Consider the following 57,671-nt stretch of genomic DNA (forward strand, 5'->3'; position numbering starts at 1 on the left):
ATTAGAGTTACCATTTCTAACTCCTTCTCTCCATCAGTTGTTTTTTCTATTTTACTTCCTTATCTAACAAAAGAGGGTTAAATTCAACACGACTTTGTAAAACTATTTCTTCAATCACTACTGTACCTCTACCCCGTTCTAGGACTGAATCAAAACGATTCATTAATTCTGGAATGTTAATCACTTCTTCTACAGCTTCAATGTATCTTCTAACGATCGCTTTAACTTTGTATCTCATGGTTGCTTGTTCCATAAGCTTATTTAAAATACTTTGAATTGGCTGTTCAGTTTTGACAACAAATGTAATTGGATATCTTTGAACTTTGTCTATATCTAAAAAATACTTTCCTACATCTATAGTCTCTGTTACTTGAAAAAAACGACCTAATGGCTTCATAACAAAATCTATCCCTCCATCGTTTGCATTAGTTCGACCAGTTTTATATAAAGTAAGATACTCAGCATTCAGTACATCTGATGACCAACCCCAATAAATATGTTGATCAGCATAATACTCTTTTAAAATTGCATAACTCACAATTTCAAAAACTCTTGCATCTATATTTGGTCTAAGTAAACCTCGAATAAATTCGATTGCTCGTGTCAGTTCTTGTTGTTGAATCACAAGCATTTCTTGACAATATACTATAAATTCATCAAATGCTTCTTGACGTGCGGTAATATACGCATCAATAATATCTTTAACAGCTTGAGCAATATTGATTTGTGTGTAATCAACAATAATTTTTATCAGATTTTCGTTGAGCCAATATCTATTTGTTTTGACATCCCTGATGATGGGTACATAAACTGATGTCGGAAAATATTTTTTAAATTCTTCATTTAGTCGATGATTTAAGGCATGATTTTGTAATTTACTGCCAAATGGAAGTTCTCTTTGTCGGCGTAAAAGAACAGAAAATTGTACTCCTTCATAGTCTTCATAGTTATTTTGTAGATGAAATTTTTTATTCAAATAGTCTTCAACAAGCACATAGATTGCATAGTGATTAGCCAAGCCTGCTCTAGATTTAGAACCTCGATTAGCCGCTTTTGTTTTAATGTTGAGATATTGCAACAACTCACTATAGTTTAAAATTGCATTTCCTTGGCTAGGAAAATAACAATTTAAAATTTCTATTATTTTCTTGGTGAATTCATGCTGTACTATCGCCATTAAAAAGATTACCCTGTATAATATCTAACTTTTGACTAATTTTATGACTTCTAGTATTATTTTTTGGCACAGATACAAGCTTTTCTCCTTGGTACTCCTGCCATCCTAAAACTCGCCTCAGACCAATTTTAAGATATTCTTTTTGTGATTCTATACTAATTGAACTTCTTCCTAATTTTTTGGCTATCGCTGCAACTGTAAAGGTTCCAGCAAATGGATCAAGCACAGAATAACCTTCATTGCTGCTTGCAAGAATAATTCTTTCTATTAATGATTCGGGTTTTTGCGAGGGATGATTTTCATATTCTTTCATGCGATATCTGACACGAGGAAAATACCAAACATTACCAGGGACTTTTTCTGTATTGTATTGAGTTGGAATTGATTTTCTATAGTCAATTAACTTTCTTTGTGCGCCTGTTTTTGCTTCTACTTTGATGTCATCTGAGTTAAATATATAATTATTTTTATCTTTAACACAATGAAGTATAGGTTCATACAATGAGCCATAGTATTTCGTAGCTTGTACGCCCGAACTATCATAATGCCAAATAATTCGACTAAGTATTACTATTTTTTCTCTTAAATAAATATCAAAATAGGGCATTGCTTGCGTACTGGTCATAACGTATAAAGTTCCATTTGGCTTTAAGACTCTAATGCACTCATTAAGCCATTGATATGCCCATTTTATATAGTCTTGTTCAGATTCCCACTTGTCATAAAAATTTGAAAATTGTTTTCCTATATTGTAGGGAGGATCGATAAAAATAAGATCTACAGATTCTGAGTTAATCTCTTTGGTCAATATTTCTAAAGCATCGCCGTGATATATAGTATGAGATCTATCTTTAAATTGTTCAACCATCACTATTGATTGACTGAATAAGTGGTGTTTACTTTAATCAACTTAATATTTTATTGCTGATTTATGAGATCTAGTTAACTGTGTTCATTATACATAAACCAAAATTACAACTTTTTATAATTATTCTTCAATTCTATCTTACCCCTAAAACATGAATTTTAAGCGTTCTTCCCTTCTATTACTCCTTCGGCTTGGTGAACGCTCGCTCTTAATTTCTCTAGAACAGAAGGATCAACTTTTTCCCATAATCCCCGTTGATGGGCTTCTAATAATCTTTCTGCCATGTCTCGTAATGCCCAAGGATTTTTAGTTTGTATGAATTGTTGTACGGTTTCATCAAAAATATAAGCTTGAGCAATTCCTTGATACATATAATCTTCGACGCATCGAGTAGTGGCATCATAGGCAAATAAATAATCGACGGTTGCGGACATTTCAAAGGCTCCTTTATATCCGTGTCTCATTACTCCTGCGATCCATTTTGGATTAATAACACGCGATCGATATACTTTAGTAATTTCTTCTTGTAGTGTTTTCACTTTAGGATTAGATGGAACAGAGTTATCGCCAAAATATACGATCGGATTTTTTCCAGTTAGTGATCTAACACTTGCAGTTAATCCCCCTTGGAATTGATAGTAATCATCTGAGTCTAATAAATCATGTTCTCGGTTGTCTTGATTTTGTAGAACAATCTGTAATTCTTGGAGTCTTGTTTTGAATGTTTCGGGTACATGATGACCGATACCTTTTTCATCATATGCGTAACAACTCCAGTTCATATAAGCCCTAGCTAAATCATCATCATTTTCCCAGTTTTGTGATTCAATTAAACCCTGTAATCCTGCACCATACGCCCCAGGTTTAGAACCAAATATTCGATAGCTTGCTCTTAGTTTCGCTTGCTCTTTTGTTAATCCTTGATTTTCCCAAAACTCGCTTTCTGTCTGTACTTTAGCTGCTAATGGATTAATTTCTTTTTCTTCCTCTTGACAAGCTAATTGATTTATGGCAGAATTAAGCATATGTAGTAAGTTGGGAAAGCTATCTCTAAAAAAGCCCGATACCCGTACTACCACATCAATACGCGGTCGTCCTAACGCCGACGGGGTAAGGATTTCATAATTTACGACTCTTCGAGAAATTCCATCCCAAACGGGTTGTATACCGAGTAAAGCCAGCACTTGAGAAAGATCTTCGCCACCTGTTCGCATCGTCGAGGTTCCCCATATTGATATTGCTAGGGTTTGGGGATATTCTCCCTGTTCTTGGGTATATTTTTCGATGAGGTTTTCTGCTGCTTTTCGTCCGACATCCCAAGCAGTTTCGGTGGGAATACAACGTATATCAACTGAATAGAAATTGCGTCCTGTGGGTAATACATCGGGTCGTCCTCTCGTCGGTGCGCCAGATGCTCCACTCGGAACATATTCGCCGTTTAATCCTGCCAGTAAATAGGTTAGTTCATGGGTGGTCTTTTGGAGGGCAGGTAATAACGAGGTTTTAATCCAATTCAATTCTATATATGTATTTTTTCCGATTGTAGGGGTTTGGTCTCCAAACCCATCTTCAAACCCATCTCCAGATCCATTTCTAAATCCATCTTCAAACCCATCTTCTAACCCATCTTCTAACCCATCTCCAAGCTCATCTAAGAATAAAAGATTTTCAATCAATTTACTAGCAGTGGTTTCAAGAAACGCGATCGCATCTCCTGTTGTTCTACAGTTAGGTAGTTTTTCGCTTTTGGATAAAAGTTCATCGGGTTTTACGGTTAGTGGGTCAAAACAGAGATCTAAATCTTGAGCAATGGCACGAGTTAAACCGAGACGATTGGTACTGGGAGAACGCGCAATCGAAAGAATTAAATCTCTAAGTTGTACATTTTCGGGACATTGACCAAATATATGTAAACCATCTCTAATTTGTGCTTCTTTTAACTCACACAGATAACCATCTACTTTAGTGAGTAGTTCAGAAGTAATCGCTTGAATGTTGAGGTCTTCTTTGAGATGAGATTCGGTGATGAGTTGGGAAATACGATCGCTTATTAATTTCAAACGTGACGGATCTAACTGTTGTGCTTCATAATACTCATCGATTAATGCTTCTAGTTTTTGTAAATCGCCATAGAGTTCTGCACGAGTCATCGGGGGAGTCAGATGATCAATAATCACTGCATGAGCGCGTCTTTTTGCTTGTGATCCTTCTCCTGGATCATTGACGATAAATGGATAAAAATGAGGGAGAGTTGATAGAGTAATTTCGGGATAACATTCATTAGATAAAGCGATACTTTTTCCCGGTAGCCATTCTAAATTACCGTGTTTCCCTAGATGAATAATCGCATCGAAGTTTTGACGTAACCAGTAGTAATAAGCTAAATACTCATGTGTCGGTTCTAAGTCTGGTGCATGATAATTTAAACTTGGATCTAGATCATATCCTCTAGATGGTTGTATCCCGATAAAGATCTGGTCTAACTGTAATCCAGAAATAGGAATTGTTTGATTTTGAATGATTCCCCAACGATTAATCATTTCTTGTTGGACAGTTGGGGGTAAGGTTTGAAAGTAAGTTAGATATTCGTCTACAGATAAAGATTGATAGACTGATCTTAATTCTTTTCCTTCAAGATCATTCGTTACACCCGTCGTTAACTTTTGGATTAATTCATCTCCGTTATTTGGAATATCAGTTAGAGAATATCCCGCATCTTGTAAAGCATGGAGAATATTAATACAACTCGCGGGAGTATCTAACCCAACACCATTAGCAATACGTCCATCTCGGTTTGGATAGTTGGCTAAAATAATCGCTATTTTTCGTTGTTCTGGGGAAGTGTTTTTGAGTTTGACCCAATTTGCAGTTAACTCAGCAATAAATTTAATTCTGTCTTCTCTGGGTTGATAGATCACGACATCGGTTTCTAATTTTTCATCTCCCTTTTGCACCGACTTAAAAGAAATAGCTTTTGTAATAATTCTTCCATCGACTTCGGGTAACGCAACATTCATCGCAACATCTCGCGGTGAAAGTCCTTTAAAACTATTTTCCCACTCAGTTTCGGTTCCCCCACTGAGGATAACTTGTAAGACACTCACATTAAAACGAGTCCAGTAATTTTGGTAATATGTATGATCTACATCTATTTCTGCTGAGAGTTGGGAGATAGAAAAACTCGTTGTATTTAAAATAATCTGAACGGGTTCTGATTTAGTACAAAAATATTGCCAAATTTCCTCTTGTACTTCTGTGTCGCGGAGTGATGAAACAAAAATTGCTACGGGTGCTAAGTAATTTTTTTCTAACGCAAGACAAAGATGATCGATGGGAAGGGTGTTACCTGAGAGATAATGCGATCGATAAAATAAAATTCCGACTCTTTTTCCGATTTTAGATTCCTTGTATATTCCGACTTTAGGGACAATTTGTGGAGATGGAGGATAATAGGAACTTCCCAAACAAGTATCAGAAGTATACTTTAAACCGTTACAGTAATTTTCAATTCCTCCTTCAGTTAAATAACGCCATAATTGAGTGACAATAGATAGCGCAACAGTGGAATGACTCATTAAAGTGGTATCAGGATGATCATCACCAGGTAGAACGAATAGAACAATATTGTTTTGTTCTGCAATTTCTTTGACGACTTCTAAACCATATGACCAATAGGAACGTCCACCGAGTAATCTAAGAATAATAATTTTTGCTTTGGATAAAACAGTATCCGCATAACTATCAATGCTAAAAGGTTGTTGTAACTGTAATAAATTAACGGCACGAATTGAGGGAAATTCTGGGGGTAAACTAGGTAAAGTAGCAGCTAAAGTTTGAATATCTGTATCAGCAGAGGATAAGAATATTATAGAAGCTGGAGTTTGTTCAATGATAATCACTCCATCGGTATCGGGGTTCCATCCACCTGGTGTAGCAGCGATGCGGTGCATTTAATATCCTTATTTTTATTAAATTCAGGTAATGTTGATTCAGATAGCCAGTGAATGAATTCACTGTCTTATAGCTAAAGTCCGTTAAAACGGACTCCGAAGTATAAGTTTTAATTCATTTTAATGGATTTTGGCTTTTTTGCCTTTGAAATTGATTTCACGGTGGATTATGGGACTAACACTATAACCGAATTAATTATTCAACTTCTATTATTGCCAGTGAATGAATTCACTGTCTCATAGCGAAAGTCGGTTTTAACCGACTCACTGTATAGGTTTTAATCCATTTTAATGAAGGGCTGTGTGCGGAAGAAAGCGTCCGCACCTTGTAAGCCCCGTTGGATTTTGGCTTTTTTGCCTTTGAAATTGATTTCACAGTGGTCTAGAGGACTAAATTTTTATCAAATTGATTTTTATCTTCATCATTTCACAGTAGATTAATTAATTCTTCAGCTTTTATTAACAGACTACGGCTATACAATAAAACATTACATTAAGATTTTGCAAATGATGAACATAGAACATTTAAAGTCTGGATTAGTTGTATCTTGTCAATCACCTGTAGACTCTCCACTCCATGATCCTACAATCATAGCAGCTTTTGCCGAAGCATCGGTTAATCAAGGTGCAGTAGGAATAAGAGTAGATACCCCGTCTCATGTTCAAGCAGTCAGAAAACAATTACCTAATATTCCAATAATAGGTTTATGGAAAAGACAATACCCAGATAGTGAAGTTTATATTACTCCATTGTTTGAACACGCGGTATCTATTGCTGAAGCAGGTGCGGATATTATAGCCATTGATGGAACATCTAGAACTCGTGTAGGTGGTGAAACATTATCGATTTTAATAGAACAAATTAAAACAAAATTGGGCAAATTAGTAATGGCAGATGTCGATACAATTGAAAATGCGATCGTATCACAAATTTCAGGTGCGGATATTATTGGAACGACACTTTATGGATATACCCAAGAAACGAAACATTTAACCCCACCGGGTTACGAATTATTAACAGAAATGGTCAAACAATTATCAGTTCCTATAATTTGTGAAGGTGGTATCGCTACACCCGATGAAGCAAGAAAAGCATTAGACTTAGGTGCATATTCAGTTGTTGTCGGAACCGCCATTACAGGAATTGATCTAAAAGTCAAGTCTTTTTACAATGCTTTACAGTAAAGGACTCAATCAATGAGAGAGAATTTAATATTAATTAGTCAATTTTCCTTATCATCATTGGTGGTGTCGCTTCTCTATTATTCCTTTTCCCTTTTTCCCCCACAAACCTCTCAAGCGTTTTCTAATACTCCCTCTGCTGAACCTATTTTCGTGTCTGATACAACTATCATCCCAACCCAACAACGGGGAAAAGAAATATCAATAAACGGGAAAAAGTTTATTGTAGCGTGGAGTCAGTGGAAAGAAGGAACAACGACACATACAGGGATATCGGATATCGGTGCAAGTACAACACTGGGAATAGAATTACTCAGTACCAATAACCCAAACCAACAACCTGTATATTGGTATCTCGCAAACCCCAATCAACCGATTTATCTAAATACAAAATTTCTTGCACCATATCGTTATTTAGATATTACTCAACTCATTCAACAAATGGGAGCAGAATTAAATATTGTTGGGGATACTCTACAGATTAATTATCCCACGGCACAAGTTAATGATTTATACACCCTACAAGAAAATGGAATACAACGTCTGGTACTGTCTTTAGATCGTCCGACAACATGGCAAATCAGTCAAGTTAAAAATGAAGCGACTCTAAATATAGAAGGAATAACCGACCCCACTTTAATCGCACAATACCAACCACAACCCATCATTACAGAAAATAACACCAATATCGATGAAGATGATTTAGGGAGTGCAACAACACCTAAAATTCCACCACAACTCTTTTCACTGACACAAAATGGAACAACAACCCAACTCAAATTAAACTTACCGACTGCTTATGGAATACAAGCGTATACTATTTCTAATCCTAACCGTTTAATCATCGATATTCGTCCTGATACTTTAAGAGAAAAAGAAATTACTTGGCAAAATGGACTAACATTTCATCAACGCTATGTTAAATTACAGCAAGACTATTTTCCCGTCACTTGGTTAGAAATAGATTTACGTTCCTCTAAACTTACCCTAAAACCTCTTACAGGAAACAAAACAAGTTTAACTGGAATACTACCCCTTGCAACAATGGGGAGAGACACCGAAGCAATAGCAGCTATCAACGCAGGATTTTTTAATCGTAACAACCAACTCCCATTAGGTGCGATTCGAGTCGATGGAAAATGGTATTCTAGTCCTATTCTAAATCGTGGTGCTATTGCATGGAACAATCAAGGACAAATAAAAATTGACCGTCTCACCCTACAAGAAAATCTAATTACACCTAACCAACAGTTTACGATAAATTTCCTCAATAGTGCCTACTTAGAAACAGGAATAGCGCGATATACCTCGGAATGGGGAAATAATTATACAACTCTTACTGACAAAGAAACCATTATCACTGTAGAAAATAATCAAATTACTGCTCAGTATAAAGCAAATCTAGCAGGACTTGATTCTATTCCCATTCCGAAAAATGGCTATTTACTCATTTTGCGTAAAGATGATACTCCAGCAACATTTCTAACTCAAGGTACAACCGTTAAAATTAATCGTTCGACACTACCAAGAGAATTCGATTCATATTCTAATATTATCGGTGCAGGGCCATTATTATTACAGAATAGACGTATTGTCTTAAACCCAGACGCAGAAAAATTCAGTAAACCTTTTCAACAACAAAGCGCGTCACGAAGTTCGATCGCTACTTTATCATCTGATAGAATTATTCTAGTCGCAGTCCATAACCGAGTTGCGGGAAAAGGTGCCACACTAAAAGAATTTGCTCAAATCTTACAACAATTAGGTGCAGTCAATGCCCTAAATTTAGATGGTGGTAGTTCTACTTCATTATATCTAGGTGGAAATTTAATCGATCGTTATCCACAAACCGCAGCAAGAGTTCATAATGGGATAGGACTTTTTCTGAAGACTTCTCCTTAAATAAATGTACGATTTTATTATTGTTGGTGGTGGGATAACGGGTTCTGCGTTAGCATACGAATTAGCGAAAAAGAATAGTAAAGTTTTACTCCTCGAAAAAGATGCTATTTCCGACAATGCAACACGTTATAGTTATGGTGGTTTAGCTTATTGGTCTGGAATTACACCCATTAACCGTCAACTGTGTCGAGAAGGAATAGAAATACACCGTAACTTATCGGATGAATTAGGTTCTGATACAGAATTTAGAGAACTTGATTTAATTTTATATATTCCTAGAGAAACTAACCCAGAAACTGTCCTAAAAAATTATAATAAATTTGAAATAGAACCCAAATTCCTCTCAGTACAAGAAGCGTGTGAGATTGAACCATTATTAAACCCTGATGCGATTTCTGGAGTTTTAAAATTACCGCATGGACATATTAACACCGAAAAAACTAACCAAGCATATCTAAACGCTTTTTGTCGTTTGGGTGGAAAAATTCAATATGAACAAGTGACACAGTTTATTGAAAAAGAGCAAACTATTATCGGTATAGAAACATTAGAAAATAAATACTATGCATATAAAGTCATCATTTGTGCAGGTGGTTTAACCCGTAGTTTATTAAAACAAATTGGAATTAATATAAAAATTTATTTCAGTAACGCTCAAGTTATTGTGACAAAACCAACCGATATTAAACTAAAAACCTTAGTAATGCCAGCCATTTTAAAAAGATTAGAAATAGAAAATAAAGTTACACAAGCTGAAAACGAAAACCGATGGATTAATCCTAATACAGATATTTTAGATGGAATTTGTGAAGCAGGAGCAATTCAATTTATCGATAATCATTTATGTTTAGGTCAAATTAGTCAATTTATTACAGATCCTTATCAAAAAGTAGATTTAATCAAGAGTGAAGAAGAAATACGTCAAGAAATAGGACAGATTTTACCAGCATTAAAAGATATTCCAGGAAGATTACATCAATGTCTTGTCGCATTTTCTAATAATACACAACCCTTAGTCGGTAAAATCGAAGAATGGACAGGTCTATATACATTTTCAGGATTTACCAGCACTTTAGTTTTTGCACCACCATTAGCTAGACATTTTGGTAACTGGTTAATCGAGGGAAATGATTCAATCATTACTCAATTAGAACCCATTCAATCTTATAAATAAACGTAGGGATAAAGAGTCCAAACCCAATTCGGCAAACCGATAGTAGATGCGTTTTTAGCAAAAACAAAAAAAATAGCCAAGAAAAATCTTGACAATAATCAATAAATATGCTATGAGCTACAAGACTTGATGAGTGTGGGAATGCTGTTTCACATTATCTTCGGTGCGAACGACATTCACCGCATTGAGTACGCGTTTTCTCTCTAAAGAAAAATTCAAATCATCTTTGATGGTTCCTTTGGGGATATGTTGCGTAGCTTCATGACGACGTTTATAGGTGCGTACTGCGGCAATTAATCTTTCGTTAAAATCTTCACAAAACTGAGCGTCTGAAGGAAAATGACTAGGAATGTGTAGGGTATTATTACTCAAAACATCACCGACAGATAAAGCGCACACTAACTGATAAGATGTGGGAATTCCTTTAATCACCGCTTCTAGTGCAGCAGATGGAATAGGTTCGATGACTTGTACTTGTAGAAATTCTCCATCATTTTTTAAAAAACAAGTGGCTAAACCGAATACACAATAATCATCAGCAGTAATATCGGTTGTATTTAAAATATTTGTTGCAGTCGTCATAAGTCACAAGTGTTAGTCAGTTAGTCCATAATCAGTTATATCGTTCTTTGAAAACCCGATCGCGCTGTTTGTTACAAATGTTCGCTAGAATTTTGATAACGTTGCGGTGCGCCTCTAGATATGTTAGAAACTCAAAATAAAATATCTATCGAATTCCCAATAACTCTCAGACTCTATGTCAATAATGAACAGTTTGCAGAATTAGCGAGAGTTAATAGAGACTTAAGATTAGAAAAAACTGCTTTAGGAGAATTAATCGTGAACCCACCCACAGGGGGAGAATCTGGGAGACGTAATTTTAGTTTAACAGGACAGTTGTCGCGTTGGCATGAGCAATACGAAAATTTAGGCGAAGCTTTTGACTCCTCTACTGGATTTATTTTACCTAATGGTGCGATTCGATCGCCTGATGCTGCATGGGTAAGTCGAGAACGATGGGAAACCCTAACATCAAAACAGAAAACGGGTTTTGTTCCTCTGTGTCCTGATTTTATCGTAGAATTACGATCGCCATCTGATAGCCTCACTGATTTACGAGCTAAGATGCAAGAATATTTAGAAAATGGCATGATCTTAGGTTGGTTAATCGATCCACAAAACAAACAAGTAGAAATCTATCGAACAGGAAAAGAAATAGAAATAATAAAATCGCCTACAGAATTGTCAGGTGAGGATGTTTTACCTGATTTTATGGTTAATTTAAACAGAATTTGGGGATAATTGAAAGCTTTTCTACCAAACCACTTGTGCTTTTTGATGTAACACGAGTCCATAAACCGCTTCTGTTTGTTGAGCAAGTTTTGGCCAACTAAACCTTTTATCTAAATCTTGATAAGCATTATTGACTAACCATTGAGCATAATTTGGATTTTTCAATACATCTAAAATACCATTAGCAAGAGATTCAGAATTATTAGCACGAGTTACAATACCAGTTTGTCCATGTCGTACCACTTCAGGAAAACCCCCAGTATCGGAAACCACGACAGGAACTTTAGCTGCAAAACTTTCTAGGGCTACAATGCCAAAAGGTTCGTATAAACTAGGAAATACAGCACAGTCAGCCACCGTCTGAAATTTATCTAAATCTTCATCGGACATAAAACCTGTAAAATAACATTTATGATAGATTCCTAAATGCAGGGCTTGAAGCTGAAGTCGCTCAATATTTCCCCCACCAATAATTACAAATTTAGCAGATCCGCCCGTTTCCCAGAGTATTTTAGGTGCAGCATTGAGTAAAACAGAAACGCCTTTTTCAAAAGTCATTCGACCGACATAATAGACGATTTTTTCATGGTCTGCGGCAAAAAGACGGCGAAAACTTTCATAATCAAAATTCGGATCACGTAGTTTTTTTTCGGCGCGAATTCCATTATAAACCACATCTATTTTATCCCAAGGCGAACTCAAAGCCCGATGGATTTCATGACGCATATAACCACTACACACAATAATACGCCAAGCATTGTAAGCGAGAATTCTTTCTTTACTAGCAATGTAGAGATGTGTATCAGTATGAAGACCATTGTAGCGTCCATATTCCGTCGCGTGAATCGTAGCCACAAGAGGAATTTTAAAATGATGCTTCAGCGCGATCGCTGCATCTCCCACTAACCAATCATGAGCATGAATTAAGTCAAAAGTCAAGTCTTCTTCGATAATTAATTTCCCGCCGTAGTGACCCATACTATTATTCATATTGATCACCCAGTGGAAAAAATCATTACCTTGGGCAACGGGAACACGGTGAACATGAACTCCTTCTACAACTTGATAGCCTGGAGCGTCACCAATTTCGATCGTCATTAAATGAATTTCATGGCCAAGTTTAACCAGTTCGGGATACAATTCTGCTACATGACGAGCGAGTCCACCGACTAATCTTGGCGGAAATTCCCACGCTAGTACTAGAATTTTCATCCCTGAAATACTCCTCTTAAATCATGGCACTGATTTAGTTTAATCGTTTTGAGCATCTTGCTTCTATTTACAGTCTATATCTTAGGCTTTCACCACAGCAATCAAAAGTGAGACCTCATCTCAACCGCTAGATAATCTTACGACTATAATAAGTAACAGCGCTCCTTGTGCGATAATTTGCTGTTACGGATCGGAATTTTCTGATTTTACAGTAAGCAAAAATACGTTTTATCAATGGACTATCAGTGATTACGCTGACTTTACTTCATCCCAGTAAGACCATTCCTTTACAACATTGGACGTTTGAGAACAACTCGATCATACGGGTTGGTCGATCGCTAGATAATAATGTTGTGTTATATAGTGCGGTAGTTTCCCGTCATCACGTAGAAATTCGTAAGAGTGGATCTAACTGGGAATTAGAAAATTTTGGCGCAAATGGAACCTATCTTAATGGAAAACCCGTAACTAAAGCGTCTGTCATTGATGGTATGGTTTTTCGTCTCGCTACTTCAGGCCCACAAATTCAAATAAGGATCTTACCCGATAGTCCTCAGTCTGATCATTTCGCTTCACAGATTAAACCCACTTCAACCACAAATGAGGAACGTCATAAAAAAGAAACGATCACGAGTTACGAGGTGAGTTGAAAATCCTCAATGGAAAAAAACTGAGTTTGACTTTAATCGGTTTAAGTCTGATTAGCCTTATTTTAACTCTTATTCTATCAATTCAGACAACCGATCCCCGTAGTCATTTGAATTTAGAACAACGCATCGATTTCGCTTTACAATTAGCCCAAAATAAGTTAATAAAAACAATCAATACTTTTGAGCAAAGTTCTCTAGTCGGCATCAAATATCCCTCTTATACTTCTAAAAATAGCTCGTTTTCGCTTAATTTTTGGAAAAAACGTCCACCATCAGGAATATGGCTCCCCGATAAAGCCAAATTTTGGTCATCTGGTGCTTTTCCCGCTTTATTATGGCAAATGTCCACCCTTGAAACCGAATTAGGACGTAAACAGTTTTGGTGGAGTTATGCTAAAAGTTGGGGAGAACCCCTCAGAAAAAGGTCTTATGAAGATGTTACGATTAATAATCTCTTGGTTTTCCGTCCCTGGTTGGAATTTACCAGAGATGAAGACGAAAAAAAAGAACAGCTAGAAACAATTTTACAAGGTGCTAGAACCTTAGCAATGCCTTATGATCCATTAAAAAATCAGGGGAGATTTCAGGTAGAATTAGGGGTGATGGGCAACAAAAGAAAAGCAGACCGCACCGATAATCAAGTTTATTGGCACGTCTTCACCGATCATATTATTAATGTAGAACAATTGTTATGGGCGGCGCAACATAATCCTAATTCTATTGAAGCAAAAGACTGGCAACAAAAGGCTATAAGACATATTAAAACAGTTGGTCAAACTTTTGGCAAAAACCGAAAACCGGGTCATACTGGAACATGGCAACGCGGTTATTTTGATGATCGTCCTTCTTCACCCACTTACAGACAATTTTTGTTTAATGAAGGAAAACAGGGATGGCGAGATGATACAACTTGGTCTAGAGGACAAGCATGGATCATTTATGCGACAAGTATCGCTTACAAGTATAGCCAAGATCCGTCGCTAAGAGCGATCGCTTTTGAAGCTATTGATTATTATATGAATAATTTACCTGATAGCTTTGAGGGCAATAAACGCACACCTCATGATTTTATTCCACCTTGGGACTTTGACTACGCACTTGAAAAAAATCCCAATACTGAAAGAGACTCATCAGCAGCAGCGATCGCTATTTCGGGTATCTTAAAACTAATTCCTACTTTACCTAAAAATGATCCCGCTCGACCCATTTATTTAGATCTAGTCAAAAAAACCCTTTACCAACTCACCTCTAAGGACTATCTCAACGATCTTCAATCATCCGAAATGAGTATCTTACAGAAAGGTTGCTATCATCATCCTGATGCAATTCAACCCAGTTTTGAGTGTGATAATGGTTTAATTTGGGGAGATTATTTCTTTGTCGATGCTTTATTAGATTATCGGCGATTGATGTCCAGTTCAGAAAAAGATTAAAATGATAGAAGAATTAGGCGATCGCTAAAATATGAGAATTCTGCTGATCGAGGATGATATTGTTTTAGCAGATGTTTTAGTTCAATCTCTGACTCGTTTGCGTTATCTTGTAGATGCTGTCGAAGATGGTCAACTGGGTTGGGATTACATCCAAAGTGCAAGCTATGATTTGATTTTGATGGATGTTGGACTACCGAAACTCGATGGAATTAGTTTATGTGAACGTTTACGCCATCAAGGATACTCTACACCTATTTTATTGATGACGGCTAAAGATGAACAACGCGATCGTATTCGTGGTTTAGATGCTGGTGCTGACGATTATCTAATTAAACCCGTTAACATAGAAGAACTTCAAGCTAGACTACGTGCTCTACTCAGACGAGGTGAAGTTTTACATAGCACAATTATTGAAATTTGTCAACTATCACTAGATCCTAAAAGTTGTGAAGTGACATATGATCATAAACCACTTTCGCTTACTCCAAAAGAATACAGTCTTTTAGAGCTATTTATGCGAAATCCAGAACGAGTATTTAGTCGCGGACAATTGATAGAACAACTTTGGAGTTTCGAGGATACACCGCAAGAAGATAGTGTTAAAGCACATATTAAAGGACTTAGACAAAAACTTAAGGCGGCGGGTGCGGTAGACTGGATAGAGAATGTGTATGGTTTGGGGTATCGCTTTAATCCAAAAATCGAGACTCAATCTTCAGTTGAACAAGAATTTCGAGAAACTCAAGAAAGACTCTGGAAACAATACGCATCTTTGACACAACAACGGTTAGACATTCTACACAATGCTGCATCTAGTCTAGTCAAAAAACAACTCACAATAGAAGAACAAACCTCAGCAAGACAAGCAGCACATAAGTTAGCAGGTGTGTTAGGAATGTTTGAGAGAGAATACGGTAGTGTTTTAGCCAAACAAATGGAAAAGATTTTAGAATCTAGTGATATCACCTCACAAACTCAAGATATCTGTAGACTAATTCAAGAATTAAGCGATTATCTTAATCTAACAACCGAACAACCGAAAGAAACAGAGTTAGAAACCGTATCTAGTTATTTTCTGTTAGTCGATACAGATACATCTTTAAAAGATGCTTTACAGACTCTCGCGTCATCAGTTGGGGGAAAATGGAAACAAGTCACAAACTTAGCACAAGCGCAAACTTGGTTACAGCAAAATACTTGTGATGGTGTGATCCTAAATTTAGAACAAAATCAGACCGATTTAAAACTATTATCGGAATTAGCACAACGTACCCCACCGATACCCGTACTCGTTTTAATCACCAGTGAAAGCATTATAGATCGAGTAGCCATTGCTCAAGCCGGAGGAAAAGGAATATTAACCTTACCCGTCACACCCGAAAAAATTTGGCAGATTTTTTCCCAACTTCTACAGCGTTATCGTTCTCAGAATACTCGCGTCTTAGTCGTCGATGATGATCCGATTTTACTCGCTAGTCTGCGCCCATTACTAGAACCTTGGGGTATTCGTATGACAGGTTTATCGAACCCGCTAAAATGTTGGGAAACCTTAGAATCAATTCAACCAGACCTATTAATTTTAGATATCGAAATGCCACAATTAAACGGGATTGAATTGTGTCGTGTGATTCGCACTAACCCGATTTGGCAAGATTTACCGATTCTATTTCTCAGTGTACATCAAGAAATTGATACCATTCAAGATATTTTTAGAGTCGGTGGCGATGATTATATATTAAAGCCTGTAGTTGCCGCAGAATTTTTAACTCGGATTACCCAGCGTCTAGAAAGAAACAGACTCCTCAAAACTTTATCATATCGAGATGCGGTGACAGGTTTAACCAATCAAGTTCGATCGCATCAAGAACTAGAATTGATCTTAGAACAAGCCAAAGAACATCAGCAACCCTTTACCTTTGTTTTACTGAAACTCACCCAACTGAGTCAAATCAATCAAGTCTATGGACATCATTTCGGTAATCAAATCTTACAAGCACATGGAACATTAATACAGTCCACTTTTCCCATCGAAGAAGTGGGATACTGGAATAATGGAGAATTTGCGATCGTATTTCCTCATTCACACAAAACCGAAGCACAACAACGCATCGAAGAACTTTTAACCCGTATCCGAAAACAAGTTTTTATCACTCCATCCCAAGAAAAATTACAAGCGTTTTGTGATTGGGCAATTGTCGAGTATCCCAGAGATGGAACAACGATACAATCACTATATCAAGCTGCTATCGTTATCATTGATCAGAAGAATCGATGAACTCGGTTAGGATATGGATGATTTAAACCACCCTGTCAAACAACTAGAAAGCGCCCTGAATATGATACCTGATGCAGTCGTATGTCTAAACAGTCAGCATCAGATACAGTGGTGTAATCAAGCTTTTTTAAATTTAATCGAACAAGATTCGCATCACTGTATAGGAATAAGTTTAAGCGAATTACTCCCCTTATCCCAAAATGGACAACCAATTCCAGTAGAAAATTACTTAGTCGAAGGGACAGAATATGAATTCCGTAACCATATCTTACAACTAACGGTCAAACAGATTAATTGTTCAGAGGATGTAGATTGCGTTATTCTGATTCTGCGAGATGTCACCCTAACCAAACAAACCGAATTTTCTACTTATGTCGTGCAAACTGCTAATAGTGTTATTGTGCGATGGGATACACAAGGAAATGTTTTATTTTTGAATGAATACGGACAACGCTTATTCGGTTTTACAGAAGAAGAAATTATCGGTAAAAATGTTGTAGGGACAATGGTTCCTTATACGGATACCTCTGGACAAGATTTAGCAGCATTAATCCTAGATATCCGTCAAAATCCCGAAAAATATCTAGTACATGAAAATGAAAATATCTGTAAAGATGGGAGACGAGTTTGGATAGTTTGGGCGAATAAACCTATTATAGATAGTCAGGGTAATTTCGTTGAAATCCTGTCCGTCGGAACCGATGCAACCGAACGTAGACAAGTTCAAATCGATTTAGAAAAATCCTTATCTTTGCAACAAGCAACCTTTGAATCGATACAAGAGGGAATACTAGCCGTTAATTGTAGTGGTACGATCGTAAGCTATAACCAACGCTTCCTCAAAATGTGGTCAATCTCGCAATATGTTTTAAATGAACCTAACCAACAAACCCGTATTCAATATTTAGCACAACAATTAAAAGAACCCGAACAATTTTTCTTTAGAGTTAAGGAACTATATACCACACCCGAAGCCGAGAGTTATGATTTACTAGAATTAAAGGATGGTCGAGTCTTTGAGCGTTATTCATGCCCTCAGCGCATCGGTACAGAGATTATTGGACGGGTTTGGACGTTTCGAGATATAACAGCACGTATCGAAGCCGAAGCCGCCCTAAAAGCCTCAGAAGCCCGTCTGACGATGATTCTCAGTAGTGCAGTTGTCTCGATTAATCGTTATAGAATTTATCCAAATCGTACATGGAAAATTGAGTATTATTCACCTGGATGTCATTGGATATGGGGATACTGGGCCGAGGAACTGATGGCTAATCCCACCTTATTACAATCGCGGGTGATACAGGAAGATTGGGACGCATTAATGCAAAATTTATTTGAACCCATTTTCGCTGAACAAACCTATAAACATGAATATCGCTATCGTCATCCAGATGGAAATTTACGCTGGATTTCAGTCGCTTTTAGTTCCCAAAAAGATGATATAACAGATACTTGGATTGCGACAGCCATTGCAACAGATATCACCGAACGAAAAAAAACCGAAGACGCATTACGACTATCGGAAGCAAAAACCCGCGCTTTGTATGAATCTTTAAGTATCGCTATTATTATTGGTAATGATATTGGGATTTTTGAATGTAACCATGCCGCAGAACAATTATTCGGCTGTTCACGTCAAGAGATTATCGGGAAACATCCTTCGTTTTTTTCGCCATCCCTTCAACCCAATGGACAGGATTCATTTAGTTTAGCGAATCAACAAATTATGACCGCCTTGGAAAAAGGTCATCATAGCTTTGAATGGATACATCGTCGCGCAAATGGAACAGATTTTCCCGCCAGAGTAACCCTAACCGCCGTCAAGGTGGGGGAAAATCGGCTTGTACAGGGATTAGTCGAAGATTTGACGGAACGCAAGCAAGTCGAGTCAGAACTGGGTCAGAGGGCAAAATTAGCGGCTTGTAGAGCAGAAATAGGAAGGGCTTTAGCCCAAAGCGATGAGTTAAGCGCAATTTTAGATCGTTGTGGTAAAGCGATGGTCAAACATCTTGATGTTGCTTGTGTTCGTCTTTGGACATTTAACCCTGAAACTAATCTTTTACAGTTACAAGGGAGTGCGGGTTTAACCTCTGTTGTCGATCGCATTTATCAGTATATTCCCAAAATTGGTTATAAGAGTGCTGATGATCCTGAAGCGTTACTTAAAACTTTAGCTAGTATTTATCAAGATTGGGCAACCGAAGCAGCAATGACCGCGTTTACAGGCTATTCTCTCTTTTTAGAAGAACAATTAGTCGGTATTTTAGGACTATTTGCCCATGAACCTTTAAATCAATCTACCCTAAATGCGTTAAATTTTATTGCCGATGATATGGCGTTAGGAATTCAACGGAAAAAGACGGAAGCTGCATTAAGAGACGCTAAAGAAATGGCAGAAGCCGCAAATCGAGCAAAAAGTACGTTTTTGGCTAATATGAGTCATGAATTAAGAACACCGCTTAATACTATTTTAGGCTTTGCTCAACTCTTAAATCGAGATACCGCACTTACTCAACGTCAACGAGAAGCTTTACGAATTATTAATAGTAGTGGAGAACATTTGCTCAGTTTGATTAATGATGTTTTGGAAATGTCTAAAATTGAAGCAGGGCGAATTGTTCTAAATGCTCGTCCCTTTGACCTACATCAACTATTGCACACTCTACGGGAAATGTTTTGGGTTAGGGCAAAAGCGAAAGGTTTAGCGTTATTTTTTGATTTATCTTCTAATATCCCCCAATATGTGATTACCGATGACGGCAAGTTTCGGCAAGTTTTAATTAATTTATTGGGAAATTCGCTGAAATTTACTCAGAAGGGCGGTATTACTTTAAAAACGACGCAAATCCAGAAAATATCTGACGATCGCATGATACTCGGTTTTACGGTCGAAGATACAGGGATAGGAATTTCTGATGATGAAATACAAAGATTATTTGAACCGTTTGTCCAAACTAGCAGTAGCACACAAGTCAAAGAGGGAACGGGTTTAGGACTTGCTATCAGTCGTCAGTATGTGGAGTTGATGGGGGGGAATATTCAAGCATCGAGTGTTCTTGGACAAGGTTCGGTTTTTTCTTTTACGATAGAAGTTAAGTTAGCCGATTCTGCTCAAATTATCCCTCAAATCAGCGATCGCAAAGTACAACACATTGCACCCAATCAACCCGATTACCGTATTTTAATTGTAGACGATCGCTCAGAAAACCGAGATTTATTAGTACAACTTTTTAATCATGTGGGGTTTGAAACAGCAACCGCAAGCAATGGAGAAGAAGCGATATCTAGCTGGCAAAGTTGGCAACCCCATTTAATTTGGATGGATATTAGAATGCCTATTATGGATGGATATGAGGCTATTCGGCGTATTCGTCATCTAGAAAAACAATCCCAAACATCCCATCAAACTTATATTATTGCTTTAACCGCGAGTGCTTTTGATGAACAACAAACAGAAATCTTAAAAGCGGGGGCTGATGATTTTGTCAGTAAACCTTTCCAAGAAGCTCTTTTATTTGAAAAAATCAGTCAGTATTTAAAAGTACGTTATCTTTATCAAGATGAGCTAACAACCGAAAGCAAAAAAACAAATCATTGTATAGAATCATCAGAATTAAAGGTGATGTCATCAGAATGGATACAGCAATTACATCAAGCAGCCATGAGAGTTAATGGTAAATTAATTGAGCAATTGATACAAGAAATTCCGATTGAACACATTAATTTAGCACAGGCTTTAACTGAATTAGTCAATCAATTTCGTTTTGATGTCATTGTTGAATTAACCCAAGAAAACTAATAAATTAATATTCTGTAGGGATTTGGTCGCCAAATCCTGTAAAATATAGGGTTGGGTTTCCGCACCCCTACGCGTAATCAATATCCATTTTCTGTAACCATGCGACAGCATCTTGCAAAGCTGTTTTGATGGGTGACTGAGATAAACCTAATTCTCTGACTGCTTTGGAAGCATCATAATACATTAATTGTGTAGACATTTTCACACCATCAAGGGGTACAGAAGGAGTTTTCCCCAAAAGCGTCAGAACCTTTTCATCTATCCAAGCGACACTTAAGGGTATCCAAGAGGGAATTTCTGAAGATGGAGCGGGAATTCCTGTAATTTGGGATAATTCGTCTAAAAAGGCTTTAAGCGTCATATTCTGATGACCTAAGATATAGCGTTCTCCTGTTTTTCCCTTTTCTAAAGCTAATAAATGTCCTTTCGCCACATCACGAACATCGATGACATTTAACCCCGTATTAACATAAGCAGGCATTTTACGGCGCAAAAAACGGACAATAATATCACCAGTCGGAGTCGGTTTAATATCATAGGGGCCAACGGGAGTACTAGGATTGACTATTACCACATCTTGACCCATTTGTAAAGCTTTTCGGGCTTCTTGTTCTGCCCAATATTTAGATTTTTTATAATCTCCGATTAACTTTTCAACCGGACTCTGATAGACTTCATTAACAGGTTTTCCCGATTCTCCCACACCAATAGCCGCGACAGAACTTGTATAAACCGTACGTTCAATCCCCGCTTTTCGGGCTGCTGCTAAGATATTTCTTGTGCCTAAAACATTACAACGATATAGATAATCTTGGTCTTTTTGCCACAACGAATAAAGTGCCGCCACATGAAACAATACTTGACAGCCTTGCATTATTTCCGAAAGACGAGGATTATTTAAATCACCTTCGACTATTTCGATGGGTAAACCCTTAAGATTATCGAGAGAACTGCTAGGGCGAACTAACGCCCGAACGGTGTAACCTTGTTCTAACAATAATCGAACGAGGTTTGCTCCAATAAATCCTGTACCTCCAGTAACAAAAGCAAGCATCATAATCTAGAGTTCACAAGATGTAACGAGACTTAATTGAAGTATAATTTCATCGATCGCTTTTACTAACGCTTTTCCAGATTGTTTGGGATTATTAGCAATAATACTAAAAACCACAATCCCGTAATAAGGATGATGAATATAACCCGATAACGCTCGAACACCCGTCAGAGTCCCGGTTTTAGCATAAACAGTTCCTTGGGCTGGCGTTGCTCTCATGCGATTAATCAAAGTTCCACTCATTCCCGCTACAGGTAAAGAAGCGTGAAAAACTTCTCGTTTAGGAGAATAATACATCGCCCGTAAGATTTCCACAAATGCCCTGGGTGTAGCGACATTATTGCGAGAAAGTCCTGAACCATCCGCTTGACGTATCCAACTGGGGTTAATTCCCATTTGTGCTAACGCTGTTTTTGCCGCAGTTGGTCCCCCAATGTAACGTAAGAGTGTATCAGCATAAGCATTATTACTTCTTTGATTCGTAATCGTCACCCAGTTTCTTACAGATGTCGAACGAATAGGGGCTTCAGGGTCTAATCTTTGTAAAGCCGCCGCCGTTGTAATAATTTTCATGTTAGAAGCGGGAATTAAATAATTATCCGCGTTATAGTTATAAATAACGGTACGATCTTCTAACTTTTCGACTAAAATACCCCATTTACCAGCGTTTTTTTGAATAATACTGTCAATGGTTGGCTTTACCAAAGCTTGACAAACTAGAGAATTATTATTCTCTGGTGGCGGTACATAAATTTCGACCGATTCAGTTTCGTTTAAATAGTCGCCATTCGTTGATAATGTAACCTCATTAGCAGTAGCAGAAATCGACCATGTTAATGATGCTATAGTCAGAATTGCGAATGAATTCAGACAATGATTGATTTTTTTCATCCTGTTTCCGTTCCGTCTGGTTTCCTCACTAAATCGATTTATTGTATCAACTTATGGCTCACTTGAGGTGCCATTTGCGTAACGCGGGCCAAGCTTGAGGCAAAGCTTGATATTGTTGATATGCTAAGTTAAGACGTATCGTCACTTCTGTTGCATTAGGGTGAGAATTGCGATCGGGATGCCAGAAGCGAACTAAAGTATAATAGGATTTTTCGACACGTTCGCCTCTAGTTAAGAAAGAAACGCCTAAAATTTCCCACCAAGCAGAGGATTGTTCCAAAATTAACATCTCAAAAGAGGTTTTAGAGATCCTCATAATTTCTTGAATAACATCCCAAGAAACGCCGTAACACCTTTGATAAACTGATGTTAGTTTTTCTTTTCCGAGTTTTTGAATCGCCCCTTGATGCCATTGTTTAAAAGCGTCACGCATAGCAAGTTGTATCCGAAATTCTCGTTCGGCGAACTTTCCCTGCTCCTTAACGACTTGAGACCGGTGAAAAAGGTTTCCTAGTTTAGCGTTTTTACGGTTCCACGAGGGATGAAAAAAAGGATTTTGTCTGAGTGCAAGAGATTCTAAAATTTCTTTGGCGTATCCTTGAGGTTCGTTTAAACTAAATAAATCGGCTAATGCTGGACAAACTTGATGAGACTCTGGTTTATCTTGCCATGTCCAGTAATTAATCCCTGGTTGTGCGAGATGATAAGTATAAAAATACTGCCAAGTTTGCGGAACAATGCAGGCAAACGGTGTCATCAAAGGTATAGCGAGTTCATAAGATTGACCTTTAAGAGAACTTGGGGGCGCATCTTCGAGTAAGCAAGCAAGATGAAAAGAACGATAGACGGGTTGACGAGGTTTTCGGATAACTGTATCAGACTCATCATCCGTATTTTTATTAAGTAGGGCTAAACCACAAACGATTAAAACTAAGAGCAGAAGATTAAAGATAAGTTGTTCTAAGTGCGAAAACAAGTGCATTGTGATCAAAGCGAACCGATAAGCATCAAGAATATTTTCCTATGTTTTAGGAACGATCGTCGCTCTTATTTATCTTTCCCATATCGGCTTTTTGACTAACGACAAACCTTTGTTTAATCATCCCTCATCTACCTGTGTATAAACTAACTCTGCAATAAGTGTGATTTAAAAACAGCCTTTTCAAGGAAAAAAATAAACTTTTTGTGTGAGTAGAATACAACTTTGGTCAGAGGAATATAGACTCTTTTAGCCGTTAACTTGAATAGGTGTTGTAAAAATTGACAATTCAAACAAAGTAAACAACAACGGAGTCATATTATGAAAAATCTAATTACTTCCCTTAAAAAACGTGGTTTTGCTCGTTTTCTAGCCGCTACTTTAGTCGCTATTTTATTACTAGGAACGACGGTTACTCCTGCATATGCTAAAGAACCCATCGGCGAAAGAATTGGCAACCAGTTACACGAAACCAGTGTACAATCTGAAAGACCGAAAACTACTAGAGAATTTAAAGAAGAAGCAGATGGCGATGTACCTTTAGGTGAAAGAATCAAAAATATTACTAGAGATTCAAAAGAAGCTTTTGGGCAATTCGGACAAGGTATTACTACCAGTGCCAAAGAAACCGCTAAAGAAGTAGGAGAAAATGCTAAAGAAGCAGGTAAAGATATTTCTGCTCGTTAAGCAATCATACAGATAAACTGTAGGGGTCGCGGAAGGCGACTGCACGCCGTTTCACAGGATTTCAAATCCTGTGAGCGGTGCAGTTTGGTCTCCAAACCCTACTCACTTTAAATAATTTTTGTAACAAAAACTAGACAAAACTCAAATTATTTGTTAATAAAGCCTCAATAGTAGTTAAAAATTCTTGAGCTTGAATGGGTTTACCAAGATAAGCATTAGCGCCTAGTTGCATCGCTTGTTGTTGATGACGATCGCCAGTACGAGAAGTAGCCATAATCACGGGAATATGTTTCCACTTGGGAGACGATCGCATCTGCTGTAAAAGTTCAAAGCCATTGAGTCGCGGCATTTCCACATCCGAAATAACCAAACTTACATCATCAGGATGTTGAGCGAGTGTATCAAGGGCTTCTTGACCATCTCGACACATTAGTGTAGTATAACCAACTTGAGTCAAAATCCGTTCGAGTAAGCGTCGAGTCGCCACCGAATCTTCTGCTACTAAAATTGTTGGAGTTTTGACGATCGTTGGCGTTGGTGCTTTGAGTGGTATCGCCGAATCCATAGGGAAAGCTTCGGGCAATAACACGGGAACAATTTCACCATTACCTAAAATTGTACAGCCTGCCAAATAAGCGGGGATCACAATTGTTTGATCAAAAGGTTTAACAATTAATAAACGTTCACCGATTAAACTATTGACAGTAATGACAAAAGGTGTAAACGCACCAGAAACCACTAAAGCAACACGCGGATTTACTGAATCTAAGGGTAATTGAGGACAGGGTAATAATTCCCCTAAAGATATTACAGGGATAATTTGTTGTCGCCATTGGACAGTTGGAGGGTTAGAGGTTAGCCACTCTAATTCTTTATAGGGCAAAGATTCAAGAATACTCAAACTCGGCAATGCAATCAAACGCTGTTCAACTTGAATCAAAGAAAGTGACATTAAGCTGAGGTTAAGCGGTAATTTTAAGATAAAAGTTGTGCCTTCTTTGGCTTGCGTTTTTACCTGAACTGTGCCTCGCAAACGCTGAATCTGAGTCCGCACAATATCTAAACCCACACCTCGCCCTGATAAATCACTGACGGTTTGGGCTGTCGAGAAATTAGGCTGAAAAATCCAATCGAGGATCTGTTCTGAATGATACTGCTCAAAAGAAGAATCAGCTAAACACAGTCCGCGTTCTTTTGCTTGTTGATAGATCCGCAATAAATCAATTCCTTGTCCATCATCTTTTAATTGAATGATCAGGGTATTATTATCAACTTTAGCTGAAAGTATAATTTGTGCGGTTTCGGTTTTTCCACACGCGAGGCGATCGCTAATGGATTCAATCCCATGATCAAAAGCATTATTTAACAAATGAGTTAAAGGAGTTTGAAGATTTTCGAGAACCACTTGATCAACTAAAGTCTCCTCTCCTTCGATGAGCAAATCAACCGATTTACCATAACGTCGATTAAGATTTTGTAATTGTGGGATAAAACGTTGAGCTAGGATTCTAAAAGGAACCAAACGAGATTGAGTTAGTTTATTATAAAGGCCGTCTAAATTACTTTGAGATTGTTCTAAATTTTCAGCAAAATCATGATTAATTAAGTCTAAATCGGCACGTGTTTCTTGAATCCGTAACATTAACTCTTGAAAGGTTTGCAAGCTGCTATGTAGCTCAGTATAGCGATCTAATTCTAGGGCATCAAAATCGAGATTAGAATCATTTTTCGGCAGGACTAAACCAGAGGAATAGATGGGGGCTAAAGCAACTTGATCATACAATAACTGAATTTGTTCTCGAATTGGTTCAAAAACTTGTGATAAATCCCTTAAACGTTGATTAGCTTGCTGTAAATGCTCTTGTTGTAACCGTAATCGTTCTCGTGTCAAAATTAATTCTTCTACATGATAAGTCATATCCTCTAATCGTTTTAAAGGGACACGAACTTGAGATGAAAGTACTTTTTCTTCTTTTGGAACGGGAGACGGTTCACTCGCGCTATTAACTGGCTCAATTTCTGCGAGATATTGATCTCTATATGAACGCAATTGTATAATCAGTTGTTGAGAAATCAATAAAGCATCTTCGGGTGATGTTTCAGCTAAAACCAGTTCTAGTGGTTCGATTTCTGCGATAAGCCAAGGTAAATCTAGGGTTTCACCTAACAAAAGACACTCATCAAAAAAGAGGTTTAAGGTATTACTAATCTCATCTGGTGAAGCATCGGGTGATAAACAAGTAACTGTTGTGATACAGCTTTCTAAATCTTGCGTGAGTGCTTTTTGAATGAGGGCAAGTTGAGACGCACTAACGGTTTGTGTCGGCTCGTTTAAAGTCTCTTCAGGTGAGGTAGGCGTAAAAGAGGCTAGAATCTCTAAAAGCGCGAAATCAGCATCGACAACTTGATCCATGCGAGCTTGATTTAGCAGGTTAGCAACTTCAGAAACTCCCCATTCTAATAAAGTCCAAGCTTCCTCGATCTCTAACACCGTCTGCTGTTGAATCGCTTGTAAGAGGTCTTCTAGACGATGGGATAACTCTCTTAGACTCGGCAGTTGAGCTAACCCTGCACCGCCTTTAAGAGAGTGAGTGGCTCGCTGTAATTCGATGAAATTAGGAGAATCATGACGCTGCTGTAACCCTATTTCTAAGGTTTGTAAATATTGGGGGGCATCTTCTTCTAAAAAACAAATTCTGGCCTCTTGGGTCATTGCGGCCAGTGTTGCCTCGTCTATCTGAAAACTCATAGATTTTCGTGATTTGTTGATTAGGATTTTAACTGGAACTGAGCAATTGAAGTTTGTAGGACGGTCGCTTGTTCTACTAGAGTTTGTAAGGATTTCACCACATCTTGCGCTTCAGACGATGTTTCTTGTGCGATCGCGCTCACTTCTTCCATCGTTTGATTTACTTGTTGTGATGCCTCAGTTTGAGTGGTTGTACTACTCGAAATTTCTTGTAGATATGCGTCAATTTTTTGACTGGTTGCTGCAATGCCTTGTAGAATCTGCTTGGTTTGTAAAGCGAATTCTGTCCCCGTCACAACTGTACTGGTACTTTCTTCCATTGCTTGTAATACTGTCCCTGTCTCTTGTTGAATATTCCGTACTAAGTTTTGAATTTCTTTGGTTTGTTCGGTAACTCGATCCGCCAAGCGACGAACTTCTTCTGCAACAATACGAAAACCTTGTCCATTTTCTCCAGCGCGGGCTGCTTCGACGGAAGCATTAAAAGCGAGTAAGTTGGTTTTTTCGGAAATTCCTGAAATAATTTCGACAATTTGCGAGATTTCTTGCGATGATTCCGCAAGGTGTTTTACTTTCTTAGCAGTACTCGCAACGGTTGAGCGGATTTTCTCAATACTATCAACGGTTTTATCCATTGTAAAATCGCCTTCTTGAGCTTCTGTGGAGGCTTGACGAGCGATTTTTGCGGCTTCTGTAGCGGAATTAGCAACCGTTTGAATGGATGTATTCATCTGGGCAACCGTTTGTAAAACTTGGTTGATTTCGCTCGATTGTGTTAAAGCAGCATCCGATAACTGGCGTACTGATGTTGAACCACTTTGCGAGAGTTCATTGACTTGGTTAGAAACGTCTTGGACTTGTAAAACCAAATCTCGTAATTTATTAATGGTGGTGTTAAATGCGTCTGCAATTGAACCGACAACGCCCTCGCTGACTTTTCCTCTCACGGTTAAGTTTCCTTTTTGGGCTCCTTCAATTTCGAGGAGTAATTTAACAACTTCTGTTTGTAAGTTTTCTTTTTCTTGGCGTTGTTTGATGGCTTCAATTTCTTGTTGTTGCGCTTGTTGGGCTAATGATGCCTCGGATGCAACAATATTATCCGCCATTTTGTTGAAGGTTGTTGTTAATTGGCCAATTTCATCTGTGGTTAATACTTGGGCGCGGACATTGCGATCGCCTGATGAGAAAGCTTGAGCAACTTGCTGTAATTTCTCAATTGGGTTCACAATGGCTCGTCCTAACAGATAAATTAATCCAAGACCCGCTATAAGAGCTAAAGCTAAAACTAATCCTTGTAGGGCTAAACTCTGCGTGATCAGGGCGTTTAAAGCTTGCTGAGAAGTTCCTCTAACTAGAACAGCAACTGGAACTCCATGATTGTCAAACAGTGCTTTTGCTGCTAGGGTATATGATTGATTGTTGATGTTTATGGTGCTAGTAACAATCTCACCATTTTTGGCGGAAACTGCTTCTTTTAAAATAGAATTGTTAGCAAACATTGAATTATTATTTGTTTTATCAGTCGCATTTTTTAGGGCAGAAGCCGCTAATTTAAAGCTTTGATCGGGTTTGACTAAATAGATCGAACTAACACCACCATTTAAGGCATTAAGCGTATTGATTGCAATGGGAGCTTTAACAATATCTCCAGAAATTAACGCCCCGACAATTTGAGAATTTAAAGCACGAACTGGGGTTACAACATAGCGGATCACAAAGTTAGGTTTGCTTGCTGGATCGATTCCAATATCTCTGGCTCGTAGTTCGGCTAAACGAGGACTATCTTTGGCGAGTTCATCATAAGAAATGACTTCTGTACTGATGAGTTGTTCGCCTGTTGCTAAGGCTTTTTTTACTAACTCATGTGGATCATAAATCTCGCCAAAACGCGATAAACTCGATGTTGCAACAATGCGTTTTTGTGCATCGACTAGGGTAGCAATTTCAATTTTACGATTCCACAATTCATAACGTAATGTACCAGTCACTGATGAGTTAGGTAAACGTTTTTGTGCTGCATTAATAACCGCCGGGTTAGTGGCTAATCCACCAAAACCAAAGAACATTTGGTTCATTTTAACTTTGTAGTTAATTTCTAAAACTGCTAACTCAGATTTGGCTTGTTGAATTAATTGAGATTGACCATTACTGATAATTAAATATGAACCAACTCCGACTGTTCCTAAAACCGATAGCAATTCTAAGGGTAATAATGTGGCGAGTTGTTTTGTCCGAATGGGTAGATCATCAAACCATTTCTTCAAACGACGCGGCAAAGGCTGTTTAATGGTTTCTTGTTCTACTGTTTGCTCTGGATATGGAATAATTGGCGTAACTGGAACAACTAAAGAAGTTTTTAGTTTTTCTTCTAAAGATTCAATTGTTTTTTTTGCAACTGCGCCATAATTTCCGCTTTCGTCGAGTTCGATGATTTCTCGATAAAGGGCGATCGCTCCAGTTAGATTACCTGATTTTTCAAGATTTCCCGCTTCAAGAATTTTGTTAATACATTCGTTAGCAATATCTACACTATTATTACTATTTGAATTTCCCTTATTGTAACTTGTACCCCGATAAGTTAAATTATCATCGGTTGATTTGGGTGATTGAGAACGAGTCGAGGAGTCTAACATAGATTAAATCCAAAAAAAAGTAACAAAGGAACAATGACCAACTAAACATCAATAAACGATAAATTTGGAGTAGATAAGCTAGTAAATAACGCTTCTGTTTCTAATACTAGAAGTAGTTCATTTTCATAAATAATCGATGAACTAAATAAACTTTGAAACTGAGGTAATAGAGGGAAAAAAGATGAATGAGAAGAAGCAGTTAGATCAACAGAAATAATACCATTTAACGCTTTAACACTAATCGCTATACGTCGTCTAATTTCAGAAGTTTGAAAAGTGACGACAATAACTGTCCAATTCGTTTTTTTAAAAGAACGCTCTTGGATTAGATTAAAGAACTGTTCACTGTCTAAAATCCAAAGTAGCGATCCTTGATAATTAGCTACACCTGCCCAATAAGGAGCAATTCCTGGCAGTGGACAAATTTGCTTTTGTGGAATTTGGATAATTTTTTCGACATGGGCTAATGGCAGAGCAATTCGGATCGAATCAGCTAACTGAAAACTGAAAAATTCTGGGAACATAACAAAGGGAATAACAGTTAATTAACATAACGCTCTACGGTATCAACAAGTTGTTGAGGTACAAAAGGTTTTGTAATGTAATCATTGCCTCCTTGTCGGAGAGCCCAAAAACGATCAAAGTCTTCGGCTTTTGAACTACAGAATAAAATTGGGATATTTTGCCACTTGTCATCAGTACGGATTTTTCGACACAGATCAAGACCACTTTCACCAGGCATAATAATATCTAGTAAAATTAAGTCTGGCCGAGTATTTTTTTCTAGCCATTGCCACGCCGACTCGGCACTATCAGCTACATTTACCGTAAATCCTGCATGGGTTAACAAGGCAGAAATCAGTAAACGTTCGGCTTGAGTATCTTCGACAACTAGAACGGATTTCATAAATTTCCTCAAAAAAATACAAGGGATGCAAAAACGTCTTAGTATTAGTATTCCCAAATGAATCAATAAAATTATATTGAGCAGGAAATAATAGTTAATCTTTGTACTACTTCGATTAATTCATTAGGATTAAAAGGTTTAGTGAGATATTCGCTCACACCAATAAATTTAGCTCGCAAGCGATCGACTAGCCCTTCTCTTCCAGTGAGCATAACTACTGGAATATCTTTTAATTTGCGAGATCGGCTTAACATTTGACACAATTCATAGCCGTTGATTTCTGGCATATTAATATCGAGCAAAATTAAAACAGGTTTGTGTCGAATTAATACGGTTAATGCTGAGGCTGGATCAGTAATTGATATAGTCTGGTATCCGGCGACTTCTAGCGTTTTAGTAACTTGTTGTTGAACTGTTTTACTGTCATCGATACAAACAATCAAAGGGCGTGAGGAAGAAGCGATCGGTAAAATAGGAACATCATTTCTTTTAATGATGCTTGATAATGCACTTGTTCTAGTGTCTATTTTTTCAGCAATATCAATGGCCGTATTTTTTTGTATAGTGTTAGACTCTCTAAGATTGTTGACTGTAACAGGCGGTGCGATCGTCTTAGTTTCCGTAAAATTATTCGGTTGAACGTTTTTCGCGCTCAAAATGATTGCTTTGTTAGGTAATTCTTCTGGCTGAATTGTTGCCTCAATATTTTCTAAAATGGGTTCTTGAAAGGGAAAGCTTTGAATAGCACCAGTTTTGACCAAAGGTTGAAGTTTTAACGCGAGAGTTAATGGTGAAACCTGCATTTGTGTTGCTATTTCATACAAACACTTTTTTTGCGCTAAACTTTGTAGCCAAGCAGACAGTGTTTGAGTGCCAAATACGGATAAAAATTCTCGCTCTTTGCTCCAAATTTGCCAAGCTTTGTAAAAGTGAAAGATTTTTTGTGAGTCTAAACACAAACGGATGAAAGGTGATGATATTTCAGTTCTTAGCTGTTTCCAGTGATTAATTGCTGTTTGAAATTGAGCGAAAAAATCTCGCAATGAATAATTGAGTACAGTCGGTTGAAGCTGATTATTTGGTAAGAACGTGATTGAGGTTCGTTCTAACGCCGATACTTGTACTAATGTTTCTTGAGTGAGTTTCAGACACAATTGTTGTAGATCAATAATCGGTAACTTTTGAGTTAGCCAATAATTACAAATCTCTTGATACTCAGTATGTTCGGGGTCATAATTAAATATGTTTAGAGGCGTTTTAAGGATTTGTCCTAGATAGGTGAGCCTCTCTTGTTGACCAATTAGACTGGTACCATAGTTAATTTGACCTTGATTTACATAAAGTTTCCACTGAATTGAACGATCTTTGGGATCGGTTACAATAAGACAGCCCGTTTTATTTTTTTGGGATATAAGCTGCAAACACTCGGCAGGAATAGTAATTTGCTCAGTCATGAAAATATGGGTTGGTTTTGGTAAGGGATTAATTAATGAGTTTTGAACAATATTACAGTAAGTATAACTTTAGACTTTTAATTGGTCTAAATAAACTTCATGATTATCTGTTTTGCACCCCAAATATGATTTGTTATGCTTGATATGAATGTTCTTAACTGTAAGCTGTTTTCTCTATTCCCAATTTTAATAAATGCTCGGAAATATTTACTTATTCCCGTTTATTTAAAAGACAATCCAAATCAATTAGCTTGCCAAATATTTATCGCTCATATCAAATCACTACCGAGAGAATAACAGAAATATTTTTCAATCTACATCGTTGAATATACGGAAATAGAAGATAAAGTTTTTTTGATGATCGGCTATTTATTACCGTAAATTCTCGTAGACTCTTTAAAGTAATCAAAAGTTGTATAAAGTAGACTTGACAATTGTTCTTTTTTATGGTTAAGCAAATTAAGTTTAATTTAAGAAACAAGCTTCAACTTTTTGGACAATGATTAAAAAAAAATTATGTATTAATTTTTACCCTTCATCAAAAATAACTTAATCTCTCTTGTAAATCTGATATAACTACATCTTTGTTTTCAAAACTTAACCTTGATTTAACTTAGTTAACACTAAATAAAAATTGCTTTAAGAGAAGTTGCAAGTTTAGTATTCCACACCACAAAATGCGCTACCCTTCAAATCAGAGATAAAGATCGCTTAGGGATCATTTCTCGCCGATGTTTAACACTGAACTAAGCAATTAAAGTCAAAACAAGCAGTGTTAAGCCAATGTTCTCTTAATGTATTCTTGGGGTAAATTAAATGAACCAAAATGCCATAGAAAACACCCGTAATGTGGCCATCGTCGGACCTTATTCGAGCGGTAAAACCACATTGCTCGAAAGTCTTTTGTTTGCTTCAGGGGCTATTTCTCGTAAAGGGAAAGTCACCGAAGGCAACACCATCTCAGACGGTTCGCCAGAAGCAAAAGAGCGTCACATGAGTGTAGAGGTTTCTACCGCTAGTACAACTTACCAAGATATTAATTTTACGTTTCTCGACTGCCCTGGCTCAATTGAATTCGCACAAGAAACTTATAATGCCCTCACTGGTGCAGGTGCGGCTATTATTGTTTGTGAACCAGTTATCGAAAGAGTTTTAACCTTAGCCCCTCTCCTCAAATTTCTCGATGACTGGGAAATACCCCATCTACTCTTCATCAACAAAATGGATCGGGCGAATGCACATTTTATGGACGTGCTACACGCCATCAAAGAAGTTTCAAGTCGTCCCTTAGTCCCGCTACAGTATCCCATAAGCCGTGATGGACAACTTGTTGGTTATATCGATCTCATCACTGAACAAGCTTATCACTATCATAAAGGTAGTCCAGTCGATCCCGTCCCCTTACCTGACCACCTCAAAGACGAAGAACACGCCGCCCGACAAGAAATGTTAGAGACGATCGCCGAATTTGATGATCATCTCTTAGAAGAACTCCTAGAAGACATTGAACCGCCCCAAGACGAAATTCTCCAAGACCTCAAACAAGAACTCAGCGCGGATCAAATTGTTCCTGTTTTCTTTGGTATTGCCGATCTTGACTATGGTGTACGCCCTCTACTCGATGCTTTAATCAAAGAAGCACCCGCACCGAGCGTTACAGCCCAACGTCGCGGACTCACCCCCCAAACGGATAATAATACGATCGTGCAAATTCTCAAAACTTATTTTACAGCCCAAGGAGGTCGCTTATCCCTCGTCAGGGTTTGGCAAGGAACCTTAACCGATGGAATGCTACTCAACGGGGTTCGTGCGGGTGGCATTTATCGTCTTTTGGGGCAACAACAACACCCCATCCCTCAAGCAATGGTCGGAGAAATTGTTGCTGTCGGTCGTTTAGAAGGACTAACAACGGGTACAACGGCAAGTAATACCAATAATATCCCCGAATTACCCAAAGCTCATCTTTTAAAACCCGTTTATGCACTGGCGATCGCACCTGAAAACCGCAAAGATGAAGTTAAGCTCAGTGGTGCAATGAGTAAACTGATCGAAGAAGATCCCTCATTATATTGGGAACAACACGGAGATACTAAAGAAGTTATTCTCTGGGGACAAGGAGAAATTCACTTACAAGTTGCCTTAGATCGCTTGCGTCGTAAGTACAATTTACCTATGACGACCCATTTACCCCATGTTCCCTACAAAGAAACGATCCGCTTGATCTCTAAGTCTCACGGACGCTATAAACATCAAACTGGTGGACATGGTGCATTTGGTGATGTTCATTTAGAGATTAAACCTTTACCAAGAGGTACGGGGTTCCAATTCCATGAAACAATTGTTGGAGGTGTAGTTCCCAGACAATATATTCCTGGTGTGGAAGTGGGAGTACGGGAATATCTGTCACATGGGCCGTTAGGTTTCCCAGTGGTTGATGTGGATGTGACCTTAACAGATGGGTCTTATCATTCGGTAGATAGTTCCGAACAAGCGTTTAAAATGGCCGCCCGTATTGCTATGAGCGAAGGAATGCCCAAATGTAAACCCATTTTATTAGAACCGGTTGTCTCGGTTACAGTTACCGCACCTTCTGAATATACTTCCAAAGTCTTACAGTTAGTGAGTGGACGACGGGGACAAATTTTAGGTTATGAAGGTCTAACACATTGGAAAGGATGGGATCAAGTTACTGCACATCTTCCTCAAGCAGAGATGCAGAACCTTATTGTTGAGTTGCGATCGCTCACGATGGGTGTCGGTTTCTTTAATTGGGAATACGACCACTTACAAGAAGTTCCAGATAAGTTAACCGATAATATTTTAGCCACCAATGGCAATGGACATCGTAAGTAAATTCTCATGATCGGGTTTGGACTTCCAACCCTTACAATATAATCTGTAGGGGCTTGCGTTTCCAAGCCCTATTATTTTTGAGTTTTAAAAAGCGTCAAGTATGGTTGTACAGTTGGATCAGGTTGTTCCTTTTGGGCGCACTTTTGATGAATACACTAAAATCTTTAATTTATCTGATGCAGATTTCCAAAAAAAGATTTTAGGGGTAGGAGATGGGCCAGCTAGTTTTAATGCTGAAGCCAGTAAAAAAGGACTTAAAGTAACTTCAATTGATCCAATTTATCAATTTACCAAAACAGAGATTAAACAAAGATTTGATGAAGTTGTCGATAATATTATTAATCAAGTCAGAAATACGCCAGATGACTGGGTTTGGTCTTATCATCAATCCCCTGAAGACCTAAAAAATAATCGACTTAAAGCACTTAATATGTTTTTAGAAGATTACGAACAAGGCAAGCAAGAACAACGATATTTAATTCAAGAAGTTCCTCATTTAGCGTTTCAAGAAAATGAATTCGATTTAGCTTTGTGTTCTCATTTCCTGTTTTTATATTCAGATCAATTATCCTATGAATTTCATCTTAAGTCTCTTGATGATATTCTTAAAGTGAGTAAAGAAGTGAGAATTTTTCCCTTATTAACGATGATGCTAGATCTCTCGCCTTATCTCGATGCTATCATCAAAGAATTTACCGATAAAGGATACCAAATTTATTTAGAGAAAGTTCAATATGAATTACAGAAAGGCGGCAATGAAATGTTAGTGATTAAAAAAATCGGATGAATTAGAGCAAGCCAGAAACCTTAGCTACAATGGAAATAACGATACTCTTCACATAACTTAAAAAAAATATCAATAACACAACTATGAGTAAATTATTATCTGGTCCGAAAACCCTTCCCTTTCTACAACTAACCCACTGGATCTTAAACCCAGTCAGTTACATGGAAAAGGTTAGTAAAGACTTTCCAGACCTTTTTAGAACAAGAGGACTAGGAATGAACGGTTTAATCTTTATTAGTCATCCTCAAGCTCTACAACAATTATTAACAAACGATCGCAAACAATTTTCAGCGCCAGGCGAAATTAATGCCATTGTTTCCCCTTTGGTGGGAGATTATTCGGTCATTATGTTAGGTGGCGATCGTCATAAAAAACGCCGACAATTATTATTACCGCCCTTTCATGGGGAAAGAATGCGCTCTTATGCAGACTCTATTCTAGACATTACACAAAATGTTATGGATGCTCTGCCCCAAGATCAAGTGTTCATTGCACGAGATGAAATGCAGTCCATTTCGCTACAAGTTATTATCGAAACTGTGTTCGGGCTACATAAAGGAGAACGATATTTAGAACTAAAAAATCTTCTTTCATCGATGTTAGATATCTTTCGTATGTCATCGATGGCGGCTATTTTATTCTTTCCTTCCCTACAAAAAGATTTTGGGGCGTGGAGTCCTTGGGGAAAATTTATGCGGACTCAGCAAAAAGTAGATAGTCTGCTGTATGCCGAAATTGCGGAACGTCAAAAAAATCCAGATCCGAACCGTACTGATATTCTATCACTGCTGATGTCTGCAAGAGATGAAGCCGGACAACCAATGAGTAACAAAGAATTACGCGATGAACTCATTACGCTACTTTTTGCAGGTCATGAAACGACAGCGACGGCTATGTCTTGGGCATTATATTGGACGCATCGCCATCCAGAAATCAAAGATAAAATCCTACAAGAACTTGCTACACTAGGCAATAATCCAAATCCGATTGATATTGCTCGTTTACCCTATCTCACCGCAGTTTGTAACGAAACACTCAGACTTTATCCAGTCGGTATGCTAACGTTTCCCAGACGAGTCGAAGAACCAGTCGAAATGTTAGGATATCGCCTAGAAGCAGGTGATGTGGTGGCAGGCTGTATTTATCTAACTCATCATCGCCCTGAACTCTATCCAGATAGCCAACAATTTAAACCCGAACGTTTTTTAGAAAGACAGTTTACCCCATATGAATTTATACCCTTTGGTGGTGGAGCGCGTCGCTGTATTGGTGAAGCTTTAGCAATGTTTGAAATGAAGTTAGCGATAGCCACAATTTTATCTCGCTATGAACTCGCTTTAGCCGATCAAAAACCAGAACCGCCCCGCCGTCGTGGGTTAACTCTTGCACCGGGTAATGGTGTCAGAATGGTCATGAAAGGTAAGCGTAAATTCTTAGAACCTTCCGTTACTCAAAGTGACTTGGTTGGAGTTTAATAATAACTGTAGGGGTTTGGTTGCCAAACCCTTTTAAAACAAACGATGAGAATTTATGGAAACCGACAACTCAAGACTTTATCTGGGCAACTGACGCGACCTACTTTAGCAAGGGTACGAGAAGCTTTGTTTAATATTTGGCAAGGCGAAATAAGCGGGTGTCGTTGGTTAGATTTGTGCGCGGGTAATGGTTCAATGGGAGCAGAAGCATTATGTCGGGGTGCTAAACTCGTGATTGGTATTGAACAAAATGGTGCCGCGTGTAAAATTATTCAACAGAATTGGGAAATGGTAGCAACGGAAGAACAAAGCTTTCAGGTGATACGGGGCGATGTTTTAAATAAAATAGGAAGTCTAGCAGGTGAACAATTTGAGCGAATTTATTTTGATCCACCTTATGCTAGTGGACTGTATGAACGGGTGTTAAATGCGATCGTACAGTATAATTTATTAGCTCCTGATGGAGAAATCACCGTTGAACACGATCCCAAACAATGGAAAGCTTGTTCGATAAAAGATTTAACAATTAGTCGAGAAAAAGTTTATGGAAACACAGCCTTAACGTTTTATTTTAAATCGGCAAACGCTGAATATCTCGGTTAGAACCAATCACAACCATACAAGAATTTTTACAAAGTCGCTCTTGTGGCTCAGGATTAATTTTAAACCGTTTTGCATCACCGATCGCTAAAACATTTAAGCCGTATCGATTGCGTAATTGTAGTTCTTCGATGGTTTTTCCGCTAAATTCTTCAGGGACGCGAATTTCAACAATACTACTTTCTGGATCTAAATCAAAACGTTCTAAGATAGCGGGTTTAGTAATGCGATAAGCTAACTCACATCCTGCGTCATATTCAGGGAAAACAACTAAATCTGCACCTACTCTTTTGAGTAGTTTTCCATGAATTTCAGATGATGCTTTTGCCGCGACAAAAGTTCCACCCGCTTCTTTTACATTGAGTGTAGTAATAATACTTTCTTCAACATATTTCCCTATTGCAACAATCACCGTATCGACTTCAAAAATACCAGCCGCTCTAAGTGCATTCGGTTTAGTAGAATCGAGTTGAATGGCATTATCAACAATTTTGTCATCGAGTGCTTGAGCGACTAAACTTTCATCAATATCTGTTCCCAATACTTGATAACCCATTTTGCGAAGAGTTTCCGAAGTTGCCCGACCAAAACGCCCTAAACCAATTACAGCAAAATGACGAGTTGTCGAGCGCATATTGTTAAAAAAACGAATATTTTGCATAATATTACCTAATTTTTAAATAAGTTTAACCTACTAATAAATTTTCTTCTGGATAATTGAGCAAACTAGGTTTAGGATCGCCGACAATTGCTGCCATAAAGAGAACAACACCAACCCGACCTAGATACATCATTCCAATAATAACCAATTGGGACATGGGAGACAAAGCACCCGTTATTCCCGTCGAAAGACCAACGGTTGCGAAGGCTGAAATAACTTCAAATAAAATTTGTACGCCATGAAAATCATCCTCAAAAATAGAAATCGCCAGAGATGCAATAATAATCGCTAAAACGGAACCAAAAATAACAGCAATCGCTTTTAAAATCAAAGGGATAGGTACTTCTCTTTGATATAAAACAACCTCTTCTTGACCTCGTAGAACCGCCCGCGTACTACTGCTCAAAATTCTAAAAGTAGTCGTTTTAACCCCGCCTCCTGTGCCGCCTGGACTTGCACCAATAAACATAAGTCCCATTGTAATAAATAATCCTTCAAAGGTCATTTTACCAATATCAATAGTATTAAAACCTGCTGTTCTAGTTGTCACCGATTGAAACCAAGCTGCTAAGATTTTATCTTTTAAAGATAGAGGGGCAAAAGTATCAGGATTGTGAGATTCTACAATCAATGTTGAAATTGTCCCAAAAATTAATAAAACTAAAGTTGTACTAATCACAACTTTATAATTTAAAGAAAAAGAAAAATCTTTCCGCTTTTCTATAAAACGGCTATTAAACCAGAAATAAACTTCAATAATAACTTGATAGCCTATGCCACCAAAAATAATTAATCCTGGAATAACTAAATTAATAATTATTGAAGATTTATAAGATATAAAGTTGTCTTTTAGTAATCCAAAACCAGCATTATTAAAAGCACTTACACTATGAAAAAGAGCAAACCATGTTGCTTTTGCAAAATCATAGTTTTGAGCAAAAACAGGAATCATCAGAAAAGTTGCTGTAAGCTCAAAAATCAGAGTAATTGCAATAATGGATTTAATTAAATTCTGACTCCCTTGTAAAAAAGGACGATCAAAAGATTCTTGAATTGCCAGCTTTTGTCTGAGGTCAAATTTTCGTCTTAGAAGTAGCATTAATAAAGTGGTCATGGTCATATAACCCAACCCTCCCACCTGAATTAATAGCATAATCACAAACTGTCCAAAACCCGAAAAATGAGTACCCGGATCAACCACATTTAAACCCGTCACACAAACAGCAGAAGTAGAGGTAAAAAGGGCAACCAAAGGACTATTCCAGTTACCCCCACTGGTTGAAAATGGCAGTGTTAGTAAGAAAGTTCCTACAGCGATAACTGCTAAAAATCCTAAACAAACTGTGCGAGAAATCGTCATTTAATTTAATTTATTTTCTAAATATTAGAAAAAACTTAACTTAACTCTAACACGGGTTAATTTAATACAATTGACTTAATAAAGAAGTTTGTTTTTTTTGTAATACTTCAATATAAAGCTTTTCAAGCTGAGTAATATTTCCACTGAGAGTATAGCGCTCTAAAACTCGTTGTCGTGCTTTTTGACCCAACACATTAACTAACTCTGGATGGTCACGAAATAAGGGTAACAAAGTTTTTAGCTGAGTGGTAACTCCTTGAGTACTTAAAATTACTCCTGCACCATTTTCGAGAACCTCGCCATCTGCACCCGCATCAGTGGCCAAACACGCTTTACCACAGGCCATCGCCTCTAATAAAGAAATTGATAAACCTTCCACTAAAGAAGGCAAAACAAAAACATCAGCCGCTTGTAAAATCTCAATCCGTTTCTGTTCATCGGCGATAACCCCTAACCATTGAATACCTTGTTCTTCTCCATAGAATGGTTTTAAAGAAGCAGCCAGAGGTCCATCACCAACAATTAATAATTGACTATCTTTGGACATATTAGCCAATTTCCAAGCCTTTAAAAGAGCTTCGATATTTTTTTCGGGTGCAATACGACCGAGATAGACGAATAAATGTTCTGCTTGAAAATTATATTTTTTGGGTCGAGTGGAGGATGGAGCGTATTTTTGTACATCAACGCCATTGGGAATAACCGACACCCGTTCGGGGGAAACGCCCAATCTACTTAATAATTCTCGTTGAATATGAGAAAAAACGATCACTTGATCGTAATTTGCTAAAAAGGGCGCGTACAACTGATAGGCTAACAGTTGTTGAGTACTCGCTTTTATATTGCGAAATTTGCTATCAAAAGGCGTGTGAAAAGTGGCAACCAAAGGTAAATTAAGTTCTTCGCAGATTTCAGGTAAGCGAAAATCTAAAGGAGAAAGTGTTAAAGAAGCATGAACAATATCGGGTTTAAGTTGTTTAAGAGACTCCGTTAACACCTTACTCGATTTTAAGCTAGGAATGGTGTAAACCTGAGATTTATACAAAAAAGGGAGGAACACTTCAGGACACTCCGGCCAGTTTTCATCGGTTGAGTCTTCTTGTGCGAAATGAAAAAAACTAACCTGATGACCTCGGTCTAGTAAAGCGTTTGTGACTTCTCGACCGTATGTAACGTTACCACAGAAAGGGGATTTTTTGCCTAGCCAAGCGATGTGCATTCAGATATTCAGCCGTAATATAGTTTAGATTAATGGACAGAAGGAAATAAATAATTATTTAACAAATATATATGACACCTTTTTTGGATTACTTGTCAACCTTATTAGGACGAACCACACTCGATAAGGACATATACCACGACACTAGACCGCCACAAATCGAGATAATGGCTAAACTTAACAAAACTGAGCGTAGTCCAAACCGAGTTTCTGCAATACCTGCTAGTGCTAAGGGTAAAGACAAGGCTATATTAACTGCATTATTTTGTAGTCCAAAAACCTTACCGCGCATATCAGACGGGGTTTCCGCTTGAATCGCCGTTTGCATGGGAATACCAACCAAAGCGGCAAAAAATCCTAAAAGCGTGGTTGAGATTAATGCGAGTGCTAGACTTCCAGTTGATAAAGACATTAAAATCAGAGAAGCACTAATGCCGATCGATCCCCACAGACTTAAATAAAGCGGTGGAATCTTCGCCCCTAACTGACCTACCAGCGCCGCCCCGATCGCAATTCCTACGCCTCCAACGGCTAAAATAAAGCCAAACTGCTCGGCTTTTAATTCTGGGACTAATTCCGCTAATCTAACTGCTAGAACGGATAATGCGGCAAAAATCGAGAAGAGAATAATTAATTGAATTAAAGCATTACGGACTCGTCGATTATATCTAAGATAATTAATGCCATCTCGAATATCTTCTAAAGGATGGGGTGGTTCACTGTTAAGATAAATATCTTTTTCCTTAACTCGCAAAAACATTAAGATAATACCAGCGATCGTATATGAACCCCCAACCACGAGAACTTTACCCATATCCCAAGGAATTTTAACCAGATGAGCGATTTGACCTGCTAATCCGAGTAAAGGTTCTCCAATGGCAAAACCGAGGATTAAGGTTCCCATCATGGTTGTCGTAAACAGGGAATTTGCCGATAAAAGATTACGACGTTTCACCAGTAGAGGAATTGTTGCTTGTTCTGCGGGAGCAAAAAACTGTGTAATAGTCGAAGTTAAAAACGTTTGTACTAATAAAATGACAAAACCGATCGGAACATGAAAAGCTTCTTGAGATTGATATTGCCAATGTCGCCAAGATTCGGGCAACCAAAAAAGAGGAATAGCCATCTTTTGATCATCAAATATCCACAACAGAGGCGGTATCGTCAAGACTAATGCTCCTCGCGCTAAATTAGAAATGACCATAACTCCTTTTTTTGACCACCGATCTACATAAACTCCCGCTAAAGAACCGAATAAGACGGCGGGAATCGTAAATGCAATCATTATCGCCGACACCCAGCCACTAATCGGCTGTCCAGGGGCTTGAAAATGACCCGCTACTAGGGCAATCATTAAAACGAGGTAGATTCGATCGGCAATTTGCGAAAAAAGCTGACCCGACCACAAAAGTAGAAATCGACCATTGGACAAAACGGGTTTAAATCCTTGGTTTGATTCAGATGAGGGAGGCAGTTGAACCATAGAGTGTTCAGAAGATGCAGGAGGTCTAAAGTCGGTTTGTGTCATCACGGTTACAGGAATTGAACGGCGAAGCGGTTTTTGATTTTAAAAGTCTAAGGCATATAAATTATCAATCATGGAAGCCGACCGAAACGAGTATCCTAAGTGATATTCTGCATAATCTCTCAGTAATCGTTCTATCTTGATCCATGCTAGATCGAGAAAATTCTTAGACAGATTTTCGGGTAAAAGTTGTGTCCATTCGGGCAGAAACTTTTTCCCTAAGTGCTGCAATATAGTTAATTCTACTGCTCCTAGTCGTGCATGAATTTTCGGTATCGCTAAATTTTCGTTTTTTTCACTGTCTTTAGGTATTTCTGTCAGTTGTATTGAGCCACCTGCTTCTAGACTAAAACCCGATCGCCATCGTAGATCAGTAAAATTAGGGTAGATTTCTTGTCGAGTGACACAGCATAACTGTACTTGTGGCCCAATTCCAGCAACGACTAATAAATGAAAAATGGCTTGTGTTAAATGAGGTAATAATTCACTCTCATCTAATAGGGTTTCAATTCGTCGTAAATGTTCTCGCAATAATTGATAGAGTTCGGTTTGGGGTTGTTCACTTAAGGCCAAACCAAGGACTAATTCTGCAAGATATTGACTCGCGGTTAATTTGCCTAAATTTTGACTTAATTTGGGATAGGATTCTACTGTATCAGCTTGGGTGACTTTATCGAGCGATCGCCCTTTGACAATTAGTAAATTATTCACCACAAATAGTTCACTTCTCCCGCGCAAAGATGATTTATGTTTTCTCGCGCCTGGAACGACTGCCCGCACTAGACCATACTCTGATGTTAAAATCGTCACTAAACGATCAGCTTCTCCGAGTGGCATTCCTTTAAGGATAATTCCCGTTGCTTGATAGGTGTTGCTCATCTAGTAACTATTTTCGATTTCTGATTGTTTCGGTATTTGTTGCATCATTACTAACTCAACACCTTTGGAAGTCCCTAAACGACTTGCCCCTGCTTCAATTAGTGCGATCGCTTGTTCGACAGTCCGAATACCACCTGATGCTTTAATTTTGACTTGTCCTTTAGAAACATCTCGCAAAAAACGAACATCAGCTACTGTCGCACCGCCAAACCATCCTGTACTTGTTTTCAAGTAAGTAACTCCCGCATCCATACAAATTTCAGCCGCGAGACGTTTTTCGGTATCGGTTAGTAAAGTTGTTTCTAGTATTGCTTTTACTGTTTGTCCTGTTTCTTCACAAATTGAGGCCATTTCTCGGTAAAGTTCTTCAGTTCGACCCGATTTTAACCATCCTAAATTAATTACAATATCTAATTCTGTTGCACCGTTTTCGATCGCTTCAAGTGCCTCATATTGTTTAACGCCCGAAGTTGTCGCCCCACAGGGAAAACCGATCACCGCACAAACTTTAGTTTTTCTTCCGTGAAGTAATTGTACAGCTTGTCTCACCGCCGATGGATACAAACATACTGTCGGAAAATGATACTGATCTGCTTGAAAGCAATACTGTTCGACTTGTTCGGGTGTTGCTGTCGGAACGAGTAAAGCATGATCGATATATTCTGCTAGATCGATTAAGTCTAAATCTGCTCCAACCATATGTGTTTGTAGATTAGTGTCTTTTTTTATTATAGGCAATCGATGGATCTCTTAGACGGCCAGCGCGCTCGACAATCTTGTAGCAAGAGGGAATTCACCGACTTTTATCCGTTTTTTATTCTCGCGATACCACGATTTGTGACAAATATGTCATTATAGTAACATTTTTTTACAAAAAGCCACATTACAATAATGAGGAGGAACTAGAGCGACGAGGAAACTCCGATGGGATTAGTCAAAACCGTTTCAATACATCCACTCGAATCGATACAAGGGGGAATGGCGCAATTTTATACCCCTCAATCCTGTAACGAAACGATGTTAGTTCAAATTCCAGGCGGAACGATCGATGATTTATTCGTACATCGCTATCAAACAGATCAGATTATGGTAGTACGAGGCAGCTTTGTATTAGTCATATTAAGCGATCGCCAATACAAATACATCAATCTTAGTGAACATCAGTCCCAAGTCGTCACCATTCCCCCTGGTGTACCACATGGTGCGATTAATTTAAAAGACGAACCATGCTTTTTAGTCAATGCAGTAATACGTCATGGAATTGCTCTATTAAAAGATTATCAACCGCTAAAACGACCTTTCCCCTACAATCTTAGCCAAGCCCAAGCCGAAGACGTTACTTTAAATTCTTGTTCCTTAGTCGCCTAGTAAAAAAACTCATATCTCTCTTTTGTTTTGAAATGGTAGTCTAGGAAGAGAATCAATAGGACTTCTGCCGTGTCCCGTGAGTTATGCCCTTACTAATTTTAATTGCTGATGATGATGCTGGAATTCGCTTGGCGGTGAAAGATTATCTTGAACTAGCGGGTTATTCTGTGATTACGGCCGGAAACGGACTAGAAGCACTAACTTTAATTGAAACCTATCACCCTCATCTATTAATTTCGGATATCAAAATGCCGAAAAAAGACGGCTATGAACTTGTTTTCCAAGTCCGTCAACGTCCTGAATTTAGACTATTACCTGTAATTTTTCTCACCGAAAGAAGCAATACCCAAGAACGAATTAGAGGGTATCAAGTTGGATGTGATGTCTATTTACCAAAACCCTTTGAGATGGAAGAACTCAAAGCAGTAATTCGGAATTTGTTAGAGCGATCGCAAATGATTCAAGCCGAATGGCGATACAAAGAAAAAGAAATTACACAATATCATAACTCATCAGAATTGGGTGAAACCGTAACCACACTCTTAAAAGTACTCGACTTAACCCGACGTGAACAACAAGTACTAATTTACCTAACAGAAGGACTTTCCAATGTAGACATTGGACATCAACTTCATCTTAGTCCAAGAACCGTTGAGAAATATGTCAGTAGTTTATTAAGAAAAACTGCGACGAGTAATCGTGCTGAATTAGTACGATTTTCGTTAGAACATCACTTAGTAGATTAATTACTTTTATTGAAAATATATTCACTCTAAAGATGGATTAGAAATAGTAGCTAAGGATAGAGCAAAAAGAGCTAAAAGATTAGTTATTGTGGAAATTAGCGAATTTAACTTAATTCAATAAGCAATATAAAAATTTCGGAGGAATACCATGAACGTTAAACGTTTTTCTTTAGCTCGGATCGTAATCGTCTTCCTAGCTGGAATAATATTAATCGTCAATACCGCTTGTAGTCAGTCTCCTTCAGCTTCAGCTTCTAGAGGTACCTATTCATCAGGAGTTGCAGACGAAGTTACAGAACCCTCAAATAATTCCGCTAATAAACCCTATTCCGCTCAACCTACCAAACACGCATCAGATAAATCAGGGAACTATCCCCTTGAAAAAATCCAAGCTGAACACATGAAAGAAAGCTACTCTACCACTGAAGCAGTACCAGGAACAATGAATAATTTTAAAGATACTGAACCTGGGGTAGATAAAGCTGGAGCCAAAGCAAGTTATCTTGTTGAACAAGCCAAGAAAAATTTAGACAAACGCGCAGGTAGTCCTCCTGAAGCAGTAGAAAATCTAAAAGAAACAGCATCATTAAATAAAGTTGGTGATAAGCTAAATCAATATTCTGACTCTTTAAACAATACCGCCGAAGGCGTGAAAGAAGGAGCTAAAAAAGGCTTTCAAAATCTAAAACAAAACGTCAAATCAGCAGCCGATGACGTTTCTGACAGTATTCAATAATTGAAAAAGTTTGACCGTTCATCCGTTCAAAAGTAGCAGTTTAGGCTTAGGGGCTAGAATACGTTATTTAATCAAGCGTATTTAGCCCCTATTTTTTATGTGTCTCACAGTATAACAGCCCTAGCTATAATCTATTTCTTTAGTTAGTTATCTAACATATCTTAGGTCGGATGACTAATCATGACGCTTCATCCTAAATTTAAACTATACTCTTTGTAGACTTACAAAGCACAAAAAACCAATATAAAATTTTTAGGAAAACACCCATGATTCAACGCGGTTCTAAAGTAAAAGTTCTTCGTAAAGAATCCTACTGGTTTAACGATGTAGGCACCGTTGCTTCTGTAGACAAAGGCACTGGTATCTTATACCCGATTATTGTTCGTTTTGATAAACTCAATTATGCTGGTGTTAATACAAATAACTTTGCGTTCAATGAAGTAGACGAAGTTGGAGCACCCACCGAAAAATCGAAGCGTACTACTGCCACCGATAGCGGCCGCGATACTCCTATTGAACCCATAGCCCGCAGAACAGGTCAAGGTGAAATGGAAAGCACTGTCAGACCTGGTGCAGAAGCAGAAGCCCCCTCAGTCGATACAACTGCTAAAGAAGGTTCACCAAACCAAGGGACAGAATCTCGCTAAATTCTGGCTAAATTATCCCTCCATTTCTAGCCCCTTTCGAGGGGCTAGAAATGACAAACTATATCTATAGATTAAATATTATGTCTAACGCTCAACAAGAACAACTACAACCGCCACAACATCAAGAGCATCAACCAGGAATAGAATCTCAGATGACTCCTCAACCTGAGTATAACGACGCTCAATATAAAGGCAGTGGTAAACTTAAAGATAAAGTAGCTCTCATTACAGGTGGCGATAGTGGTATTGGCCGAGCCGTTGCGATCGCTTATGCTAAAGAAGGAGCCAATGTAGCGATCGTTTATCTCGATGAACACGAAGACGCTAAAAAAACAAAACAACTGGTCGAAGAAATTGGCCAACACTGCATAACCCTAGCGGGTGACATCGGTGATGAACCCTTTTGCCAAAAAGTCGTTGAGCAAACCGTTGATGAATTAGGACGACTAGATATTTTAGTTAATAATGCTGCCGAACAACATCCGCAAGAAAGTATTGAAAAAATTAGTGCCGAACAACTCGAACGGACATTCCGGACTAATATTTTTTCGATGTTTTATCTCACCAAGGCGGCTTTACCCCATCTTCATGAAGGCAGTACAATTATTAATACAACTTCGGTCACAGCCTATAAAGGAAGTCCCGAACTCCTAGATTATTCTTCTACGAAAGGGGCGATCGTTGCCTTTACCCGCTCTTTATCCCAAGCCTTGGTTAAAAAAGGCATTCGGGTTAATGGCGTGGCTCCTGGTCCCATTTGGACACCACTTATTCCCTCGACATTCCCTGAAGAAAAAGTCGAAAGTTTTGGCAAACAAGTCCCCATGCAAAGAGCAGGACAACCCGAAGAAGTTGCACCAAGTTACGTGTTTTTAGCTTCCGATGACTCGTCTTATTTCGCTGGACAAATCCTACACCCAAACGGGGGAAGCGTTGTCAATAGTTAATCATAAATTCTCAAAGGCTTGGTTATTTCTAATTAAGAAAAATTGAAAACCAAGCCTTTAGTATATATTTAATATATATTTTGCTCAAGTTTTTTTTCCACTTCACAAAGCAACCCACGACAAGCATCTAATAAAAGATCTAAAACGCGCTCAAAGCCTTGAGTTCCACCATAATAAGGATCAGGAACTTCTTTTTGTGAGTGATGAGTTGCATAATCACAGATCATTTTGACCTTATCTCGATACTTGCCTTGTCGATCTAAAGCTAAAATATTACGATAATTTTCGCGGTCCATCGCCAGAATTAAATCAAATTCTTCAAAATCGGACGCTACAAATTGTCTAGCTTTACCAATCATAGGTATACCTCGTCGGACTGCGGCGGAAGTCATGCGATCGTCTGGAGATGAACCAATATGATAACTAGAGGTGCCAGCCGAATCACAAATAATTTTATGACTCAAATTGGCTTGTTTAATGAGATGATTCATAATATTCTCAGCAGCCGGAGAACGACAAATATTACCCAGACAGACAAATAACAACTTATAAGGCATGAAAGTTATATAAAGTTATATAATTTTAATCCAGTTACCGATTATAGCGAGATTTCCCTAGACACACATATCAGGGAGCAATCTAGATTATATATTCGTCATATGATAAGCAGAGGCTTTTAAGCCCTTTGGTGAAATTGAGGAAAGACTAAATGCTAAAATTACCGCGTCGTCGAATTAACCCATATCGTAACTCCTACTATAGACCCAAAAAAAGCAACCGCAAAATTTCTTTACTTTGGTTAGGTTTAGCCATTCCAGCATCAATTGTTGTGTTGGAATTAGGAGCGCGTATGTTTTTTGGTTTAAGTGGCAAAAGCGACGATGTAGCGGGAATTTCTCCAGTCAATGAAGCTTATCGCTTAAAGTTTTTAACCGAGAATCAGCAACCTATCGAAGGATTACCCGATGATGGTAATTTGGTCGTCAAGCGAAGTTCTTCAGTTGGCTATCAACTCCTCAGTAATCAAAAGACGCAATACTGGAAAATTAATGCACAGGGCTTTCGGGATCAAGATCCTCTACCCTTAGCAAAACCCAAAAATGAAATTAGAGTTTTTGTGCTTGGGGGATCAACGGCTTTTGGACAAGGTACACAAAAAAATGAAGATACGATCGCATATCAATTAGAATCTCTACTCAAACAACGGATCGCCAATCAAGAAAAATCACCTGAAAAATATCGCCCCGATGTTTTCCCATTTTTCAAACCCGATCGAGAAAAACTTTTTAAACTTCCCGCAAAACTTCGCCCTGGACAATATCGAGTCATTAATGCGGCTGTACCTGGTTATAGTTCTGGTAATGAATTAGCTCAACTCGCTTTAGAAATCTTACCTTATCAGCCTGATGTTATTATTATTTTAAATGGATATTCAGATTTAATTTTACCGAGTAATCGAGAAAAAACCGATGTACCTCAATTAGATGATTTTCTTGAAAATGCTTCAGTACATTTTCAAACCGCTTTTAGTTCCTCACTCAAACAATGGTTAGACAAAACTTATTTAGTGAAAACGGTTAACTATTTATTATTCAAACCGCAGCCCTCAATTGCTAATGATAGTTTAGTATTACCAGTAGAAGGTAAATCTTTAGTGCAACATTTACCCACTAATGAACAAGAATTAAACAAAAGAATTAAACGTTATCAAGATAATCAAAAACAGTTGATTAATTTGTGTGCTAGGCTAAATATTCCCGTTATTATCGGAATTCAACCAGAAATAACAGGTGTTCCTATTGAAAAACTATCCTCTCAAGAAAGAACTATTCGAGATCAATTAGGAACGGATTATCTGACAAAAATGTCTAAATCCTATGAAAAATTAGCTAAGGACGGACAACAACTCTCTAAATTTTACCCAAACAATCTTAAAATTCAGAATTTTTATTATTTACCTGCTAAATTCCCTAGTCCAGTTTTTCTCGATGCTATTCATTTAACCAATCAAGCTAATAAAGGAATTGCTCAACAACTTTATTATACTTTAACCAATTGGGAAAAAATGCAAATTATACCACAATATTTTTATTTAAAAGATTAAATGTTATTAAATATGCTATGAATATTTCCCTTAAAATAATTTAGGGATTTTATTTTTTATCATTGAGCATTAAATAGGGTTTGTAGAACAAACTCCTACGCTCAATATTTAGAGACGCGCCATAGCACGTCTGTACGATTTATTGTTGAGTTTGAGTTGTATTATTTACTCCTGTGCGCCCATCAATAATTAAAGTATTTGGAATCGTTTGAGGTTGCGGTTGTATTGCTGGTTGAGATTGTGTTTGTAGTTGGGTTTGAGGTTGTATTGGTAATTGTGTTGCTGGTTGTATAGATGGTTGTGTTGCTGGTTGCGGTGTCATATTATTTAATATCTGATTCAGATTTTGTCGGTTTTGAAAGGCTTGTCTTTGAGCTTTCACTTTTTGAACAAAAGGGATGCGTTTGTCTTCTGCTAGGGAGCGCAATTCTTGTAGAGTTTCTTCACTAATCGTTGTAAAAGTTTCAGGATCATTTGTATTAGTAGGAGCCACTTGAGCAACTGCTGGTGAGGCTTTTGGTGTAATCGGTTTTTTAGCTGGTGTTTTGATTAATACGGTTGGGCTTGTTGGTGTTGAAGTTGCTTTAACTTCGACAAACTGCGGCTCAATAGAAGGAGGTAAAAGGGCGCTTTTTAAATCGGTTTTGGGTTTAACGCTTGTTACCACGCTTTTGCGTTGAGGAATACTAATTTGTTGCGGTTGAATGGTAGGCTGTACAATTGTATTAATCACGGGTTGAGCGGGTGGTGTCGCTGTACTGAGAGAATTTGAGGATAAAACTGATAATTTTTTGATAGACGACTCAGCAGAATGATTATTTTTCGCTGTCTCACTTGTCGTTATCGGCAGCACAGGAGGTTGTGTCGTAGTCGTGTAAGAATCAGCCCATTTCGCCCAACTTAATAGACTATTAGCGAGTAAAATCAGCAATATAGAACCAAATCCCCAAGGTGTTAATAAAGATTCGAGCCATAACGGTCTATCGGAGGCATAACTAGAAGAAGGATTTGGTACAAAAGTAGCATAAGCCTCGTCATCGTCATAAACGTCTAAATGATTGATCTCTTGCGATTGATGAACAATAGAGATAGAGACAATTTCATCACGAGAATCTGAAGATGTGCTGTAATGACTCTTATAATCTTCTGGTAAGGAATTACTCATCGCTGGTTGGTTAAATGATTCTTAAAATGGATAGGGATGCTAATTTTATTTTTCCCACATAGTTTACATTAATTCCTATGTCCTTCAAATCTGTTGAAGAAATTTTAAATTTCGTTACTTCCTCGCCCGGTTGGGAAACTTATCAACAATATTGTCATCTTCTTGAGTGTTGGCGAAAGCTCGTAAGTCCCCAAGTTTCTCGTCATACTCGCCCGATTTATATTTCTCGTCAAATTCTTTGGGTGGCTACTTCTAGTGCAGCTTGGGCGCAGAATATGTCTTTGCAGCGTTATTCCCTACTAAAAAGGCTAAATCCGATGTTGGATGATCCTCTTGAGGATATTCGTTTTTCTTCGGCTTTGTGGCATAATATTTCGCAAAGTACAGCCGATGAAACAATTAAGGTTACATCATCGCAACAGCATCCAAGTTATGTTCCACCCGATTTAATTAGTAATGAGAAAGACGCATCGTCAAACAGCGATCGCTCTGTTACTTCTTTTGATTCTTGGATCGAAAAAATGCGTTTAAGAGCGCAAAAATTACCCCCTTGCCCCCTTTGTCAGTCTCCTACTCCTGTTGGCGAACTTCAACGCTGGAATTGCTGCGGTTTTTGTGCTAATCGTCCCAAACCGTCTTAATGATTAAATCTGCATAAATTTTGCATGAATCCATAATATTTTTAGAAGTGCTTATTACCTCTTTTTTCACCAATTATTACCTTGTTTTTATCTGGTTTCTATTCCTTAAAACCTTGATCCCCATATTGTATCTATCAAAAGGAATAACTTTAATAAGTTTCTTTTCATCTCGGAAAATGTAATACTTTAGCCATTATTAAGTTTTGTAATGTAATTATTAAAACAATATAAAAGGCAATTTTAAAACGGGGATCACTGAAAACCACAGAGCATGATATTTCTAGCTTGAGATTTTCTCATGATGCAACTTTTGAATTAATGGAGAATATAAATAAGGGAAAAATAATTATGAATGCCCTACAAGTAAAACTCCATGAAAACGGCCAACTTTCTAGCTTCTTCCTGTCGATACTGTCGGTATTACCAGTCGGAAGGACGTAGAGGAGGGATGTGTCAACAGTTAGGAGTACCCGTACAAGGCCAGTGGAAAGCTTGTTCATTGGCGACTCATCCTTTTACTTCTGCATGGGAAAATCTTGAAGATGTTGTCAGATTAGAAAATTCACTAAATTTAAACTGTCCTGAGCAAGCTAATTCTACACCAGTCGTTAAACATCCGACGATGGCTGAAACGAAACAGGAAGCGACTGTTTAAATTGAAGCAGTGGAGAACACATTTAATTAAAACAAGCTAATTCATTTTAAAATCAATTCAATTAAAATTTTTAACAAACTAAATTTAGTTTAAATCGCGCTTTTAAAGGGGAAAGGGGCGATTTAACGTTTTTAGGGCAACCAAGGATATTGTCGAAAGTTAGGCGATCGCTTTTCTAAAAAGGCCTGTTTTCCTTCTGCTCCTTCAGAGGTCATATAATAAAGTAGTGTCGCATTCCCGGCTAATTCCTGTAACCCAGCTTGACCATCACAATCAGCATTAAACGCAGCTTTTAGACAACGAATAGCTATAGGACTTTTTTCTAAAATTTCTTTAGCCCATTGTACGCCTTCTGCTTCGAGTTGATCTACAGGGACTACACAGTTAACTAAACCCATCTCTAAAGCTTGAGACGCATCATATTGCCGACAAAGAAACCAAATTTCACGGGCTTTTTTTTGTCCAACAACGCGAGCTAAATAACTTGCTCCAAATCCACCATCAAAACTACCGACTTTTGGCCCCGTTTGCCCAAAAATCGCATTATCCGCCGCTATTGTCAGGTCACAGATCAAGTGTAAAACATGACCCCCACCGATCGCATATCCAGAAACCAACGCAATAACTACTTTAGGAACCGATCTCATCAGACGTTGTAAATCTAAAACATTGAGACGAGGAACCCCATCATCACCAATATAACCCGCTTGACCTCTAATACTTTGGTCGCCTCCCGAACAAAAGGCATATTTTCCATCTGTATGAGGGCCTGCACCTGTTAATAAGATAACACCAATGCTTTGATCTTCTCTGGCATCACAAAAAGCATCATACATTTCAAACACGGTTTTAGGGCGAAATGCGTTGCGCTTGTGGGGACGATTAATGGTAATTTTAGCGATGCCATCCCATTTGTGGTATAGAATATCTTCGTAGGTTTTGGCGATTTGCCATGCAGCTTCCATAGATAATGATGCGTGACTAGCTTGGGCATTTTTAACCTTATCATGATCGATCGCCTTTGTTCATGAAGAAGCAAACTCTACAGACGTATTTCTCTAGTTAGAGAAAAAATAAATAGTTTGAGCAATTAAGAAAAACGAAATGTATCCCTAGGAAGTAGAGTGACTCCGCATAAATCAATATAATTCTTTTAAAACTTGAAAACGTTTAATTTATAAACAAGAGTAACCTTATGTCATCTACTTTTTCTTTTTTTAAACAAATTCTAAGACGGGGAATTTTTGTAGTCGTTTTAGTAAGCTTAATTAATTTGGCAGGCTGGTTTTTACCGACGATTCAACCAAGTTACGCAGGTGTTTCTAGTCCTGCCGAAGAATTAAAAGATATTAGAAAAGATTTAGCCGCACAAGATCCAGAAAAGATTTACGAAGAAGCAACAGATCCTAGTGTTGATCCTAAAATGGGAGTCGAAAAAAAATTCGAGGAAAATCTTAAAGAATATAATAAAGAAAACCCCGATCAAGGTGGACTCTTAGGAGGAGCCAAAGAATTGATTAATAAAATTACAGAAGAAAAATAGAATCAATTTCTTTAATATTAAATAAATGGTTATAGGGGCTTGATTTTCAAGCCTTTTTGTGTATATATATCTATCATCGGCTCTAAATTGTTGCTTTTGATTATATTTTGTTTTTAGGCTCATTTGTTTTATCTTTAGACGAAATCTGCCAAACCGATCGTAAGATCGAAGATAAGACGGAATAGACTAGATATAGAGCCAACAACGAGACAACGTGAATGGATAAACAACCTGTACAGAGTGCAGAACCCAGTCAACAAGCTGCACCGATTAAACTCCCGAAAACCAGCGAATCAGAGAAATTAAAACGAATTCGTCATACGACTTCTCATGTGATGGCGATGGCAGTACAAAAGCTTTTTCCTAAAGCACAGGTTACGATCGGCCCTAGTACAGAAACAGGATTTTATTATGATTTTGATGTGGCAGAACCTTTTACAGACAAGGATCTCAAAGATATCAAGAAAGAAATGATTAAGATTATTAATAAAAAACTTCCTGTCATTCGAGAAGAAGTCACAAGAGAAGAAGCGGAACAACGTATCAAAAAGATTAACGAACCTTATAAACTAGAAATCTTAGAAGGCATCTCTGAACCGATTACCTTGTATCATTTGGGTAATGAATGGTGGGATCTCTGTGCGGGGCCACATATCGAGAATACCAGCGAAATTAATCCAAAAGCGATCGAACTTGAAACGGTTGCGGGTGCGTATTGGCGAGGGGATGAAACCAAAGCACAGTTACAGCGTATCTATGGGACTGCGTGGGAAACGGCCGAACAACTCACAGAATACAAACGCCGAAAAGAAGAAGCATTAAAACGAGATCATCGTAAACTCGGCAAAGAATTAGGATTATTTGTTTTTTCTGACTTAGTTGGCCCTGGTTTACCCCTGTGGACTCCCAAAGGTACTTTAATTCGATCGACTTTAGAAGATTATCTCAAACAAGAACAAGCTAAACGCGGTTATCTTGGAGTTGTTACGCCGCATATTGCCAGAATTGATTTATTTAAAACCTCTGGACATTGGCAAAAATATAAAGAGGATATGTTCCCCATGATGGCAGATGATCAAGAGTCTGCCGAAAAAGAATTCGGGTTTGTTCTTAAACCGATGAATTGTCCCTTTCATATCCAAATTTATAAGAGTGAACTACGTTCTTATCGAGATTTACCGATGCGGTTAGCCGAGTTTGGTACAGTTTATCGTTATGAACAGTCGGGAGAATTAGGCGGTTTGACTCGTGTACGGGGGTTTACGGTTGATGACTCTCACTTGTTTGTTACACCAGAACAGTTAGACGAAGAATTTTTAAAGGTTGTTGATCTTATTCTGAATGTCTTTAAAAGCTTGCAATTGAAGAATTTTAAAGCGAGACTGTCTTTTAGAGATCCTGCATCCGATAAATACATTGGTACTGACGATGTTTGGGAAAAATCCCAAGGCGCAATCAGAAAAGCAGTACAAACCTTGGGAATGGACTACTTTGAAGCACCGGGGGAAGCGGCATTTTATGGGCCAAAACTCGATTTTATTTTCCAAGATGCGCTAGAACGGGAATGGCAACTCGGAACAGTACAAGTAGACTATAATTTACCGGAACGCTTTGAATTAGAATACGTGGCTGAAGATGGAACCCGTAAACGTCCTGTAATGATCCACCGTGCGCCCTTTGGTTCGCTTGAGCGTTTAATTGGTATTCTGATTGAGGAGTATGTGGGTGATTTTCCCTTATGGTTAGCACCTGTTCAAGTTCGCTTGTTACCTGTGAGTGATCCTCAGTTAGAGTATGTCAAAGATGTTGTTGATAAGATGCGACTTATGGGAATTCGTGCCGAAGCGGATACCTCCGGGGAAAGATTGGGTAAAATGATTCGTAATGCTGAAACGCAAAAAATCCCTGTAATGGCGGTTGTTGGTGCGAAAGAAGTGGAATCAAATACTCTCAGTATTCGGACTCGCGCATCGGGTGAATTGGGAGCGATTTCGGTTACTGAAGTAATCGAAAAAGTAACAGAAGCGATTACTAATCATACTAACTTTTAGATATTGGGTGGGCATTGTCCCACTTTTTAGTGTTTTTTGATAACAGGTAAAAAGGAAAACTCATTATGACAGCTATACAAAATAGAACTTCTCTACTCTCAAAGCTATTCAACTCAACTTCAACCGATAACACTACTCTACAAATTGCCCTGACGATCGTGCGTGTTAGTGTTGGTTTATTAATGATTCATAACGGTTTCTCTAAACTCGCTGATGTCCAAAAGTTTGCTGATAACGTCGTGAGTTTTATCGGTTTACCCTTCCCGGTCTTTTTTACCTATTGCGCTGCTTATACTGAAATAATCGGCTCAATTTTGCTATTACTTGGATTATTTACACGATTGAATGCGCTTGGTTTACTCTTCACGATGGGTATTGCCATTTTATTTCATCTTAAAAAAGACGGATTGCAAATTGCTTCACTAGAAACCGCCTCGCTTTACGGACTTTTTTATCTCTTTTTTCTTCTCAAAGGTGGCGGAAAATTTTCTCTTGATGCGTTATTGGCAAAATGGTTGACAAAAAATGAGTAATGTGTATCAGAATAAAAACTTTTATTTAATCTCTAAACATCTTTTTTTAACTTTCTTTGAGGAAAAGAGTCATTCTTTATTGAGTGTCGTCATTTCCTCTTTAATTTTTTAACTGTCTTCATTTCATAGAGGTTTAGCTAACTTTAGTTTATTGATAGACCGACTCGCAATGACCATTCATATCCTGAAAAAGTCAACACAAATTGAAACAAAAAGTAAAAGAAGTAATAACACAAAATTAGTAGAAGCTGAATAGAGAGGTCACAATTATGAGTTATGCGATTATTCGGATTCAAGCGATTCAAAAAGAATTAGAGTTACTGCAAAAAAATTTGGCTGATGAACTTCAAGGAACTCAGAAACCAACTCAGTTACAAGGACTATGGAAGGACATTGATATCAGTGATGATGATATCGAAGAAGCCCAACAAGCTGTTTTTCGGACTGCTTATGAAAAAGAGGATGTAATTGAGTCATGAAAGAAGTCTATCTAGTTGATACTCATGCTTTAGTTTGGTTTATGACAGAAAATTCGCGTTTACCACCAAAAGCAAAGCAAATTTTGAGTCAAGCTGAAACAGGAGGTGTTGAAATCCTTATATCTACTATAGTTTTAGCTGAACTTACTTATATTATAAAAAGGAAAAATATACCAATTAGCATTGATGAAGTTTTGAACAGAATTAACAAAGGAAGCGGTTTCAATATTGTCCCTTTTGATTTAGAAGTATTTCAAATCTTACTGACTCTGCCAGATACTTGGGAAATACACGATCGCATCATAGCAGCAACAGCTAATTATTACAAAGCTATCTTGATTACTAAAGATGGAGTTTTAAAAAATTCAAACTTGTTAAAGGTTGTTTGGGACTGAAAAACTCAAACAACGTCTTTTTGTTTTTTGATA

Annotated in this window: 48 protein-coding genes; 26 read left to right on the plus strand and 22 right to left on the minus strand. The window is 37.9% G+C overall.

The window, feature by feature from the left end:
• Positions 1-46 precede the first annotated feature (46 nt).
• The 3 genes from C7H19_RS13980 to cobN all read right to left on the minus strand — a co-directional run bounded on the left by C7H19_RS13980 (position 47) and on the right by cobN (position 5,995).
• Complete coding sequence (locus C7H19_RS13980; RefSeq protein WP_106457503.1) at positions 47-1,177, minus strand: restriction endonuclease; 1,131 nt, start codon at positions 1,175-1,177, stop codon at positions 47-49.
• Positions 1,158-2,045 (minus strand): adenine-specific DNA-methyltransferase, encoded by an 888-nt coding sequence (gene yhdJ, locus C7H19_RS13985; RefSeq protein ID WP_106457504.1) that lies wholly within the window; start codon positions 2,043-2,045, stop codon positions 1,158-1,160. Before yhdJ ends, C7H19_RS13980 begins: the two co-directional genes overlap by 20 nt.
• Before the next feature lie 158 nt (positions 2,046-2,203).
• Positions 2,204-5,995, minus strand: coding sequence for a cobaltochelatase subunit CobN (gene cobN / locus C7H19_RS13990; protein ID WP_106457505.1), 3,792 nt, complete (start codon positions 5,993-5,995; stop codon positions 2,204-2,206).
• A 510-nt stretch (positions 5,996-6,505) separates the two neighbouring features.
• Here cobN and C7H19_RS13995 point away from each other — a divergent pair.
• Genes C7H19_RS13995 through C7H19_RS14005 form a run of 3 tightly spaced genes read left to right on the plus strand, consistent with a single transcriptional unit; the run spans position 6,506 to position 10,253 of the window.
• Complete coding sequence (locus tag C7H19_RS13995) at positions 6,506-7,180, plus strand: N-acetylmannosamine-6-phosphate 2-epimerase (RefSeq protein WP_106457506.1); 675 nt, start codon at positions 6,506-6,508, stop codon at positions 7,178-7,180.
• Between the two features lie 12 nt (positions 7,181-7,192).
• Positions 7,193-9,079 (plus strand): phosphodiester glycosidase family protein, encoded by a 1,887-nt coding sequence (locus C7H19_RS14000; RefSeq protein WP_106457507.1) that lies wholly within the window; start codon positions 7,193-7,195, stop codon positions 9,077-9,079.
• A gap of 4 nt (positions 9,080-9,083) precedes the next feature.
• Positions 9,084-10,253 carry an NAD(P)/FAD-dependent oxidoreductase gene (locus C7H19_RS14005; protein ID WP_106457508.1) on the plus strand — a complete coding sequence of 390 codons (1,170 nt, stop codon included), beginning with the start codon at positions 9,084-9,086 and terminating at the stop codon, positions 10,251-10,253.
• 117 nt (positions 10,254-10,370) lie between these two features.
• Here C7H19_RS14005 and C7H19_RS14010 read toward each other — a convergent pair whose 3' ends face one another.
• Complete coding sequence (locus C7H19_RS14010; protein WP_106457509.1) at positions 10,371-10,835, minus strand: hypothetical protein; 465 nt, start codon at positions 10,833-10,835, stop codon at positions 10,371-10,373.
• Between the two features lie 120 nt (positions 10,836-10,955).
• On the opposite strand from C7H19_RS14010, the gene C7H19_RS14015 reads away from it, so the two are divergent.
• Positions 10,956-11,555 (plus strand): Uma2 family endonuclease, encoded by a 600-nt coding sequence (locus tag C7H19_RS14015; protein WP_106457510.1) that lies wholly within the window; start codon positions 10,956-10,958, stop codon positions 11,553-11,555.
• 12 nt (positions 11,556-11,567) lie between these two features.
• Here the strand turns inward: C7H19_RS14015 and C7H19_RS14020 are convergent, their stop codons facing one another.
• The gene (locus C7H19_RS14020; RefSeq protein WP_106457511.1) at positions 11,568-12,758 is read right to left on the minus strand and encodes a glycosyltransferase family 4 protein; all 1,191 of its coding nucleotides are present in this window, start codon (positions 12,756-12,758) and stop codon (positions 11,568-11,570) included.
• Between the two features lie 245 nt (positions 12,759-13,003).
• Between C7H19_RS14020 and C7H19_RS14025 the strand changes: the two genes are divergently transcribed.
• From C7H19_RS14025 to C7H19_RS14040, 4 genes are read left to right on the plus strand one after another with little or no spacing between them, the layout of a single operon-like run.
• On the plus strand, positions 13,004-13,408 hold the full coding sequence (locus C7H19_RS14025; RefSeq protein ID WP_106457512.1) for an FHA domain-containing protein: 405 nt from the start codon (positions 13,004-13,006) through the stop codon (positions 13,406-13,408).
• Positions 13,405-14,841 (plus strand): hypothetical protein, encoded by a 1,437-nt coding sequence (locus C7H19_RS14030; protein WP_245927529.1) that lies wholly within the window; start codon positions 13,405-13,407, stop codon positions 14,839-14,841. The genes C7H19_RS14025 and C7H19_RS14030 overlap by 4 nt, the downstream gene beginning before the upstream one ends.
• Before the next feature lie 31 nt (positions 14,842-14,872).
• Entirely contained in the window at positions 14,873-17,116 is a 2,244-nt protein-coding gene (locus tag C7H19_RS14035) for a response regulator (RefSeq protein WP_106457513.1), read from the plus strand.
• Positions 17,117-17,129: 13 nt separating this feature from the next.
• Positions 17,130-20,915, plus strand: coding sequence for a PAS domain S-box protein (locus tag C7H19_RS14040; protein WP_106457514.1), 3,786 nt, complete (start codon positions 17,130-17,132; stop codon positions 20,913-20,915).
• A gap of 67 nt (positions 20,916-20,982) precedes the next feature.
• Here C7H19_RS14040 and hpnA read toward each other — a convergent pair whose 3' ends face one another.
• The 3 genes from hpnA to C7H19_RS14055 are packed head-to-tail and all read right to left on the minus strand — an operon-like array spanning position 20,983 to position 23,842.
• On the minus strand, positions 20,983-21,969 hold the full coding sequence (gene hpnA, locus C7H19_RS14045; protein WP_106457515.1) for a hopanoid-associated sugar epimerase: 987 nt from the start codon (positions 21,967-21,969) through the stop codon (positions 20,983-20,985).
• Positions 21,970-21,975: 6 nt separating this feature from the next.
• The gene (locus C7H19_RS14050) at positions 21,976-22,860 is read right to left on the minus strand and encodes a D-alanyl-D-alanine carboxypeptidase (protein WP_106457516.1); all 885 of its coding nucleotides are present in this window, start codon (positions 22,858-22,860) and stop codon (positions 21,976-21,978) included.
• A gap of 58 nt (positions 22,861-22,918) precedes the next feature.
• A complete protein-coding gene (locus tag C7H19_RS14055) occupies positions 22,919-23,842 on the minus strand; it encodes a J domain-containing protein (protein WP_106457517.1) in 924 nt (307 codons plus the stop codon).
• 318 nt (positions 23,843-24,160) lie between these two features.
• Here C7H19_RS14055 and C7H19_RS14060 point away from each other — a divergent pair, with 318 nt between their 5' ends.
• Positions 24,161-24,526, plus strand: a complete 366-nt coding sequence (locus C7H19_RS14060) for a hypothetical protein (RefSeq protein WP_181280612.1) — start codon at positions 24,161-24,163, stop codon at positions 24,524-24,526.
• A 130-nt stretch (positions 24,527-24,656) separates the two neighbouring features.
• Here the strand turns inward: C7H19_RS14060 and C7H19_RS14065 are convergent, their stop codons facing one another.
• The 5 genes from C7H19_RS14065 to C7H19_RS25325 all read right to left on the minus strand — a co-directional run bounded on the left by C7H19_RS14065 (position 24,657) and on the right by C7H19_RS25325 (position 32,269).
• Positions 24,657-27,275 (minus strand): hybrid sensor histidine kinase/response regulator, encoded by a 2,619-nt coding sequence (locus C7H19_RS14065; RefSeq protein ID WP_106457518.1) that lies wholly within the window; start codon positions 27,273-27,275, stop codon positions 24,657-24,659.
• Positions 27,276-27,295: 20 nt separating this feature from the next.
• Entirely contained in the window at positions 27,296-29,908 is a 2,613-nt protein-coding gene (locus tag C7H19_RS26445) for a methyl-accepting chemotaxis protein (RefSeq protein ID WP_219907654.1), read from the minus strand.
• Between the two features lie 41 nt (positions 29,909-29,949).
• Positions 29,950-30,432, minus strand: coding sequence for a chemotaxis protein CheW (locus C7H19_RS14075; protein WP_106457519.1), 483 nt, complete (start codon positions 30,430-30,432; stop codon positions 29,950-29,952).
• Positions 30,433-30,449: 17 nt separating this feature from the next.
• Positions 30,450-30,815 (minus strand): response regulator, encoded by a 366-nt coding sequence (locus tag C7H19_RS14080; RefSeq protein WP_106457520.1) that lies wholly within the window; start codon positions 30,813-30,815, stop codon positions 30,450-30,452.
• A gap of 71 nt (positions 30,816-30,886) precedes the next feature.
• Positions 30,887-32,269: a response regulator gene (locus C7H19_RS25325; RefSeq protein ID WP_146136520.1), complete on the minus strand. Its 1,383-nt coding sequence runs from the start codon at positions 32,267-32,269 to the stop codon at positions 30,887-30,889.
• An 816-nt stretch (positions 32,270-33,085) separates the two neighbouring features.
• Here C7H19_RS25325 and C7H19_RS14090 point away from each other — a divergent pair.
• The 4 genes from C7H19_RS14090 to rsmD all read left to right on the plus strand — a co-directional run bounded on the left by C7H19_RS14090 (position 33,086) and on the right by rsmD (position 37,987).
• Positions 33,086-35,122, plus strand: coding sequence for an elongation factor G (locus tag C7H19_RS14090; RefSeq protein ID WP_106457521.1), 2,037 nt, complete (start codon positions 33,086-33,088; stop codon positions 35,120-35,122).
• A 100-nt stretch (positions 35,123-35,222) separates the two neighbouring features.
• Positions 35,223-35,909 (plus strand): SAM-dependent methyltransferase, encoded by a 687-nt coding sequence (locus tag C7H19_RS14095; RefSeq protein ID WP_106457522.1) that lies wholly within the window; start codon positions 35,223-35,225, stop codon positions 35,907-35,909.
• An 83-nt stretch (positions 35,910-35,992) separates the two neighbouring features.
• On the plus strand, positions 35,993-37,384 hold the full coding sequence (locus C7H19_RS14100) for a cytochrome P450 (RefSeq protein ID WP_106457523.1): 1,392 nt from the start codon (positions 35,993-35,995) through the stop codon (positions 37,382-37,384).
• Between the two features lie 45 nt (positions 37,385-37,429).
• The gene (rsmD, locus tag C7H19_RS14105) at positions 37,430-37,987 is read left to right on the plus strand and encodes a 16S rRNA (guanine(966)-N(2))-methyltransferase RsmD (RefSeq protein ID WP_106457524.1); all 558 of its coding nucleotides are present in this window, start codon (positions 37,430-37,432) and stop codon (positions 37,985-37,987) included.
• Here rsmD and C7H19_RS14110 read toward each other — a convergent pair.
• The 6 genes from C7H19_RS14110 to deoC all read right to left on the minus strand — a co-directional run bounded on the left by C7H19_RS14110 (position 37,956) and on the right by deoC (position 44,327).
• Positions 37,956-38,645 carry a potassium channel family protein gene (locus C7H19_RS14110; RefSeq protein ID WP_106457525.1) on the minus strand — a complete coding sequence of 230 codons (690 nt, stop codon included), beginning with the start codon at positions 38,643-38,645 and terminating at the stop codon, positions 37,956-37,958. The two genes, rsmD and C7H19_RS14110, sit on opposite strands and share 32 nt — an antisense overlap.
• 25 nt (positions 38,646-38,670) lie before the next feature.
• Positions 38,671-40,005 carry a TrkH family potassium uptake protein gene (locus C7H19_RS14115; RefSeq protein WP_106457526.1) on the minus strand — a complete coding sequence of 445 codons (1,335 nt, stop codon included), beginning with the start codon at positions 40,003-40,005 and terminating at the stop codon, positions 38,671-38,673.
• Between the two features lie 61 nt (positions 40,006-40,066).
• Complete coding sequence (locus C7H19_RS14120) at positions 40,067-41,224, minus strand: glycosyltransferase family 4 protein (RefSeq protein WP_106457527.1); 1,158 nt, start codon at positions 41,222-41,224, stop codon at positions 40,067-40,069.
• An 88-nt stretch (positions 41,225-41,312) separates the two neighbouring features.
• Positions 41,313-42,752, minus strand: a complete 1,440-nt coding sequence (locus tag C7H19_RS14125; RefSeq protein WP_245927530.1) for an MFS transporter — start codon at positions 42,750-42,752, stop codon at positions 41,313-41,315.
• Positions 42,753-42,791: 39 nt separating this feature from the next.
• Positions 42,792-43,628, minus strand: a complete 837-nt coding sequence (recO, locus tag C7H19_RS14130) for a DNA repair protein RecO (protein WP_106457528.1) — start codon at positions 43,626-43,628, stop codon at positions 42,792-42,794.
• Positions 43,629-44,327 (minus strand): deoxyribose-phosphate aldolase, encoded by a 699-nt coding sequence (gene deoC, locus C7H19_RS14135; RefSeq protein ID WP_106457529.1) that lies wholly within the window; start codon positions 44,325-44,327, stop codon positions 43,629-43,631.
• A 225-nt stretch (positions 44,328-44,552) separates the two neighbouring features.
• Here deoC and C7H19_RS14140 point away from each other — a divergent pair, with 225 nt between their 5' ends.
• From C7H19_RS14140 to C7H19_RS14160, 5 genes are all read left to right on the plus strand, one after another.
• Positions 44,553-44,996: a cupin domain-containing protein gene (locus C7H19_RS14140; RefSeq protein ID WP_106457530.1), complete on the plus strand. Its 444-nt coding sequence runs from the start codon at positions 44,553-44,555 to the stop codon at positions 44,994-44,996.
• A gap of 83 nt (positions 44,997-45,079) precedes the next feature.
• Positions 45,080-45,742, plus strand: a complete 663-nt coding sequence (locus C7H19_RS14145; RefSeq protein WP_106457531.1) for a response regulator transcription factor — start codon at positions 45,080-45,082, stop codon at positions 45,740-45,742.
• A 148-nt stretch (positions 45,743-45,890) separates the two neighbouring features.
• Positions 45,891-46,478, plus strand: a complete 588-nt coding sequence (locus tag C7H19_RS14150) for a hypothetical protein (RefSeq protein WP_106457532.1) — start codon at positions 45,891-45,893, stop codon at positions 46,476-46,478.
• Positions 46,479-46,744: 266 nt separating this feature from the next.
• Positions 46,745-47,125, plus strand: a complete 381-nt coding sequence (locus C7H19_RS14155; protein ID WP_106457533.1) for a photosystem I reaction center subunit IV — start codon at positions 46,745-46,747, stop codon at positions 47,123-47,125.
• Between the two features lie 50 nt (positions 47,126-47,175).
• A complete protein-coding gene (locus C7H19_RS14160; protein WP_281261727.1) occupies positions 47,176-48,072 on the plus strand; it encodes an SDR family oxidoreductase in 897 nt (298 codons plus the stop codon).
• A 68-nt stretch (positions 48,073-48,140) separates the two neighbouring features.
• On the opposite strand, the gene C7H19_RS14165 is transcribed toward C7H19_RS14160, so the two are convergent.
• Positions 48,141-48,629, minus strand: a complete 489-nt coding sequence (locus C7H19_RS14165; RefSeq protein ID WP_106457535.1) for a low molecular weight protein-tyrosine-phosphatase — start codon at positions 48,627-48,629, stop codon at positions 48,141-48,143.
• Positions 48,630-48,781: 152 nt separating this feature from the next.
• Here C7H19_RS14165 and C7H19_RS14170 point away from each other — a divergent pair, with 152 nt between their 5' ends.
• Positions 48,782-50,176 carry an SGNH/GDSL hydrolase family protein gene (locus C7H19_RS14170; RefSeq protein WP_106457536.1) on the plus strand — a complete coding sequence of 465 codons (1,395 nt, stop codon included), beginning with the start codon at positions 48,782-48,784 and terminating at the stop codon, positions 50,174-50,176.
• 139 nt (positions 50,177-50,315) lie between these two features.
• Here C7H19_RS14170 and C7H19_RS14175 read toward each other — a convergent pair whose 3' ends face one another.
• Entirely contained in the window at positions 50,316-51,341 is a 1,026-nt protein-coding gene (locus C7H19_RS14175; protein ID WP_106457537.1) for a hypothetical protein, read from the minus strand.
• Positions 51,342-51,418: 77 nt separating this feature from the next.
• Here C7H19_RS14175 and C7H19_RS14180 point away from each other — a divergent pair, with 77 nt between their 5' ends.
• The gene (locus C7H19_RS14180) at positions 51,419-51,982 is read left to right on the plus strand and encodes a DciA family protein (protein WP_106457538.1); all 564 of its coding nucleotides are present in this window, start codon (positions 51,419-51,421) and stop codon (positions 51,980-51,982) included.
• A 373-nt stretch (positions 51,983-52,355) separates the two neighbouring features.
• Positions 52,356-52,637, plus strand: a complete 282-nt coding sequence (locus C7H19_RS14185; protein WP_106457539.1) for a hypothetical protein — start codon at positions 52,356-52,358, stop codon at positions 52,635-52,637.
• Positions 52,638-52,768: 131 nt separating this feature from the next.
• Here the strand turns inward: C7H19_RS14185 and menB are convergent, their stop codons facing one another.
• Positions 52,769-53,602: a 1,4-dihydroxy-2-naphthoyl-CoA synthase gene (gene menB / locus C7H19_RS14190; protein ID WP_106457540.1), complete on the minus strand. Its 834-nt coding sequence runs from the start codon at positions 53,600-53,602 to the stop codon at positions 52,769-52,771.
• 230 nt (positions 53,603-53,832) lie between these two features.
• Between menB and C7H19_RS14195 the strand changes: the two genes are divergently transcribed.
• From C7H19_RS14195 to C7H19_RS14215, 5 genes are all read left to right on the plus strand, one after another.
• Entirely contained in the window at positions 53,833-54,180 is a 348-nt protein-coding gene (locus C7H19_RS14195; protein WP_106457541.1) for a hypothetical protein, read from the plus strand.
• Between the two features lie 218 nt (positions 54,181-54,398).
• On the plus strand, positions 54,399-56,231 hold the full coding sequence (gene thrS, locus C7H19_RS14200) for a threonine--tRNA ligase (protein ID WP_106457542.1): 1,833 nt from the start codon (positions 54,399-54,401) through the stop codon (positions 56,229-56,231).
• 65 nt (positions 56,232-56,296) lie between these two features.
• Positions 56,297-56,764 (plus strand): DoxX family protein, encoded by a 468-nt coding sequence (locus tag C7H19_RS14205; RefSeq protein ID WP_106457543.1) that lies wholly within the window; start codon positions 56,297-56,299, stop codon positions 56,762-56,764.
• A 269-nt stretch (positions 56,765-57,033) separates the two neighbouring features.
• On the plus strand, positions 57,034-57,243 hold the full coding sequence (locus C7H19_RS14210) for a hypothetical protein (protein WP_245927532.1): 210 nt from the start codon (positions 57,034-57,036) through the stop codon (positions 57,241-57,243).
• Positions 57,240-57,638, plus strand: coding sequence for a type II toxin-antitoxin system VapC family toxin (locus C7H19_RS14215; protein ID WP_106457545.1), 399 nt, complete (start codon positions 57,240-57,242; stop codon positions 57,636-57,638). The genes C7H19_RS14210 and C7H19_RS14215 overlap by 4 nt, the downstream gene beginning before the upstream one ends.
• The last annotated feature ends 33 nt before the right edge of the window (positions 57,639-57,671 follow it).

Source organism: Aphanothece hegewaldii CCALA 016 (assembly GCF_003007785.1).
Taxonomy (GTDB): Bacteria; Cyanobacteriota; Cyanobacteriia; order Cyanobacteriales; family Microcystaceae; genus Chroococcus; species Chroococcus hegewaldii.

Excerpts from the sequence above, each read along its gene's own strand:
- C7H19_RS13980 (WP_106457503.1), bottom strand. The coding sequence starts at position 1,177 with ATGGCGATAGTACAGCATGAATTCACCAAGAAAATAATAGAAATTTTA.
- yhdJ (WP_106457504.1), bottom strand. The coding sequence starts at position 2,045 with ATGGTTGAACAATTTAAAGATAGATCTCATACTATATATCACGGCGAT.
- cobN (WP_106457505.1), bottom strand. The coding sequence starts at position 5,995 with ATGCACCGCATCGCTGCTACACCAGGTGGATGGAACCCCGATACCGAT.
- C7H19_RS13995 (WP_106457506.1), top strand. The coding sequence starts at position 6,506 with ATGAACATAGAACATTTAAAGTCTGGATTAGTTGTATCTTGTCAATCA.
- C7H19_RS14000 (WP_106457507.1), top strand. The coding sequence starts at position 7,193 with ATGAGAGAGAATTTAATATTAATTAGTCAATTTTCCTTATCATCATTG.
- C7H19_RS14005 (WP_106457508.1), top strand. The coding sequence starts at position 9,084 with ATGTACGATTTTATTATTGTTGGTGGTGGGATAACGGGTTCTGCGTTA.
- C7H19_RS14010 (WP_106457509.1), bottom strand. The coding sequence starts at position 10,835 with ATGACGACTGCAACAAATATTTTAAATACAACCGATATTACTGCTGAT.
- C7H19_RS14015 (WP_106457510.1), top strand. The coding sequence starts at position 10,956 with ATGTTAGAAACTCAAAATAAAATATCTATCGAATTCCCAATAACTCTC.
- C7H19_RS14020 (WP_106457511.1), bottom strand. The coding sequence starts at position 12,758 with ATGAAAATTCTAGTACTAGCGTGGGAATTTCCGCCAAGATTAGTCGGT.
- C7H19_RS14035 (WP_106457513.1), top strand. The coding sequence starts at position 14,873 with ATGAGAATTCTGCTGATCGAGGATGATATTGTTTTAGCAGATGTTTTA.
- C7H19_RS14040 (WP_106457514.1), top strand. The coding sequence starts at position 17,130 with ATGGATGATTTAAACCACCCTGTCAAACAACTAGAAAGCGCCCTGAAT.
- hpnA (WP_106457515.1), bottom strand. The coding sequence starts at position 21,969 with ATGCTTGCTTTTGTTACTGGAGGTACAGGATTTATTGGAGCAAACCTC.
- C7H19_RS14050 (WP_106457516.1), bottom strand. The coding sequence starts at position 22,860 with ATGAAAAAAATCAATCATTGTCTGAATTCATTCGCAATTCTGACTATA.
- C7H19_RS14055 (WP_106457517.1), bottom strand. The coding sequence starts at position 23,842 with ATGCACTTGTTTTCGCACTTAGAACAACTTATCTTTAATCTTCTGCTC.
- C7H19_RS14060 (WP_181280612.1), top strand. The coding sequence starts at position 24,161 with ATGAAAAATCTAATTACTTCCCTTAAAAAACGTGGTTTTGCTCGTTTT.
- C7H19_RS14065 (WP_106457518.1), bottom strand. The coding sequence starts at position 27,275 with ATGAGTTTTCAGATAGACGAGGCAACACTGGCCGCAATGACCCAAGAG.
- C7H19_RS26445 (WP_219907654.1), bottom strand. The coding sequence starts at position 29,908 with ATGTTAGACTCCTCGACTCGTTCTCAATCACCCAAATCAACCGATGAT.
- C7H19_RS14075 (WP_106457519.1), bottom strand. The coding sequence starts at position 30,432 with ATGTTCCCAGAATTTTTCAGTTTTCAGTTAGCTGATTCGATCCGAATT.
- C7H19_RS14080 (WP_106457520.1), bottom strand. The coding sequence starts at position 30,815 with ATGAAATCCGTTCTAGTTGTCGAAGATACTCAAGCCGAACGTTTACTG.
- C7H19_RS25325 (WP_146136520.1), bottom strand. The coding sequence starts at position 32,269 with ATGACTGAGCAAATTACTATTCCTGCCGAGTGTTTGCAGCTTATATCC.
- C7H19_RS14090 (WP_106457521.1), top strand. The coding sequence starts at position 33,086 with ATGAACCAAAATGCCATAGAAAACACCCGTAATGTGGCCATCGTCGGA.
- C7H19_RS14095 (WP_106457522.1), top strand. The coding sequence starts at position 35,223 with ATGGTTGTACAGTTGGATCAGGTTGTTCCTTTTGGGCGCACTTTTGAT.
- C7H19_RS14100 (WP_106457523.1), top strand. The coding sequence starts at position 35,993 with ATGAGTAAATTATTATCTGGTCCGAAAACCCTTCCCTTTCTACAACTA.
- rsmD (WP_106457524.1), top strand. The coding sequence starts at position 37,430 with ATGAGAATTTATGGAAACCGACAACTCAAGACTTTATCTGGGCAACTG.
- C7H19_RS14110 (WP_106457525.1), bottom strand. The coding sequence starts at position 38,645 with ATGCAAAATATTCGTTTTTTTAACAATATGCGCTCGACAACTCGTCAT.
- C7H19_RS14115 (WP_106457526.1), bottom strand. The coding sequence starts at position 40,005 with ATGACGATTTCTCGCACAGTTTGTTTAGGATTTTTAGCAGTTATCGCT.
- C7H19_RS14120 (WP_106457527.1), bottom strand. The coding sequence starts at position 41,224 with ATGCACATCGCTTGGCTAGGCAAAAAATCCCCTTTCTGTGGTAACGTT.
- C7H19_RS14125 (WP_245927530.1), bottom strand. The coding sequence starts at position 42,752 with ATGACACAAACCGACTTTAGACCTCCTGCATCTTCTGAACACTCTATG.
- recO (WP_106457528.1), bottom strand. The coding sequence starts at position 43,628 with ATGAGCAACACCTATCAAGCAACGGGAATTATCCTTAAAGGAATGCCA.
- deoC (WP_106457529.1), bottom strand. The coding sequence starts at position 44,327 with ATGGTTGGAGCAGATTTAGACTTAATCGATCTAGCAGAATATATCGAT.
- C7H19_RS14140 (WP_106457530.1), top strand. The coding sequence starts at position 44,553 with ATGGGATTAGTCAAAACCGTTTCAATACATCCACTCGAATCGATACAA.
- C7H19_RS14145 (WP_106457531.1), top strand. The coding sequence starts at position 45,080 with ATGCCCTTACTAATTTTAATTGCTGATGATGATGCTGGAATTCGCTTG.
- C7H19_RS14150 (WP_106457532.1), top strand. The coding sequence starts at position 45,891 with ATGAACGTTAAACGTTTTTCTTTAGCTCGGATCGTAATCGTCTTCCTA.
- C7H19_RS14155 (WP_106457533.1), top strand. The coding sequence starts at position 46,745 with ATGATTCAACGCGGTTCTAAAGTAAAAGTTCTTCGTAAAGAATCCTAC.
- C7H19_RS14160 (WP_281261727.1), top strand. The coding sequence starts at position 47,176 with ATGACAAACTATATCTATAGATTAAATATTATGTCTAACGCTCAACAA.
- C7H19_RS14165 (WP_106457535.1), bottom strand. The coding sequence starts at position 48,629 with ATGCCTTATAAGTTGTTATTTGTCTGTCTGGGTAATATTTGTCGTTCT.
- C7H19_RS14170 (WP_106457536.1), top strand. The coding sequence starts at position 48,782 with ATGCTAAAATTACCGCGTCGTCGAATTAACCCATATCGTAACTCCTAC.
- C7H19_RS14175 (WP_106457537.1), bottom strand. The coding sequence starts at position 51,341 with ATGAGTAATTCCTTACCAGAAGATTATAAGAGTCATTACAGCACATCT.
- C7H19_RS14180 (WP_106457538.1), top strand. The coding sequence starts at position 51,419 with ATGTCCTTCAAATCTGTTGAAGAAATTTTAAATTTCGTTACTTCCTCG.
- C7H19_RS14185 (WP_106457539.1), top strand. The coding sequence starts at position 52,356 with ATGAAAACGGCCAACTTTCTAGCTTCTTCCTGTCGATACTGTCGGTAT.
- menB (WP_106457540.1), bottom strand. The coding sequence starts at position 53,602 with ATGGAAGCTGCATGGCAAATCGCCAAAACCTACGAAGATATTCTATAC.
- C7H19_RS14195 (WP_106457541.1), top strand. The coding sequence starts at position 53,833 with ATGTCATCTACTTTTTCTTTTTTTAAACAAATTCTAAGACGGGGAATT.
- thrS (WP_106457542.1), top strand. The coding sequence starts at position 54,399 with ATGGATAAACAACCTGTACAGAGTGCAGAACCCAGTCAACAAGCTGCA.
- C7H19_RS14205 (WP_106457543.1), top strand. The coding sequence starts at position 56,297 with ATGACAGCTATACAAAATAGAACTTCTCTACTCTCAAAGCTATTCAAC.
- C7H19_RS14210 (WP_245927532.1), top strand. The coding sequence starts at position 57,034 with ATGAGTTATGCGATTATTCGGATTCAAGCGATTCAAAAAGAATTAGAG.
- C7H19_RS14215 (WP_106457545.1), top strand. The coding sequence starts at position 57,240 with ATGAAAGAAGTCTATCTAGTTGATACTCATGCTTTAGTTTGGTTTATG.